The sequence below is a fragment of the Solibacillus cecembensis genome (genome assembly GCF_050272495.1).
In the GTDB taxonomy this organism is placed as follows: domain Bacteria; phylum Bacillota; class Bacilli; order Bacillales_A; family Planococcaceae; genus Solibacillus; species Solibacillus cecembensis.
Window position 1 is genome coordinate 1 of sequence record NZ_JBNNMF010000010.1, and the last position, 57,241, is coordinate 57,241.

At 39.0% G+C, this 57,241-nt stretch carries 69 protein-coding genes and 1 other annotated feature (1 of these 70 cut by a window edge); of the genes, 5 read left to right on the forward strand and 64 right to left on the reverse strand.

What is annotated here, in order from left to right:
- Positions 1-304 precede the first annotated feature (304 nt).
- Positions 305-952 (forward strand): polysaccharide deacetylase family protein, encoded by a 648-nt coding sequence (locus tag ACQKIH_RS10235; RefSeq protein WP_427765699.1) that lies wholly within the window; start codon positions 305-307, stop codon positions 950-952.
- 92 nt (positions 953-1,044) lie between these two features.
- Here the strand turns inward: ACQKIH_RS10235 and ACQKIH_RS10240 are convergent, their stop codons facing one another.
- Positions 1,045-1,725, reverse strand: coding sequence for a KinB-signaling pathway activation protein (locus ACQKIH_RS10240; RefSeq protein ID WP_057986232.1), 681 nt, complete (start codon positions 1,723-1,725; stop codon positions 1,045-1,047).
- A 177-nt stretch (positions 1,726-1,902) separates the two neighbouring features.
- Here ACQKIH_RS10240 and gerD point away from each other — a divergent pair, with 177 nt between their 5' ends.
- Positions 1,903-2,469 (forward strand): spore germination lipoprotein GerD, encoded by a 567-nt coding sequence (gene gerD / locus ACQKIH_RS10245; protein ID WP_152982964.1) that lies wholly within the window; start codon positions 1,903-1,905, stop codon positions 2,467-2,469.
- Positions 2,470-2,531: 62 nt separating this feature from the next.
- On the opposite strand, the gene ACQKIH_RS10250 is transcribed toward gerD, so the two are convergent.
- The 5 genes from ACQKIH_RS10250 to ACQKIH_RS10270 all read right to left on the reverse strand — a co-directional run bounded on the left by ACQKIH_RS10250 (position 2,532) and on the right by ACQKIH_RS10270 (position 8,286).
- On the reverse strand, positions 2,532-3,587 hold the full coding sequence (locus ACQKIH_RS10250) for an Mrp/NBP35 family ATP-binding protein (RefSeq protein WP_057986234.1): 1,056 nt from the start codon (positions 3,585-3,587) through the stop codon (positions 2,532-2,534).
- Positions 3,588-3,660: 73 nt separating this feature from the next.
- A complete protein-coding gene (locus ACQKIH_RS10255) occupies positions 3,661-4,374 on the reverse strand; it encodes an N-acetylmuramoyl-L-alanine amidase (RefSeq protein WP_057986236.1) in 714 nt (237 codons plus the stop codon).
- Positions 4,375-4,430: 56 nt separating this feature from the next.
- Positions 4,431-6,236 (reverse strand): ABC transporter ATP-binding protein, encoded by a 1,806-nt coding sequence (locus ACQKIH_RS10260; protein ID WP_427765705.1) that lies wholly within the window; start codon positions 6,234-6,236, stop codon positions 4,431-4,433.
- On the reverse strand, positions 6,229-7,968 hold the full coding sequence (locus tag ACQKIH_RS10265; RefSeq protein WP_427765708.1) for an ABC transporter ATP-binding protein: 1,740 nt from the start codon (positions 7,966-7,968) through the stop codon (positions 6,229-6,231). Before ACQKIH_RS10265 ends, ACQKIH_RS10260 begins: the two co-directional genes overlap by 8 nt.
- Before the next feature lie 18 nt (positions 7,969-7,986).
- The gene (locus ACQKIH_RS10270; protein ID WP_427765711.1) at positions 7,987-8,286 is read right to left on the reverse strand and encodes a 2-keto-3-deoxygluconate kinase; all 300 of its coding nucleotides are present in this window, start codon (positions 8,284-8,286) and stop codon (positions 7,987-7,989) included.
- Between the two features lie 176 nt (positions 8,287-8,462).
- Between ACQKIH_RS10270 and ACQKIH_RS10275 the strand changes: the two genes are divergently transcribed.
- Positions 8,463-9,287: a methyl-accepting chemotaxis protein gene (locus tag ACQKIH_RS10275; protein ID WP_057986243.1), complete on the forward strand. Its 825-nt coding sequence runs from the start codon at positions 8,463-8,465 to the stop codon at positions 9,285-9,287.
- 166 nt (positions 9,288-9,453) lie between these two features.
- Here ACQKIH_RS10275 and rpsI read toward each other — a convergent pair whose 3' ends face one another.
- The 40 genes from rpsI to ACQKIH_RS10475 form a co-directional block, all read right to left on the reverse strand.
- On the reverse strand, positions 9,454-9,846 hold the full coding sequence (rpsI, locus tag ACQKIH_RS10280; protein WP_057986244.1) for a 30S ribosomal protein S9: 393 nt from the start codon (positions 9,844-9,846) through the stop codon (positions 9,454-9,456).
- A 25-nt stretch (positions 9,847-9,871) separates the two neighbouring features.
- Positions 9,872-10,309, reverse strand: a complete 438-nt coding sequence (gene rplM, locus ACQKIH_RS10285) for a 50S ribosomal protein L13 (RefSeq protein ID WP_057986245.1) — start codon at positions 10,307-10,309, stop codon at positions 9,872-9,874.
- Between the two features lie 231 nt (positions 10,310-10,540).
- A complete protein-coding gene (gene truA, locus ACQKIH_RS10290; protein ID WP_427765715.1) occupies positions 10,541-11,290 on the reverse strand; it encodes a tRNA pseudouridine(38-40) synthase TruA in 750 nt (249 codons plus the stop codon).
- A 12-nt stretch (positions 11,291-11,302) separates the two neighbouring features.
- The gene (locus ACQKIH_RS10295) at positions 11,303-12,100 is read right to left on the reverse strand and encodes an energy-coupling factor transporter transmembrane component T family protein (RefSeq protein ID WP_057986247.1); all 798 of its coding nucleotides are present in this window, start codon (positions 12,098-12,100) and stop codon (positions 11,303-11,305) included.
- Complete coding sequence (locus ACQKIH_RS10300) at positions 12,097-12,969, reverse strand: energy-coupling factor ABC transporter ATP-binding protein (RefSeq protein WP_427765719.1); 873 nt, start codon at positions 12,967-12,969, stop codon at positions 12,097-12,099. The genes ACQKIH_RS10295 and ACQKIH_RS10300 overlap by 4 nt, the downstream gene beginning before the upstream one ends.
- Complete coding sequence (locus tag ACQKIH_RS10305; RefSeq protein ID WP_427765722.1) at positions 12,945-13,790, reverse strand: energy-coupling factor ABC transporter ATP-binding protein; 846 nt, start codon at positions 13,788-13,790, stop codon at positions 12,945-12,947. Before ACQKIH_RS10305 ends, ACQKIH_RS10300 begins: the two co-directional genes overlap by 25 nt.
- Positions 13,791-14,355: 565 nt before the next feature.
- Entirely contained in the window at positions 14,356-14,733 is a 378-nt protein-coding gene (gene rplQ / locus ACQKIH_RS10310) for a 50S ribosomal protein L17 (RefSeq protein WP_057986252.1), read from the reverse strand.
- 54 nt (positions 14,734-14,787) lie between these two features.
- Positions 14,788-15,732: a DNA-directed RNA polymerase subunit alpha gene (locus ACQKIH_RS10315; protein WP_057986254.1), complete on the reverse strand. Its 945-nt coding sequence runs from the start codon at positions 15,730-15,732 to the stop codon at positions 14,788-14,790.
- A gap of 143 nt (positions 15,733-15,875) precedes the next feature.
- Positions 15,876-16,265 (reverse strand): 30S ribosomal protein S11, encoded by a 390-nt coding sequence (rpsK, locus tag ACQKIH_RS10320; RefSeq protein ID WP_057986256.1) that lies wholly within the window; start codon positions 16,263-16,265, stop codon positions 15,876-15,878.
- Positions 16,266-16,291: 26 nt separating this feature from the next.
- Positions 16,292-16,657, reverse strand: a complete 366-nt coding sequence (rpsM, locus tag ACQKIH_RS10325; RefSeq protein WP_057986258.1) for a 30S ribosomal protein S13 — start codon at positions 16,655-16,657, stop codon at positions 16,292-16,294.
- Positions 16,658-16,682: 25 nt separating this feature from the next.
- Positions 16,683-16,796 (reverse strand): 50S ribosomal protein L36, encoded by a 114-nt coding sequence (rpmJ, locus tag ACQKIH_RS10330; protein WP_000868344.1) that lies wholly within the window; start codon positions 16,794-16,796, stop codon positions 16,683-16,685.
- Between the two features lie 37 nt (positions 16,797-16,833).
- The gene (gene infA / locus ACQKIH_RS10335; RefSeq protein ID WP_016839390.1) at positions 16,834-17,052 is read right to left on the reverse strand and encodes a translation initiation factor IF-1; all 219 of its coding nucleotides are present in this window, start codon (positions 17,050-17,052) and stop codon (positions 16,834-16,836) included.
- A 420-nt stretch (positions 17,053-17,472) separates the two neighbouring features.
- On the reverse strand, positions 17,473-18,126 hold the full coding sequence (locus ACQKIH_RS10340) for an adenylate kinase (RefSeq protein WP_057986260.1): 654 nt from the start codon (positions 18,124-18,126) through the stop codon (positions 17,473-17,475).
- A gap of 61 nt (positions 18,127-18,187) precedes the next feature.
- Positions 18,188-19,483 (reverse strand): preprotein translocase subunit SecY, encoded by a 1,296-nt coding sequence (secY, locus tag ACQKIH_RS10345; RefSeq protein WP_057986262.1) that lies wholly within the window; start codon positions 19,481-19,483, stop codon positions 18,188-18,190.
- Positions 19,483-19,923: a 50S ribosomal protein L15 gene (rplO, locus tag ACQKIH_RS10350; RefSeq protein ID WP_057986264.1), complete on the reverse strand. Its 441-nt coding sequence runs from the start codon at positions 19,921-19,923 to the stop codon at positions 19,483-19,485. Before rplO ends, secY begins: the two co-directional genes overlap by 1 nt.
- Before the next feature lie 33 nt (positions 19,924-19,956).
- Positions 19,957-20,139 (reverse strand): 50S ribosomal protein L30, encoded by a 183-nt coding sequence (gene rpmD, locus ACQKIH_RS10355; RefSeq protein ID WP_172954454.1) that lies wholly within the window; start codon positions 20,137-20,139, stop codon positions 19,957-19,959.
- A gap of 10 nt (positions 20,140-20,149) precedes the next feature.
- Positions 20,150-20,650 (reverse strand): 30S ribosomal protein S5, encoded by a 501-nt coding sequence (gene rpsE / locus ACQKIH_RS10360; protein WP_057986268.1) that lies wholly within the window; start codon positions 20,648-20,650, stop codon positions 20,150-20,152.
- A 21-nt stretch (positions 20,651-20,671) separates the two neighbouring features.
- Positions 20,672-21,031 carry a 50S ribosomal protein L18 gene (gene rplR, locus ACQKIH_RS10365; protein WP_057986270.1) on the reverse strand — a complete coding sequence of 120 codons (360 nt, stop codon included), beginning with the start codon at positions 21,029-21,031 and terminating at the stop codon, positions 20,672-20,674.
- Between the two features lie 41 nt (positions 21,032-21,072).
- The gene (rplF, locus tag ACQKIH_RS10370) at positions 21,073-21,612 is read right to left on the reverse strand and encodes a 50S ribosomal protein L6 (protein WP_427765730.1); all 540 of its coding nucleotides are present in this window, start codon (positions 21,610-21,612) and stop codon (positions 21,073-21,075) included.
- Positions 21,613-21,643: 31 nt separating this feature from the next.
- A complete protein-coding gene (gene rpsH / locus ACQKIH_RS10375; RefSeq protein WP_057986274.1) occupies positions 21,644-22,042 on the reverse strand; it encodes a 30S ribosomal protein S8 in 399 nt (132 codons plus the stop codon).
- A 30-nt stretch (positions 22,043-22,072) separates the two neighbouring features.
- Positions 22,073-22,258, reverse strand: a complete 186-nt coding sequence (gene rpsN, locus ACQKIH_RS10380) for a 30S ribosomal protein S14 (RefSeq protein WP_008406949.1) — start codon at positions 22,256-22,258, stop codon at positions 22,073-22,075.
- 21 nt (positions 22,259-22,279) lie between these two features.
- A complete protein-coding gene (rplE, locus tag ACQKIH_RS10385) occupies positions 22,280-22,819 on the reverse strand; it encodes a 50S ribosomal protein L5 (RefSeq protein WP_057986277.1) in 540 nt (179 codons plus the stop codon).
- 28 nt (positions 22,820-22,847) lie between these two features.
- Complete coding sequence (rplX, locus tag ACQKIH_RS10390) at positions 22,848-23,156, reverse strand: 50S ribosomal protein L24 (RefSeq protein ID WP_057986278.1); 309 nt, start codon at positions 23,154-23,156, stop codon at positions 22,848-22,850.
- Between the two features lie 37 nt (positions 23,157-23,193).
- A complete protein-coding gene (gene rplN / locus ACQKIH_RS10395) occupies positions 23,194-23,562 on the reverse strand; it encodes a 50S ribosomal protein L14 (RefSeq protein WP_008406955.1) in 369 nt (122 codons plus the stop codon).
- Positions 23,563-23,608: 46 nt separating this feature from the next.
- A complete protein-coding gene (gene rpsQ, locus ACQKIH_RS10400) occupies positions 23,609-23,872 on the reverse strand; it encodes a 30S ribosomal protein S17 (RefSeq protein WP_057986280.1) in 264 nt (87 codons plus the stop codon).
- Between the two features lie 18 nt (positions 23,873-23,890).
- Positions 23,891-24,091, reverse strand: coding sequence for a 50S ribosomal protein L29 (rpmC, locus tag ACQKIH_RS10405; protein WP_057986282.1), 201 nt, complete (start codon positions 24,089-24,091; stop codon positions 23,891-23,893).
- On the reverse strand, positions 24,081-24,515 hold the full coding sequence (gene rplP, locus ACQKIH_RS10410) for a 50S ribosomal protein L16 (protein WP_057986284.1): 435 nt from the start codon (positions 24,513-24,515) through the stop codon (positions 24,081-24,083). The genes rpmC and rplP overlap by 11 nt, the downstream gene beginning before the upstream one ends.
- Positions 24,516-24,517: 2 nt before the next feature.
- A complete protein-coding gene (gene rpsC / locus ACQKIH_RS10415; protein WP_057986286.1) occupies positions 24,518-25,174 on the reverse strand; it encodes a 30S ribosomal protein S3 in 657 nt (218 codons plus the stop codon).
- Between the two features lie 3 nt (positions 25,175-25,177).
- Complete coding sequence (gene rplV / locus ACQKIH_RS10420) at positions 25,178-25,522, reverse strand: 50S ribosomal protein L22 (RefSeq protein WP_057986287.1); 345 nt, start codon at positions 25,520-25,522, stop codon at positions 25,178-25,180.
- A 22-nt stretch (positions 25,523-25,544) separates the two neighbouring features.
- Positions 25,545-25,823 carry a 30S ribosomal protein S19 gene (rpsS, locus tag ACQKIH_RS10425; RefSeq protein ID WP_057986289.1) on the reverse strand — a complete coding sequence of 93 codons (279 nt, stop codon included), beginning with the start codon at positions 25,821-25,823 and terminating at the stop codon, positions 25,545-25,547.
- A gap of 60 nt (positions 25,824-25,883) precedes the next feature.
- Positions 25,884-26,714 carry a 50S ribosomal protein L2 gene (gene rplB, locus ACQKIH_RS10430; protein ID WP_057986291.1) on the reverse strand — a complete coding sequence of 277 codons (831 nt, stop codon included), beginning with the start codon at positions 26,712-26,714 and terminating at the stop codon, positions 25,884-25,886.
- Between the two features lie 39 nt (positions 26,715-26,753).
- Positions 26,754-27,038 carry a 50S ribosomal protein L23 gene (gene rplW / locus ACQKIH_RS10435; RefSeq protein ID WP_057986293.1) on the reverse strand — a complete coding sequence of 95 codons (285 nt, stop codon included), beginning with the start codon at positions 27,036-27,038 and terminating at the stop codon, positions 26,754-26,756.
- Positions 27,038-27,661: a 50S ribosomal protein L4 gene (rplD, locus tag ACQKIH_RS10440; RefSeq protein ID WP_057986294.1), complete on the reverse strand. Its 624-nt coding sequence runs from the start codon at positions 27,659-27,661 to the stop codon at positions 27,038-27,040. The genes rplW and rplD overlap by 1 nt, the downstream gene beginning before the upstream one ends.
- 27 nt (positions 27,662-27,688) lie before the next feature.
- Positions 27,689-28,318, reverse strand: a complete 630-nt coding sequence (gene rplC, locus ACQKIH_RS10445) for a 50S ribosomal protein L3 (RefSeq protein WP_427765738.1) — start codon at positions 28,316-28,318, stop codon at positions 27,689-27,691.
- Positions 28,319-28,372: 54 nt separating this feature from the next.
- Positions 28,373-28,681, reverse strand: a complete 309-nt coding sequence (rpsJ, locus tag ACQKIH_RS10450; RefSeq protein ID WP_008406970.1) for a 30S ribosomal protein S10 — start codon at positions 28,679-28,681, stop codon at positions 28,373-28,375.
- Between the two features lie 371 nt (positions 28,682-29,052).
- Positions 29,053-30,372 (reverse strand): Na+/H+ antiporter family protein, encoded by a 1,320-nt coding sequence (locus ACQKIH_RS10455; protein WP_427765740.1) that lies wholly within the window; start codon positions 30,370-30,372, stop codon positions 29,053-29,055.
- A gap of 116 nt (positions 30,373-30,488) precedes the next feature.
- Positions 30,489-32,471, reverse strand: a complete 1,983-nt coding sequence (locus ACQKIH_RS10460; protein ID WP_427765742.1) for an FtsX-like permease family protein — start codon at positions 32,469-32,471, stop codon at positions 30,489-30,491.
- Positions 32,461-33,222 (reverse strand): ABC transporter ATP-binding protein, encoded by a 762-nt coding sequence (locus tag ACQKIH_RS10465; protein ID WP_427765745.1) that lies wholly within the window; start codon positions 33,220-33,222, stop codon positions 32,461-32,463. Before ACQKIH_RS10465 ends, ACQKIH_RS10460 begins: the two co-directional genes overlap by 11 nt.
- A 103-nt stretch (positions 33,223-33,325) precedes the next feature.
- A complete protein-coding gene (locus ACQKIH_RS10470; protein ID WP_427765748.1) occupies positions 33,326-34,321 on the reverse strand; it encodes a sensor histidine kinase in 996 nt (331 codons plus the stop codon).
- Positions 34,318-34,995, reverse strand: coding sequence for a response regulator transcription factor (locus ACQKIH_RS10475; RefSeq protein ID WP_427765750.1), 678 nt, complete (start codon positions 34,993-34,995; stop codon positions 34,318-34,320). The genes ACQKIH_RS10470 and ACQKIH_RS10475 overlap by 4 nt, the downstream gene beginning before the upstream one ends.
- A gap of 158 nt (positions 34,996-35,153) precedes the next feature.
- Here ACQKIH_RS10475 and ACQKIH_RS10480 point away from each other — a divergent pair, with 158 nt between their 5' ends.
- Positions 35,154-36,041: a LysR family transcriptional regulator gene (locus ACQKIH_RS10480; RefSeq protein WP_057986309.1), complete on the forward strand. Its 888-nt coding sequence runs from the start codon at positions 35,154-35,156 to the stop codon at positions 36,039-36,041.
- Between the two features lie 70 nt (positions 36,042-36,111).
- Here ACQKIH_RS10480 and ACQKIH_RS10485 read toward each other — a convergent pair whose 3' ends face one another.
- The gene (locus ACQKIH_RS10485; protein ID WP_427765753.1) at positions 36,112-38,295 is read right to left on the reverse strand and encodes a malate synthase G; all 2,184 of its coding nucleotides are present in this window, start codon (positions 38,293-38,295) and stop codon (positions 36,112-36,114) included.
- 286 nt (positions 38,296-38,581) lie between these two features.
- Between ACQKIH_RS10485 and ACQKIH_RS10490 the strand changes: the two genes are divergently transcribed.
- Positions 38,582-38,887 (forward strand): hypothetical protein, encoded by a 306-nt coding sequence (locus tag ACQKIH_RS10490; RefSeq protein WP_427765755.1) that lies wholly within the window; start codon positions 38,582-38,584, stop codon positions 38,885-38,887.
- A 189-nt stretch (positions 38,888-39,076) separates the two neighbouring features.
- On the opposite strand, the gene tuf is transcribed toward ACQKIH_RS10490, so the two are convergent.
- The 17 genes from tuf to ACQKIH_RS10575 all read right to left on the reverse strand — a co-directional run.
- The gene (tuf, locus tag ACQKIH_RS10495; protein WP_057986315.1) at positions 39,077-40,264 is read right to left on the reverse strand and encodes an elongation factor Tu; all 1,188 of its coding nucleotides are present in this window, start codon (positions 40,262-40,264) and stop codon (positions 39,077-39,079) included.
- 130 nt (positions 40,265-40,394) lie between these two features.
- Positions 40,395-42,473, reverse strand: coding sequence for an elongation factor G (gene fusA, locus ACQKIH_RS10500; protein ID WP_057986317.1), 2,079 nt, complete (start codon positions 42,471-42,473; stop codon positions 40,395-40,397).
- A 76-nt stretch (positions 42,474-42,549) separates the two neighbouring features.
- Entirely contained in the window at positions 42,550-43,020 is a 471-nt protein-coding gene (rpsG, locus tag ACQKIH_RS10505) for a 30S ribosomal protein S7 (protein WP_057986319.1), read from the reverse strand.
- Positions 43,021-43,064: 44 nt separating this feature from the next.
- On the reverse strand, positions 43,065-43,484 hold the full coding sequence (rpsL, locus tag ACQKIH_RS10510) for a 30S ribosomal protein S12 (RefSeq protein WP_057986321.1): 420 nt from the start codon (positions 43,482-43,484) through the stop codon (positions 43,065-43,067).
- A gap of 103 nt (positions 43,485-43,587) precedes the next feature.
- Positions 43,588-43,737, reverse strand: coding sequence for a ribosomal L7Ae/L30e/S12e/Gadd45 family protein (locus ACQKIH_RS10515; protein ID WP_427765915.1), 150 nt, complete (start codon positions 43,735-43,737; stop codon positions 43,588-43,590).
- A 290-nt stretch (positions 43,738-44,027) separates the two neighbouring features.
- The gene (gene rpoC, locus ACQKIH_RS10520; protein ID WP_427765760.1) at positions 44,028-47,708 is read right to left on the reverse strand and encodes a DNA-directed RNA polymerase subunit beta'; all 3,681 of its coding nucleotides are present in this window, start codon (positions 47,706-47,708) and stop codon (positions 44,028-44,030) included.
- A 158-nt stretch (positions 47,709-47,866) separates the two neighbouring features.
- A complete protein-coding gene (rpoB, locus tag ACQKIH_RS10525) occupies positions 47,867-51,427 on the reverse strand; it encodes a DNA-directed RNA polymerase subunit beta (protein WP_057986325.1) in 3,561 nt (1,186 codons plus the stop codon).
- A gap of 254 nt (positions 51,428-51,681) precedes the next feature.
- On the reverse strand, positions 51,682-52,284 hold the full coding sequence (locus ACQKIH_RS10530; protein ID WP_427765764.1) for a class I SAM-dependent methyltransferase: 603 nt from the start codon (positions 52,282-52,284) through the stop codon (positions 51,682-51,684).
- Between the two features lie 109 nt (positions 52,285-52,393).
- Positions 52,394-52,753 carry a 50S ribosomal protein L7/L12 gene (rplL, locus tag ACQKIH_RS10535; RefSeq protein ID WP_057986328.1) on the reverse strand — a complete coding sequence of 120 codons (360 nt, stop codon included), beginning with the start codon at positions 52,751-52,753 and terminating at the stop codon, positions 52,394-52,396.
- A 73-nt stretch (positions 52,754-52,826) separates the two neighbouring features.
- Positions 52,827-53,327, reverse strand: coding sequence for a 50S ribosomal protein L10 (gene rplJ, locus ACQKIH_RS10540; protein ID WP_057986330.1), 501 nt, complete (start codon positions 53,325-53,327; stop codon positions 52,827-52,829).
- A 31-nt stretch (positions 53,328-53,358) separates the two neighbouring features.
- Positions 53,359-53,503: a sequence feature (ribosomal protein L10 leader region), on the reverse strand.
- An 80-nt stretch (positions 53,504-53,583) separates the two neighbouring features.
- A complete protein-coding gene (rplA, locus tag ACQKIH_RS10545; RefSeq protein ID WP_057986332.1) occupies positions 53,584-54,279 on the reverse strand; it encodes a 50S ribosomal protein L1 in 696 nt (231 codons plus the stop codon).
- A 132-nt stretch (positions 54,280-54,411) separates the two neighbouring features.
- Positions 54,412-54,837, reverse strand: a complete 426-nt coding sequence (rplK, locus tag ACQKIH_RS10550; RefSeq protein WP_008406998.1) for a 50S ribosomal protein L11 — start codon at positions 54,835-54,837, stop codon at positions 54,412-54,414.
- A 178-nt stretch (positions 54,838-55,015) separates the two neighbouring features.
- Entirely contained in the window at positions 55,016-55,555 is a 540-nt protein-coding gene (gene nusG, locus ACQKIH_RS10555; RefSeq protein ID WP_057986334.1) for a transcription termination/antitermination protein NusG, read from the reverse strand.
- Between the two features lie 279 nt (positions 55,556-55,834).
- Positions 55,835-56,020 (reverse strand): preprotein translocase subunit SecE, encoded by a 186-nt coding sequence (gene secE / locus ACQKIH_RS10560; protein WP_057986336.1) that lies wholly within the window; start codon positions 56,018-56,020, stop codon positions 55,835-55,837.
- A 41-nt stretch (positions 56,021-56,061) separates the two neighbouring features.
- A complete protein-coding gene (gene rpmG, locus ACQKIH_RS10565; RefSeq protein WP_057986338.1) occupies positions 56,062-56,208 on the reverse strand; it encodes a 50S ribosomal protein L33 in 147 nt (48 codons plus the stop codon).
- A gap of 78 nt (positions 56,209-56,286) precedes the next feature.
- On the reverse strand, positions 56,287-56,934 hold the full coding sequence (gene sigH / locus ACQKIH_RS10570; RefSeq protein WP_083493682.1) for an RNA polymerase sporulation sigma factor SigH: 648 nt from the start codon (positions 56,932-56,934) through the stop codon (positions 56,287-56,289).
- A gap of 69 nt (positions 56,935-57,003) precedes the next feature.
- A protein-coding gene (locus ACQKIH_RS10575; protein ID WP_057986346.1) for an NYN domain-containing protein crosses the window boundary here: on the reverse strand, positions 57,004-57,241 show its 3' portion. 275 nt of this gene lie beyond the right edge of the window; 238 of the gene's 513 nt are visible here — the last part of the coding sequence; its start codon lies off the right edge, out of view; its stop codon occupies positions 57,004-57,006.

Genomic DNA, 57,241 nt, shown 5'->3' on the forward strand with positions numbered 1-57,241 from the left:
AGCGTTCGTCCTGAGCCAGGATCAAACTCTCCATAATAGTTAGTTTGAAAGCTCATTTGCTTTGCTAGCGTATCAACATAAAGTTGATATCTATATTTTGTTTAAGTTCATCACTTAAACGTTTAAATCATTAACGTTTGCTTGTTCAGTTTTCAAGGTTCATTTTGTTTCGTTTGTCGCGTCATCTCTTGACGACTCACTTATAATATCATCTATTTGTTATATCCGTCAACACTATTTCATAAGTTTTTTTAAGAAAAGCTTTTTTTTCCGTATAAAACGATTAGAAAGAGGGAATGTTATTATGTTAAAACGATTGGTATCACTAGCTTTGTGTATATTTTTAGTGCTTTTTTACTTTAACGGAAAAACTTCTATTATACCTACATTTCAGATGACTGAATCTCCAAATGTCATTACAAAAGGGCAATATGGTCAAACTTTAATTGTTGAACTAAGCTATTCTCATAAAGGATTAGCTGAATGGATTGAAACTCTTTCAGAACCTTCTATATTATTTTTAGTGAATAGTGAATGGATACAACGCAGTCCAGAATTAGTGCAACTATTAAAAGATAAAAAACTCAATGTCGGGTTACTTGGGCACTCTAATGTAGATTATCAAGAACCTACACTATTAAAAGAACAACTTACTATGTTCCATAAGGCCTTTGGACAATTACCGCTTTGGTTTGCTACTGCTGATTATATTGTAGAGTCTGCGATGCAAGAACAATTATTTGCAAAAAAAATAAATATTGTAGCTCCAACGAATTCTTTAAGTTCTCTAGATATGGCAATAGCAGATGGTGACTTCATAAGTGTCCCCCTACATCGGGAACAATCGCTTTCTTTTGAAGTCATTGATCAATTTATAAATAAGCATACCCTTATTTCTATAGAAGAAAACATATTTGGTTATAAAATTTCTACAAAACGATATCCTCAATGATTATCTAAGTTCATTAGAGCTAAACTTAATTCTATAATAAAAGACAGAAATGTTAAGTTACAACATCTCTGTCTTTTATCTACTTTAAAGTTTTATGCCTTTGCAGTTTTCACTGCTTCTTTACGTGCTTTCCGACGTGCTTCTAATTGTTTTCGATCTTTTTCGGATTGCGTATTGTATTTCGGCAACATTAAAATTTGGAATGCATTTACTGCAACAAGTGGGAACAATAATAATGCCACATATACATCTATATTATCTTGTCGTCCCATTAATGCAATGATCCATTCTAATGAAGTAACAACAATCATAAAGAAAATTGTTGAAATTAAAACGTGTGGCTTTTGCGTCATTTTCACTTTTTTCAAACCTGTCGCAATTGCTAAACCAACTAAGACAACAAGTAAAAAGCTATAAATTACCCAGTCTCCTGCCGTTTCCGCGCCTGGTGCAAAACGGAAAATAATAATATCAGCAAGTACAATGACGATTAATAACATTTGTATCCAGTTCCATAGTGTTAGCGAACGAAAAACATTTACGCCTACTTGATGTAATGTTAAATAAGCAAAGAAACCAGCTTGCGCCATTACACTCATTGTAATACCGAGGAAAATCATCCAAACAAATGCGGCAAGAAATTCTCCAAATTCCCCATTTGCTAAGTAAGGTTGAAAGAAGCTCCAACGTACAACTAATGAGGCAATCGCATTTACTCCGCCTCCAATTAATAATGCCCAAAAGGAAAATTTAAACCAATTTCGTATTGTCACGGCGAAACGTCCCCCAACTTTTAATATATTTGTTTATTTTACCAAGCGTATTTAAAAAAAGCGACTGATGTTATAGGTTCTTACATATTATCTGTAAAATTGTGAACAATAGATGAAAGCGCTTAGTTGCAGAAAGGACTGATAAAGATGATACGGCGTTATTTATTCCTTAGTCTAATGGTATTGTTTCTCGTTAGCTGTAGTGATGCAAAAACAACCACCCTTTCTTATGATGAAGTAAAGAAAATTATGGTCGATGCAGTACAAACAGAGGAAGGGAAGAAGGCAATTCGTCAATTATTTGAAGAAAAGAGCTTTCGTGAGCTACTCGTTATAAATACAGAAGAAGTAAAAAAGGCAACAGAGGAGACATTACTTTCTAAAGAAGCGGAAGAATTTTGGAAAAAGACATTTGAAGATCCTAAGTTTAAGGAATCCTTCGCAAAAGGTATGAAAAAGCAGCAAGAAGATTTAATGAAGGATTTATTGAAGGATGCCTCCTATCAGGAAGATTTAATTGCGTTTTTCAATCAACCTGAAATGCAAAAACAGTTGGAATCCATTTTAAAGGGGTCAAAAATTAAGAAGGAAATTGAAAAATCCGTCATGGACACAATTGAAAATCCACTTCTTCAATCGAAATGGCAAGAACTCATTAGAAAAAGCGGAGAAGAGCCAGCGTCTGAGGGGAAATCCGATTCTAAAGGTAGCAAAGATGAAAGCAAGGGCGACAGTGCAGAATAGGTTTCCAAAATACTTAATAAAAAACGATTGCTTAGGTAAATCCATAAGCAATCGTTTTTTCATTATTTTTTTAACTGAGCCATTACTTCTTCTGCAATTGTTAAATAAATTTTACCTGTTGGATGATGCGCTGCATAAATAGAAGGGGCAAAATCCTCTTCTGTCCAATCTGGCTGTCCTAGTGGAATTTGTCCTAATAACTTCGTACGTAATTCCTCTGTTAACTTAGGACCTCCGCCTTGACCGAATATATATTCTTTTTCGCCGTCTTTATTTTCATACCAAGCCATGTTTTCAATAACACCTAAAATTTCATGGTCTGTTTGCAACGCCATCGCACCTGCACGAGCTGCTACAAATGCTGCTGTTGGGTGTGGTGTTGTCACAACAATCTCTTTTGAAGACGGTAACATTTGATGAATATCTAATGCTACATCGCCTGTACCTGGTGGTAAATCTAATAGAAGATAATCTAAATCGCCCCACTCCACATCGCGGAAGAATTGATCTAACACTTTTCCAAGCATTGGGCCGCGCCATACGATTGGCGCATTGTTTTCAACAAAGAAGCCCATTGAAATGACCTTTACACCCATGCGTTCTACTGGATAAATACGATTATCTTTTACAACAGGCATTTCTGTAACGCCCATCATGTCTGGCACACTGAAGCCGTAAATATCAGCATCGATTAAGCCGACTTTTTTACCTAAACGGGCAAGCGCAACAGCTAAGTTTACTGAAACAGTTGACTTCCCTACGCCGCCTTTACCTGAAGCAATTGAAATGAATTGCACGCTTGATAATGGTGATAAAATATCTTGTGCTTCCGCTTCTGTCGCTTGTCCGCGGAATGCTTGTAATGCTTCTTGTGATAATTCTTCAAAACGAATGCCGACAGAAGCCGCACCATTTTCTTTTAATACTTCAACAACTTTCATTTGAAGTGTCATTTGTTCTGGCGTATTCGTTTTAGCAATAGCAAGACGAACGCTGACATGCATTTTTTCTTCTTTAATTGAAACATTTGTTATTCCGTTTGTTTCTGCTAAAGTTTTATGTAAAAACGGATCTTGTAATTGTCCTACTAGTTCTTGAACTTTTTGTACGTTTAACACATCAAACACTCCCCTAAATTGAATATTCAATGCTAGTATATCATACTCATTTCGCATTACTATTATAGGTTGCCTAGTCTATATTTAGGTGGATATAATTTTCAATTCCGCGTGCAATGGCAAAGGCTATCTTCTCTTGATAACTATCCGTTGCTAGTAATGCACGTTCTTCCTCATTACTAATAAAACCCGTTTCAACTAAAGCTGCTGGTACTTCTACTTTTTTCAATAAATACACTTGTTTAATGGATAGTGCTTCTCGGTCTGTATTTTCCAGTGTTTCGCGTAATGATTGTTGTACCGTTTTAGCTAACAACTCGCTATTGGGATGTCCGTCCTTATGGAAAAATACTTGCGCACCTCGCCACTTCGCATTTGGAATCGCATTTGCATGAATCGTTACAAATAAATCTGGATCCTGAGACTTTACAAGTGATTCACGTAAAAAGATATCTTGTTTTTTTCGCTCGCGATTCGTAAGGTTTTGTCCTTTCGATGCATGTTCACTAATCACATCCCCATCTGCTTTACGCGTTAAAACGACTTCTGCCCCTAAACGCGTTAGCTGACGTTCCACCTTTTTAGTAATCGCCAGTGTAATTTCTTTCTCAATTACATCGCCACCAGATGCTCCTCCGTCCATTCCTCCGTGTCCTGCATCTAAAACAATTTTCACCCCACCTAAAGGCTCCGGCAAAAAAAATCGTTTATCCGATGCACTCGTTTCATATACAACGACCATCATCGAGCAAAATATAACAAAAATCAATGCAAGCCAACGCCTCAAAAAAACCACCGCCCTTTTTGCCTACTATACGCAAATGGACGGTGGATTATTCCCTATCAAGCCATAAGCTGATTTTGCAATGCCGCATAAAAGCCTTGATTGTTCATTAAAGTTTGATGATTTCCTCGTTCGACTATTTTTCCCTCATTAATTACGAGAATTTGATTGGCATTTTCAATCGTCTTTAAACGGTGAGCAATGACAAAGCTTGTACGCCCCTTCATTAAATTTGATAATCCCTTTTGAATGTGTACTTCGGTCATTGTATCTACACTCGAAGTCGCTTCATCTAAAATTAATAAGTCTGGATCTTCCAAAATAGCACGAGCAATAGCGATCAATTGGCGCTGTCCTTGACTTAAATTTAATCCGCCGCTTGTCAACACCGTCTCATACTGTTCGGGTAAGTATTTAATAAAATTATGTGCATACGCAACTTTAGCCGCTTCTTCCACTTCTTCATTCGTTGCATCAAGCTTACCGAATCGAATATTCTCGCGGACTGTTCCAGAAAATAAGTACGTATCCTGCAAAACAACACCGACATGATCTCGTACATTACTCATTTGATAATGCTCAATTGGCTCACCATCTAGCAATATCCGTCCACCGGTAGCATCATAAAAACGCGTCAGCAGCTGAATAATTGTCGTTTTCCCAGAGCCGGTTGGACCAACAATGGCAATCGTTTCTCCCGCTTGGGCATGAAAATCAATACCATGTAAAATCGGTTTTCCTTGCTCATAGGCAAAATCAACATTTTGAAACGTGACATTCCCTGCAAACGTATTTTTAACCTTTGCATTTGTAACATCCGCTACTTCCTGAGATTCATCGAGTATTTCAAAAACACGTTCTGAGCCGGCAATCGCTGACTGAAACGTATTTAGTAAATTAGATAGCTGGTTGATTGGGCGGAAAAATTGGCGGGTATACGTAACAAATGATGCGATGACACCAATGGAAAGACCGCTCGTTACAGCCATAATCGCTCCTGTACCAATAACTAAACTCAAGCCTAAATTATTCATGAAGTTATTGATTGGGCCCATGAATCCTGAAATCGTATCCGCGCGCATAGCCGATGTACGTAATTTTTCATTAGCTTCACGGAACTCTTCAATGCTTTGCTTTTCCTTACCAAATAACGTAATAATATCTGCATTTGAAATCGTTTCTTCTATATAGCCATTTAACGCACCTAAATTACGTTGTCGTTCTTTATAATTCACACTACTCCGCTTAATAATTTGCTTCGTCGCCCAAACGATTAACGGAATAACCGTAAGCGTTACAAGCGCAAGCATCCAATCTAAATAAAATAAGGCAAATGCCGTTCCAACAATCGTTAAAAAGGACGAAACAATTTGAATCACACTTTGCGAAAGCGCTGCGTTTAAATTTTCAATATCATTTGTCATGCGACTCATTAAATCACCCTGCTTACGCTGATCAAAAAATGCGAGTGGCAATGATTGATATTGCTCAAATAGTTGTTTTCGTATTCGGTAAATTGTTTTTTGCGAAATGCGAATCATCACAAATGTTTGCACCCATGTTAATACCGATGACGCAATATAAATACCGGCTAAAACAAGAGCCATTTTCACCGCGCCATTTACATCTAATTTGACGATATAATCATCAATTGTTTTTCCGATTAAAAATGGTCCTACTAAACTTAACAACGTGCTCATAACGACAATAATTATAACGCTTATAAGCTCAACTTTTTGTAATTTCAAATAGCTCCAAATACGTAACAATGTTTGCTTTTGATTTTTCGGTTTTACTACTGGCCCTGTAAATCGACCACCGGGGTGTCCCATTGTTGACGGAGGCCCGACTGGATTTTTAGTCATGTAGGGTACCTCCTTTTCCTTCTTGGGTTTTATCAATTTCCTGATACATTGAATTTGTTTTCAATAATTCTTCATGTGAACCACACGCTACAATTTGACCATCATCCATCACAAGAATTTGATCGGCATGACGAATCGAAGAAATTTTAGAAGACACGATAAATTTTGTTGCCTGGCCAAATTGCTTTTCAATTGCCTGTTGAATTTTCTTTTCTGAAATACTATCTACTGCACTCGTCACATCATCTAATACTAAAATTGCCGGCTTGCGAATAAATGCCCGTGCCATTGCAAGACGTTGCTTTTGACCACCAGATAAATTCGTTGCGCCTTGTGTCAACAAATGCTCTTTCCCAGATGGAAGCTTTTCTATAAATTCTGTTGCGCAGGCTGCTAGTAATGCTTCTTCTAATCGATCATCGGATGCCATTTCATTACCGTAACGGATATTGTCAGCTATTGTTTTTGAAAACAACGTCGCTTTTTGTGGCGCAAATCCAATCGATTGACGCAACTGCTCGACATCATATTGTTGAATTGGCACACCATCAATTTTGACTACACCTTGGTCGACATCAAACAAACGCGTAACCATTTTGACGAGCGTTGATTTCCCACTACCCGTCATACCGATAATGCCGATGGTTTCTCCCGCTTTTGCATGGAAGCTCACATTTTTTAAAACAGGCTCTGTTCCTTTAATATAAGAAAAGCTTACTTGTTGGAATTCAACCTCTCCGCGCACAGAATTTTGTACTGGTTGATTTGGACTTTGAATATCGGCTTTTTCATCTAACACTTCAACAATACGCCCTGCACTTGGAATGGCACGTGCTAATTGCACAAGTACCATGGATGAACTCATTAGCCCTTGCATGACCATCATTAAATAGTTGATAAAGGCGAGGATAACCCCAACTTTTATTGTTTCACTTTCTACTTTAATTGCTCCTAGCCAAAGTGCAGCTACAATCCCTAAATTCACGACAAACATCGTTAACGGTGCTAACACGCCAATAATTTGATCCGCCGTCATACTCCGTTTCATTAATTGCGTATTCACATCTGTAAACTGTTCAATTTGGTGATTTTTTCGATTATATGCCTTAATGACACGAATACCCGCTAGGTTTTCCTGTACTTTCGTGTTCACTTGATCGACAACGCGCTGCACTTTGTGAAATAACTTGCCTGATAGTGATGTAAAAAAGTACATAGCAAAAGCTAATATTGGCACAACGACTAATAAAATCGGAAAGAGCTCGCGTGCTGTCACAAAAACGATAACAACCGCACCGATGAACATCATTGGCCCGCGCACGAAAATTTTAAGAAGCATCGTGACAGCTCGTTGCAGCATTTCCACATCACTTGTTAAATTCGTAATCAGTTTACCTAACGTAAATTTATCTTTACTGTTATTCGAAAAATACGTAATCGTTTCATATAAATCTTGGCGCAAATCAGTAGCAAAATTAACGGCTGTTTTTGAAGCGTAAACCGAACAGCCTATCCCACCAATTAGAGCGATCATTGACGTTCCCATCATAAGACCAAACATTTTTATTATGTAGGATGTATCACCCTGTGAAATTCCATCATCAATAATATGCTGTAATATAGTTGGTTGGAGTAAATCCATGCCCACTTCTATAAGCATCATGACTGGTGCGATAATCGCAAAAACGATATATGGCCTTATATATTTTGTAAGTTTTAATACGGCTTGCATATTGAAATACCACTTCCTCTATTCCTCAGTTGTTTCTCCAAGTATTTCAGTTAATTGAAATGTAACGATAAATTCATCCATAATAGCTTCTGTTGCCTTTAGCTCGCCCGCGATTATAGAATGAATTGATTGAAGCTCGTTGGATTCCAATTGTTTTTTCAATGTGTCGCGTTTCGTTCCTAACTGTCGATAAAATTCTAATGCACGTCCTCTTCGAAATGTTTGAGCCCCTTTTCGACGTCCCTCTCCATTACATTTCTCATGTTCTCGTTGACGCCTTCCTTTATCCTCCAAATACATACTATTCACCTCTATCATTTTGAATACAATTGTATACCTTTGTATACAATAAATCTAGTTATTTTTTTGTATTATTTCGGAAGTTTTGACTATGCATTTCTTATTAGAACTATTTACTATATAGTTAAAGAGATTCATTTAACTTCTAAAATTAATACATCAGTTATAAATAATAAGAAAAAGGGGTGTTTTTAGTGAATCAAAAACTACAGGTTATTGTTGAGTCTATTGAATTTTATCAATCAACTTATCCCGAGGACGCCTGCATTTTGATTTTTGATACAGAAAAAGTTGTCGGCTATAAACGAGGCAAGAAGGTGGATTTAAAAATTACACTTGGAGAAACGGTTGAACAACATCGTACTACGACAAGTGTTCGTGCCATGAAGAGTGGGAAATTTTTACGTGAGGAACGCAATGAGGAGGCTTTTGGTTTTCCATATATCGCATCTTCTGTTCCCGTATATGATAACGGGATCATCGTCGGCGTTGTGACAGGGGTTATTTCAAATAGCCGTGTAAGCAATATGCGTATTGTAGCAAATGAACTATCTGGCTCTGTTCAGGAAATGTCTGCAACGACTGAGCAGCTGGCGATGGCAAGTACCGATGTTTCCAAGCGTATCGATGAATTATCGAAGTATGCTGAGCAAATGAATAACAATATCCAACAAATTAATTCCATAGTTGGAGCTGTAAAAGATATTGCAATGCATTCAAAAATTTTAGGGTTGAACGCATCCATTGAAGCAGCTCGTTCAGGTGAGCATGGCAGAGGCTTTGCCGTTGTCGCGAACGAAATTCAAAAAATGGCGCACAATAGTACCGATAGCGCTAATAGTATCGAAACTCAATTACTGACTATTGCTGATTCTATTGAGCATATTAATGCCTCTACAAAACAAATCGCTTCATTTACCGAAGAATATACGGCGAGCATGCACGAAATGAGCGAGAGTTATGTAAGCATAAATCAAATTGGGCAAAGATTATTATCGCTTGGTGAAATTGAGCATTAACCGTTTCTTATAAGTATCTAATAGAATAATTAACATCAATTAAGCACTTAATCAGAAACATTTTCTGGATGGGTGCTTTTGTTTAATTCCCATAAAAAAGTAAAAACCCTCTCCCACAAATGTGAGAAAGGGTTTTGTAATTCGCAAAACTGTATAATCGGGAAGATTAACGTTTTGAGAACTGAGGTGCACGACGAGCGCCGCGTAGACCTGGTTTTTTACGTTCTTTCATGCGTGAATCACGAGTTAATAGACCCGCTGACTTAAGAGCCGAACGGAAATCTGGATCAACTTGTAATAATGCACGAGCGATACCGTGACGGATTGCACCAGCTTGACCTGTGAATCCACCACCGTTTACGTTAACGTGTACATCATAAGAACCTTTAGTTTCAGTTGTTACTAATGGTTGGTTGATGATTAATAATAAAGTTTCGTATGGTAGGTAATCAGCAACATCACGGTTGTTGATTACGATTTTGCCTTCGCCTGGTACTAAACGTACGCGAGCTGTAGAACTTTTACGGCGACCTGTGCCGATGTATTGAACTTGTGCCAAGGTTATTTCCTCCTATTATTGTATATTAACCGCGTAGCTCGTAAGCTTCTGGTTTTTGTGCTGCATGTGGGTGCTCAGCACCTGTGTAAACGTTCAGTTTAGTGAACATTTGACGACCTAAAGAGTTCTTTGGAAGCATCCCTTTGATAGCTAACTCAAGCATTTGAGTTGGGTATTTTTCTTTCATTTCACCAGCTGTACGTTGTTTTAAACCACCAGTGAATTGAGTGTGACGGTAGTAGATTTTACCTTTTAATTTGTTACCTGTTAACTCAATTTTCTCCGCGTTGATGATGATTACGTGATCACCTGTATCAACGTTTGGTGTGAAAGTTGGTTTATGTTTACCGCGTAAGATAGCAGCTACTTCAGAAGCTAAACGACCTAACGTTTGGCCTTCTGCGTCAACTACTAACCATTTGCGTTCTACTTCGTGACCTTTAGCCATGAATGTTGTGCGCATATTTGTATCCTCCTAATCGATATTGATTACCGTTATTTTTCATTATTATACACTTATAAGTTTCGGGGCTTATGTTTGTGGTGGTAATGAAAATACCATACATCATCATATAATGTATCGTGAAATAAGTCAAGATATTTAATCGAACACCTGGAAAGGTTGTTAAACCCTTTTACACTGGGTTTTTCGATTAAATTCACCCCAAAGAATTGCCTTTTCACCATAAAAAAATTAATTTTTATTATAAAAAACTTCTTCTAAATACAAGCCATGTGCTGGTGCAGTCTTACCCGCCTGATTCCGATCTTGTGAAGCAATCGTCTCCGCAATGGAGCCACTGTCCCGTTTCCCCATGCCAACTTCCCACAAAGTACCAGCAATAATGCGGACCATGTTATAGAGGAATCCATCGCCTGTAATGGTCATATGGAGCTCATCATGATGCCATTTAAAATCGAGACCACTTACTGTACGCACTTTATCCACTACACTCGTATTGGCCGCACAAAAACAGCTAAAGTCATGCTGCCCGACAATCGCCCTTGCTGCATCATTCATTGCCGTAACATTTGGTTTCATACCATTCGTCTCCACTGCATAATGACGACGAAACGGGCTTTGTACTTCCCGACAATCCCAAATATATCGATAACGCTTCCCGACCGCATCGAAACGTGCATGAAAATCATCTGCCACCTCTTCAAGCTGTAACACACGGATATCTCGCGGGAGCTGCACATTTAATGCCTTCATGTAGCTATCAGAGGGAATGACTAATAACGTATCGAAATGAATCGTCTGCCCAGTTGCATGGACACGCGCATCTGTTCGTCCACTTGCAGTAATTTTCATTTCTGCGCCCTTATGCATTTTGGCTAGCACCTTTTCAATTTCAAGTTGTACAGTACGTTTTCCCGGCTGTACTTGATAGCCTGCAAATTGGGTCCCATCATAACTAATAATCGCTTTTATTCTCGTCATTTCCTTACTCCTTTAGTTACGTAACAGCCACAACGTAGCAGCGACCGCTAAAAGCAGCACTAAGCTCATCGTATCTTTTATATCCCACTTCAGCTGGCGGTATCTTGTACGCCCTTCCCCGCCGCGATAGCCACGTACTTCCATCGCCGTAGCTAAATCTTCCGCACGTTTAAAGGCACTCACAAATAACGGAACGAGTAACGGGACAACCGCCTTTAAGCGATCTTTTAGAGGCCCTGCACTAAGGTCTGAACCACGTGCCATCTGTGCCTTCATTATTTTATCCGTTTCATCCATTAACGTCGGAATGAAACGCAAAGAAATCGACATCATGAGTGCTAGTTCATGCACAGGTAACTTGATTTTCTTCAGTGGATTTAATAACGTTTCTAGTCCATCCGTTATCGAAATCGGTGATGTTGTTAATGTTAAAATCGACGTAATGAACACCAGTACTAAAAAACGCATCGAAATAAAGATACCTTGCTTTAATCCTTCTTCATGAATTTTCATGAAACCTAGATCAAGTAACACGGCCCCTTCTTTGTTCATCAAAATATGCAATATAAATGTAAAGGCCATTAAAAAGATAACCGGCTTTAATCCATTCACTAAAAAATACAGTCGAATACGAGACATCAAAATAACGAACAACGTAAATGCTAATAAAATCGCATACGTCACAATATTATTGGCTAAAAAGACAATAATGATAAAAGCAAAGACAAAAATTAATTTTGAACGTGGATCTAGTTGATGTACAAAAGAATTTCCGGGTATGTAACGACCAAAGATCATTTTCTCCATCATTGTTCAGCACGCCCCTCTCGAATAGCTTGCCCCAATTCTTCGGCTAGCTCTTCCTCGATTAAGCATACTTTTGATAATTTTTTACCAATCATTTGCTCTACTTTATGCTGGAAACGTACGACACGTGGTGGCTCTAAACGATATTTTGCCAATGTTGCACTATCTGCAAATAACGCACGAGGTTCACCTGTTAAAACACATTTCCCTTCATGCATAATAGCAATTCGATCCGCATAACGTGCCGCATCTTCCATACTATGCGTGACAAGAATGGTCGTAAGTCCTTTTTCCTTGTGTAACGTATAAAATAAATCCATAATTTCTTTCTGTCCTCTAGGATCCAGTCCAGCAGTCGGTTCATCTAATACAATCACTTCCGGCTCCATCGCAAGTACGCCCGCAATGGCAACACGACGCATTTGACCACCAGATAAATCAAACGGTGACTTTTCTAAAATATTATCAGGTAAGCCAACAAGAGTAATTAGTTCCCTTGCACGCTTTTCCGCATCCTTTTCAGAAACACCAAAATTCATTGGACCGAACATAATATCTTTCAAAACAGTTTCTTCAAATAATTGATGCTCTGGAAATTGAAAAACAATGCCTACCTTTTGACGAATAGGTTTTAATTCTTTTGCCCTTTTTCCCGCTTCAACCACACGGTCACCAATATGAACGGTACCACTAGACGGTTTTAAGAGTCCGTTAAAGTGCTGTAGAATAGTCGACTTTCCTGAGCCTGTATGACCAATGATTGCTTCATATGTCCCACTTGCTATCGATAGCTCTACATCGTGTAACGCATACTTTTCAAATGGTGTACCTTTTGAATACGCATAGCTTACTTGTTGAAGTTTGATGTCCATAAATCATTCACCAGCTCTTCTTCTGTCATGTGTTGTCCTACAAGCTGTACACCTTGAGCTTGTAACAGTTTTGTCATCTTTGTAGCAAATGGTAAATCTAACCCAAAATCAACAAGTTGATCCCCAAGTGCAAATATTTCTTCCGGTGTACCTTCTGCATATTTTTTTCCATCATTCATAAAAATAACGCGATCCGCCAATAGCGCCTCTTCTAAATCATGCGTAATCGATAAAACCGTTAAGCCAATTTTCTCACGCAATGCTTGTACTGTTTTTAGGACCTCTTCTCTCCCCTGTGGATCGAGCATAGATGTCGCTTCATCTAAAATTAAAATTTGTGGGTACATCGCAAGTGCTCCAGCAATCGCAACACGCTGCTTTTGCCCACCGGATAAATGATGTGGCTCATGGTTGACAAAGCCCTCCATTTTCACCTGCTCTAACGCTTCCTTGACACGTATGACCATCTCCTCATAGGGAACGCCATTGTTCTCTAAAGAAAACGCAACATCATCTTGAACCGTTGCCCCTACAAATTGATTGTCTGGATTTTGAAAGACCATACCGATTTGAGAACGTATTTCCCATAAGTTTTCCTCTGTTAATACATCTCGTTTAATCCGTACTTCCCCTTGCTCTGGAAACAACAAGCCACACATTAATTTGGCCATTGTTGATTTGCCTGAGCCATTATGTCCAACAATCGCAATCCACTCGCCTTGGTTTACAGAAAAGGATACATCTTGAACTGCTTTTCGTGCTTCTGCATTTTCCGGTGTATAGGAAAATGTTATATGATTAAACGATAAAATTTCAGACATAGTTGCTCAACTCCTCTCTGCTCTACTAATCAATTTCGCCCGGGCGAAATTGCGTCTAGATTTTGAATTGTACCCGCACAATTCACCACTTATACACGTGGGATATTCTACTGATTGAAGATATATTACACGTTTTAAGAAATAGATGCTACCTTTTCCCAGGAAATAACGGATACCTATATAAAAATAAAGCACGTTTTTCAATAGTCAGACAAAATGTCCTCCATTAAACGTACTTTATGTTTGCATATGTATATGGAAACTTTTGATGCTCAAGTCAAAATTCCATAAGTAAGTGATACTTTCTTACTTTATTAAATAAAAAAGCGCGCACCTCATTCACAGAAATGCGCTTTTCGTAACATTTTCAGGATCATTAGGTGCTCAAGCCTAATCATCCAATGAATGAGGTGCGGAGAGCTAAACGAGTCGCCAGCAAAAATGCCCCGCTCATCATAACGCTCAGCTTAATTATTGTCGTATAAATCAAATTTAAAGATAAAACAAAAGAGGGGTGCGGGTTCAACCGGTGAACCGGACACCCCTCTTCACCATTTCGTTAGAATTAAACTAATTCAATAACTACTACTGGTGCGCCGTCTCCACGACGAGGACCTACTTTAAGAATACGAGTGTAACCACCTTGACGTTCTGCATAACGTGGTGCAATATCGTCAAATAATTTTTGAAGTGCGAAAACAGTGTTTGCTTCTTCGCCTTCTCCAACTGTTACTAGCTCACGACGGATAAATGCTGCCGCTTGACGACGTGCATGTAAATCTCCGCGTTTACCTAAAGTAATCATTTTTTCAACAGCTTTGCGTGTTTCTTTAGCGCGAGCTTCAGTAGTTTCGATACGCTCGTTGATAATTAAATCAGTAGCTAAGTCACGTAATAAAGCTTTACGTTGAGAACTTGTACGACCAAGTTTTCTGTAACCCATGGACGTTTCCCTCCTTTATTTATATCTGATCTAGCTTAATTTTTAAGTTTTCGCTTAGTCTTCATTACGCAATCCTAAACCAAGCTCTTCTAACTTCGCTTTAACTTCTTCTAAAGACTTACGCCCTAAGTTACGTACTTTCATCATATCATCTTCTGATTTATTCGCTAATTCAAGTACCGTATTGATACCTGCGCGTTTTAAACAGTTATAAGAACGAACAGAAAGATCAAGCTCTTCGATAGTCATCTCTAATACTTTTTCTTTTTGATCTTCTTCTTTTTCGACCATGATTTCAGCAGTTTGTGCTTCGTTCGTCATGCCCACAAAGATATTTAAATGCTCTGTTAAAATTTTAGCTCCAAGTGAAATCGCTTCTTTTGGACCGATGCTACCATCTGTCCAAACATCAAGTGATAACTTATCGTAGTCAGAATTCTGTCCAACACGAGTGTTTTCAACTTGGAAGTTGACGCGTGAAACTGGAGTGTAAATAGAGTCGATCGGGATCACGCCGATAGGAAGATCCTCACGTTTGTTTTGATCAGCAGGAGTGTAACCACGGCCGCGTTGTGCGTACATACGCATACGTAAATGACCGTTTTTAGCGATTGTTGCAATATATAGATCTGGATTTAAAATTTCTACATCACTGTCATGTGTAATGTCAGCAGCAGTAACCGTTCCGTCACCTTTCACATCAATCTCAATGACTTTTTCTTCGTCAGAGTAGATTTTCAAAGCTAGCTTTTTCACGTGTAAGATAATTGAAGCAACATCTTCTACAACGCCTTCTACAGTTGAGAATTCGTGTAGTACGCCGTCAATTTGAATTGACGTTACAGCAGCTCCAGGTAATGAAGACAGAAGGATACGACGTAAAGAATTACCCAAAGTGTTTCCATATCCGCGTTCTAGCGGTTCTACAACAAACTTGCCATATTTGGCAGCTTCGCTGATCTCCACTGTTTCAATCTTTGGTTTTTCAATTTCGATCATTCCAATTTACCCTCCTTCAAAACATCTAATGTATAGGTTCATACCATCATAGTTGTCGATCTTAGATAGACATTATATATGCACAAGACTATTGCACAAAGTAAAATGATGTACTCAGAAGTTATTCTCCTAAGAAGCACCTATTATACACGACGACGTTTTGGCGGACGGCAACCGTTATGAGGAACTGGAGTAACGTCTTTAATAGCAGTTACGTCTATACCAGCAGCTTGAAGTGCACGAATTGCAGCTTCACGACCTGAACCAGGACCTTTAACAGTAACTTCTAAAGTTTTGATACCATGTTCAATTGACGTTTTTGCAGCAGTTTCAGCAGCCATTTGAGCTGCGAATGGTGTTGATTTACGTGAACCACGGAAACCTAATGCACCAGCTGAAGACCAAGATATAGCATTACCTTGCATATCAGTGATTGTTACGATTGTATTGTTAAATGTAGAACGGATGTGAGCGATACCAGCTTCGATATTCTTTTTCACACGACGTTTACGAGTTTGTTGTTTACGAGCCATGTTAAGAAGGAACCTCCTTTACTTAATTATTTTTTCTTGTTCGCTACAGTTTTACGAGGACCTTTACGCGTACGAGCGTTGTTCTTCGTATTTTGACCGCGAACAGGTAAACCACGACGGTGACGGATACCACGTAATGAAGCAATTTCCATTAAACGTTTGATGTTTAAAGAAACTTCACGACGTAAATCACCTTCAGTTTTGTATGAGTCTAATTGTTCACGAATTTGGTTTAATTGATCTTCTGTTAAGTCTTTAACGCGAGTACTTTCGTCAATACCTGCTGCAGCTAATACTTTTTGAGAAGTCGTTTTACCAATACCGAAAATGTATGTTAATGAAATTACCACGCGTTTATCGCGAGGAATGTCAACACCAGCAATACGTGCCATATACGTTGTGCACCTCCTTGTTTAATTACCCTTGTTTTTGTTTGTGTTTAGGATTTTCACAGATTACCATTACTTTACCGCGTCGGCGAATTACTTTACATTTTTCGCAGATCGGTTTCACAGATGGTCTCACTTTCATCTAACCTAACCTCCTTAGTAGTCCGGAGTGCAAAAGATTATTTAAAACGGTATGTGATACGACCGCGAGTTAAATCATATGGAGATAACTCAATAGTAACCTTATCTCCAGGTAGGATACGGATAAAGTGCATACGAATCTTTCCAGATACGTGTGCAAGCACAGTGTGCCCATTTTCTAATTCTACCTTAAACATCGCGTTTGGCAAAGTCTCAACAACTGTTCCTTCGACTTCAATTACATCGTCTTTCGCCATCTTCTCGTCTCCCTTCTATATGCAAATATCAAAAAACTCAATTGAGCTCTTGCAACTGTTTTCTCCTATTAAAGAAGCAACTCGTTTCAACATATGTTCTGGATTGCATGAGAGATGTTCAATAAGACGCTTGTCTGGTTTCGCTTCACACAATCCATGGAATGTACAGTATCCGATAAAGGAACTGTATCCCTTATGTTAACACGATAGCCGGAATGTCTTGGATGAGAGATTCATACCCGTTACACAGATGCTTCCACGAAACCCATTATACCTTAAATAGATCTCATCACACGATAAATGTGCTCAACCTTTACAGTATATACCGGGCATAATATGCTTTTGCAACTCTCAAAAAATTATGTTTCGTTGTTGCCTCCGCACGCCTCCCGCGGAAGCTGTCTAGCGCCCGGACGGGTATCAGCTGCGGCTGCCCTGTAATAGAGCATCAAGTTCAGCAAATACTTTTGAAATTTCTTGCTGTCCATTAATGTTTGTCAATACATCCTTTGCTTCATAAAAATCAAGTAAAGGCTGTGCTTGGTTCATATTTACTTCCAGACGGTTTGCTACTGTTTCAGGATTGTCATCCGCACGTGTGTATAATTCGCCGCCATCTTTATCACATTTCCCATCCTCTTTTGAAGGATTGAAAATTAAGTGGTAAGATGTGCCGCAAGTTTTACAAATACGACGGCCGCTTAAGCGTGCTATTAATTCATCTTTTTCGACTTGAACATTAATCGTATGTTCAACTGGACGACCTAGTTCTTCAAGGATGCTATCTAAAGCTTCAGCTTGTGGAACTGTACGTGGGAATCCATCTAATAAGAATCCTTTTTCGCAATCTGCTTGTGCAAGACGCTCTCGAACAATGCCAATCGTTACTTCATCCGGAACTAATGCTCCTTGATCCATAAACGATTTTGCTTGTAAACCTAATTCTGTGCCTTCTTTAATGGCAGCACGGAACATGTCACCTGTAGAAATATGAGGGATTGCGTACTTCTCAACAATTTTGTCAGCCTGAGTACCTTTACCAGCACCAGGTAGACCCATTAAAACGATATTCATACGAATGCTCCCCTTTAAAATAGCGCTGGCTCAGGAAACGTAAATGTCTCCTAAACCTGCTTTATTTCATAAAGCCTTTATAATGACGTTTAACGAGTTGAGACTCTAATTGTTTCATGGTTTCAAGTGCAACACCAACTACGATTATTAAACTTGTTCCCCCGATTTGAGCCGAAGCTGGCAGGTTCATAAAGTTAATGAAAAGAATTGGCATGACTGAAATTGCGACAAGGAATAGCGCACCAACAAATGTCAAACGATAAAGAACTTTTGTTAAGTAAGCTTGTGTGTCATTACCTGGACGAATGCCCGGAATATAAGCACCCTGCTTTTTCAAGTTGTCGGCCACATTTTCTGGATTCACTTGAATGAATGCATAGAAATATGTGAATGCCACGATTAACCCAACGTAAATGATCATCCCAACAGGTTTTGAGTAATCAAAAGTGTTTGTAATGAATGCAGTTACTTTGTTATCACCGAAGAATGTCGCTAAAGTTTGAGGTGTTACAATGAACGCTACCGCGAAGATTACCGGAATAACCCCTGCAGCATTTACTTTTAAAGGTAAGTGCGTTTGTTGTGCGCCCACTTTAGGCGAATTACCAGCAACTCGTTTTGCATATTGAATTGGAATTTTACGCAACGCTTGTTGAACGTAAATAACTCCAACTACAACAGCAAGTAGCACTAAAACCAATAGTGTTAGGATAACAATCTTAATGAAAAGCTGGTCTCCTGCACCTTGAATTTGTTGTGCATAAATTTGGTTTACTGAGTTAGGTAACGCAGCTACGATACCAGCGAAGATAATAATTGAAATACCATTACCAACACCATAAGCAGTAATTTGTTCAGATAGCCACAATAGGAATGCTGTACCACCTGTAAGCACAATCGAAATAGTTAAGTACGATTGAATACTTGTATCTAGAATCAACGATCCACCGTAGAACTGGTTAAACCCGAACGACATTGCGAAAGATTGAATAAATGCAAGTACAATTGTGAAATAACGTGTGAATTGAGCTAACTTACGTCGGCCAACATCACCTTGTTTCGACCATTCTGCAAACTTTGGTACAACGTCCATTTGAAGTAACTGGACAATAATTGATGCCGTGATGTAAGGCATAATCCCCATCGCAAAGATCGAGAAGTTTGCCAATGCACCACCGCCAAACGTATTAAGGAAACCTACTAAGTTAAACTCATCAGTCGCCTTTAATACATCTGCGTTAACGTTTGGTACCGGGATAAATGTCCCGATACGGAAAACGATTAACATTAATAAAGTAAAGATGATCTTATTTCGTATATCTCGAACGCGCATAAAGTTAGAGATCGTCTGAAACATTAAATCACCTCAGTTGTTCCGCCAGCATTCTCGATTGCTTCTTTAGCTGAAGCAGAGAATTTGTGAGCTTTTACATTAAGCTTAACGCTTAACGTACCATGACCTAGAATTTTAATTCCAGTTTTCTCATTGCTCACGACACCAGTTTCTAATAATAATGCAGGTGTTACTTCTGCACCATCTTCAAAACGGTTTAACGCATCAAGGTTAACGATCGCGTATTCTTTACGATTAATGTTCGTAAAGCCTCGTTTAGGTATACGACGGAATAGTGGGTTTTGACCCCCCTCGAATCCTGGGCGTACGCCGCCGCCAGATCGAGAGTTTTGGCCTTTATGACCTCTACCAGAAGTTTTACCGTTACCAGAACCGATACCACGACCAACGCGGTTACGTACTTTACGTGAACCTTCTGCTGGTTTTAACTCATGAAGTTTCATTTGGGTGGCACCTCCTTGTTCATATAATTGAAATTAAATTTCTTTAACAGTAACTAAATGAGCTACTTTTGTTAACATACCGCGAATAGCTGCGTTGTCAGCTTGTTCAACAGTTTGGTTAGTTTTGCGTAGGCCTAAAGCTTCAACAGTTTTACGTTGACCTGGTTTAGAACCAATTACAGACTTAACAAGGGTGATTTGTAATTTTGCCATTATAATTCCCCCCTTATCCTAATAACTCTTCCACTGATTTACCGCGTAGTTTTGCAACGTCCTCTGCGCGTTTTAATTCAGTTAAACCTGCTACAGTTGCGCGCACCATGTTAATTGGTGTGCTTGAACCAAGAGATTTTGAAAGAATATCAGTAATACCAGCAAGTTCAAGTACAGCACGTACTGGACCACCAGCGATAACTCCTGTACCAGGAGCTGCAGGTTTAATTAAGATTGAACCTGCACCGAAGCGACCTTGCACTAAGTGTGGAGTAGTTCCACCCACGCGTGGTACTTCGATTAAGTTTTTCTTCGCGTCTTCAACAGCTTTACGGATCGCATCTGGAACCTCTTGGGCTTTACCAGTACCGAAACCTACATGACCGTTTTTATCTCCTACTACAACTAATGCAGTGAAGCGGAAGCGACGACCACCTTTAACAACTTTAGCAACACGGTTAATTGTAACTACGCGTTCTTCAAGTTCAAAATTGTTTGCGTCAATGCGACTCATGAAGTATGTCCCTCCTTCTTCTTAAAATTCTAAGCCATTTTCGCGTGCAGCTTCAGCTACAGCTTTTACACGACCATGATATAAGTAACCGCTACGGTCAAATACCACGTTAGTAATATTTTTTTCAGCAGCGCGTTTAGCGATTGTTTCACCGATTTTAGCAGCAGCTTCTACGTTTGCGCCAGCACCTTCGAAAGCTTTTTCTTGAGTGTTAGCAGAAACTAAAGTTACGCCAGCTACATCATCGATCAGTTGTGCATAAATGTTCTTGTTAGAACGGAATACGTTTAAACGCGGACGTTGTGCAGTACCCGAAATTTTAGAACGAACACGCCCATGACGTTTTTTACGAACTTGATTTTTGTCTTGTTTCGTAATCACAGAGGTCACTCCTTTCTAGATTAATGCAGTATTAGGCTGCATTATTTACCTGTTTTACCTTCTTTACGGCGAACGATTTCACCTTCGTAACGAATACCTTTACCTTTATACGGCTCTGGTGGACGTACTTGACGGATGTTAGATGCTAAAGCACCAACACGCTCTTTAGAAATACCTTTGATGATAATTTTTGTGTTTGAAGGAACTTCGACCTCTAAACCTTGTTCAGGTGTAAACTCTACTGGATGAGAGTAACCAACGTTCAATACAAGTTTATTACCTTGTAATTGTGCACGGTAACCTACACCGATAAGTTCTAGAGAGCGTGAGAAACCTTCAGAAACACCCGTTACCATGTTAGCTAATAACGCACGAGTTGTACCGTGGTTAGTGCGGTGTTCTTTAGATTCAGAAGGACGAACAACTGTAAGAATGTTGCCTTCTTGCTCGATTTTCATATCTTGGTGGAATTGAGTAGTTAATTCACCTTTTGGACCTTTTACAGTAACAGTGTTTTCAGGTTTGAATTCAATTGTTACGCTAGTTGGTACCTCAATAATTTTTTTACCTACGCGAGACATTTATGTTGCACCTCCGTTCTTTTCTTACTTATTACCAAATGTATGCTAAGATTTCGCCGCCTGCTTTTTTAGCGCGCGCTTCTTTGTCAGTTAATAAACCTTGTGAAGTTGATACTAAAGCGATACCAAGACCGTTTAATACTTTAGGTACTTCGTTAGTTTTAGCATATACACGTAGACCTGGTTTAGAAATACGTTTAAGACCAGTAATTACGCGCTCGTTATCTTTACCATATTTTAAGAAAATACGGATGATACCTTGCTTGTTGTCTTCTACATATTCTACGTCACGTACGAAACCTTCACGCTTTAAAATTTCAGCGATCTCTTTCTTTACGTTAGAAGCAGGAACCTCTAACTTCTCGTGACGAACCATGTTCGCATTACGAATGCGTGTCAGCATATCTGCAATCGGATCAGTCATTGTCATGAAAATTTACCTCCTTCCCAATTTAGGGGATTACCAGCTGGCTTTTTTAACGCCAGGAATTTGTCCCTTATAAGCAAGTTCACGGAAACAAATACGGCAAAGTTTAAATTTGCGATATACTGAGTGTGGGCGCCCACAGCGCTCACAACGTGTATACTCTTGTACTTTAAATTTTTGCGTGCGTTGTTGTTTAACGATCATTGATTTTTTAGCCACGTTTTCGCCCTCCTTGTTTAATTACTTTTGGAACGGCATACCGAACTGTGTTAATAACTCGCGAGCTTCTTCGTCAGAATTCGCTGTTGTTACGATAACGATGTCCATACCGCGTACTTTTGAAACTTTATCGTAATCGATTTCTGGGAAAATTAATTGTTCTTTAACACCTAGTGTATAGTTACCGCGACCGTCGAATGCTTTTTTAGAAACACCACGGAAGTCACGTACACGTGGAAGTGCGATAGAAATTAATTTATCCAGGAATTCATACATACGCTCACCGCGTAATGTAACTTTAGCACCAATCGCTTGACCTTCACGTAAACGGAAACCAGCGATAGATTTTTTAGCCTTAGTTACTACTGGCTTTTGACCAGTGATAATTGTTAATTCTTCTACAGCTACATCAAGAGCTTTAGAGTTTTGAACAGCATCGCCAACACCCATGTTGATTACGATCTTGTCAACTTTAGGTAATTGCATAACTGATTTATATTCGAACTTGCTCATAAGAGCAGGTGAAACTTCGTTTAAATATTTTACTTTTAGGCGGCTCATGTGTGTACCTCCCTTCTCAATTTACTTATTAGTCGATTACTACACCTGATTTTTTTGCAACACGAACTTTTTTGCCATCTTTGATCTCATAACCTACACGAGTCGGCTCGCCAGATTTAGGATCGATTAGCATTACGTTCGAAACGTGGATTGCAGCTTCTTGAGATACAATTCCACCTTGTGGGTTAAGTTGGTTAGGTTTAACGTGTTTCTTAACGATGTTTACACCTTCAACAAGAACGCGGTCTTGTTTTGGGAAAGCAGCTAAGATTACGCCTTCTTTACCTTTGTCTTTACCAGTAATTACTTTTACTTTATCGCCCTTTTTAACATGCATTATGTGTCGCACCTCCTTGATTGGTACTGTCATGAAATTAAAGAACTTCTGGAGCTAGAGAAACGATTTTCATGAAGTTGCCATCACGTAATTCACGTGCGACTGGTCCGAAAATACGAGTTCCGCGTGGTGATTTATCATCTTTGATGATTACGCAAGCGTTCTCGTCAAATTTGATGTAGGTACCGTCTTTACGACGAGCACCTGATTTTGTGCGAACGATAACAGCTTTAACGACGTCACCTTTTTTGACAACGCCACCTGGTGTTGCTTTCTTGACTGTACAAACAACGATATCACCGATGTTAGCAGTTTTACGTCCAGAACCACCAAGTACTTTAATTGTTAAAACTTCACGTGCACCTGAGTTGTCAGCAACTTTCATACGACTTTCTTGTTGGATCACTTAGGTTACCTCCCTTCGGAAATTAGTTTTATTCCGAAATGTGTTATTAGATAATAACCGCTTTTTCAACAATTTCAACTAAACGGAAGCGCTTAGTAGCTGATAGCGGGCGAGTTTCCATGATACGTACGATATCACCGATTTTCGCTGTGTTTAGCTCATCATGAGCATAAAACTTTTTAGAGTACTTTACACGCTTACCGTAAAGCTTGTGCTTTTTGTGTGTTTCGATTAAAACAGAAACTGTTTTGTCCATTTTATCTGAAACTACTCGGCCTGTGTAAACTTTGCGTTGGTTACGCTCAGTCATACTTGAAAACCTCCTTTATCAGTTATTTGCACTGATTTCTCTTTCATGAATCACAGTTTTCATACGTGCGATCGCTTTGCGAACTTCACGGATGCGAGCTGTGTTTTCTAATTGACCAGTCGCCAATTGGAAGCGAAGGTTGAAAAGCTCTTCTTTCAGTGATTTCACTTTTAATTCGATTTCAGCAGTGGCAAGGTCACGGATTTCATTAGCTTTCATTAGATTCACCACCAGTTTCTTGACGTTTGATTACTTTACATTTTACAGGAAGTTTGTGTGCTGCTAAACGAAGCGCTTCACGTGCGATCTCTTCAGATACACCAGCGATTTCGAACATTACTTTTCCTGGTTTTACTACTGCTACCCAGCCCTCAGGAGAACCTTTACCAGAACCCATTCGGACTTCTAGAGGCTTTTTCGTATAAGGCTTGTGCGGGAAGATTTTAATCCAAACTTTACCGCCACGTTTCATGTAACGTGTCATTGCAATACGGGCAGATTCGATTTGACGGTTTGTAATCCATGATGCTGTAACAGCTTGTAAGCCGAACTCACCGAAAGATACTTCTTTACCGCCTTTCGCTTCACCACGCATGTTACCACGGTGTTCACGACGATATTTTACGCGTTTTGGTAATAACATTATTATTTGCCTCCTTCCACAGAGTTCTTTTTAGTAGGAAGGACTTCACCACGGTAGATCCAAACTTTAACGCCTAGTTTACCGTATGTTGTGTCTGCTTCAGCATGTGCATAATCAATGTCAGCACGTAATGTATGAAGCGGAACAGTTCCTTCGCTATAGTGTTCAGCACGCGCGATATCAGCGCCACCTAAACGACCAGATACTTGTGTTTTAATACCTTTTGCACCAGCGCGCATTGTGCGTTGGATTGATTGTTTTTGAGCACGGCGGAATGATACGCGGTTCTCAAGTTGACGAGCGATATTTTCAGCTACTAATTTCGCATCAAGATCAGCACGTTTAATTTCAATAATGTTGATGTGTACACGTTTACCAGTTACTTCAGTTAAGTGTTTACGTAAGTTTTCTACTTCCGTACCACCTTTACCGATTACCATACCTGGTTTCGCAGTGTGAATTGTAACGTTTACGCGATTTGCAGCGCGCTCGATTTCTACTTTAGATACAGATGCATCTTTAAGTTTAGTTTCGATATATTTACGAATTTTGATATCTTCGTGTAAAAGATCAGCGTAGTCTTTTTCAGCGAACCATTTTGATTCCCAATCACGAATAATACCAACACGTAGTCCTATTGGATGTACTTTTTGACCCACGGATTATCCCTCCTTCTTCTCAGATACCACGATAGTGATGTGGCTTGTACGTTTGTTAATTGCCGATGCACGACCTTGTGCACGTGGGCGGAAACGTTTTAAAGTTGGACCTTCATCAACGAAGATTTCAGATACAACCAGGTTGTTAATATCTAACTCATAGTTGTGTTCAGCATTAGCAACTGCAGATTTTAATACTTTCTCAACGACTGGAGACGCCGCTTTTGGAGTATGACGTAAAATTGCAACTGCTTCACCGATTTGCTTGCCTCGAATTAAGTCTACTACTAGACGTACTTTACGAGGAGCGATACGAACTGTACGAGCGATAGCTTTAGCTTGTGTCATTAGGATTTACCTCCTCTCAAAATTAGCGTCTTGTTTTTTTATCGTCTGCACCGTGACCTTTGTACGTACGAGTTGGTGCGAACTCACCAAGTTTGTGACCTACCATATCTTCTGTCACGTATACTGGAACGTGTTTACGACCATCGTATACAGCGATTGTTAAACCGATAAAAGTCGGGAAGATTGTAGAACGGCGAGACCAAGTTTTAATAACTTGCTTTTTCTCAGAAGCCTCTTGTGCTTCCACCTTTTTAATTAGGTGGTCATCAGCAAAAGGACCTTTCTTTAAGCTGCGGCCCATTTAGGAACCTCCCTCCGTGATACGTCCACGGCTCGCGAATCGAACCGTAGGTTTACCACATTATTTTTTACGTCCACGAATAATAAATTTAGATGATTTATTTTTCTTTTTACGAGTTTTGTAACCAAGAGTTGGTTTACCCCATGGTGTCATTGGAGATTTACGTCCAATTGGAGAACGTCCTTCACCACCACCGTGTGGGTGATCGTTAGGGTTCATTACAGAACCACGTACAGTTGGGCGTTTACCTAACCAGCGAGAACGACCGGCTTTACCGATGTTAATTAGTTCGTGTTGTTCGTTACCAACTTGACCGATTGTAGCACGGCAAACTGCAAGGATTAAACGTGTTTCGCCAGATTGTAAACGAACGATAACGTATTTACCTTCACGACCAAGTACTTGTGCAGAAGTACCAGCAGAACGTACTAATTGTCCACCTTTACCAGGTTTCATCTCGATGTTATGGATAGTTGTACCCATTGGGATGTTGATTAGTGGTAACGCGTTACCTACTTTAATGTCCGATTCTGGACCTGAAACGATCACTTGACCTACTTCAAGACCTTTCGGAGCTAGGATATAACGTTTTTCACCATCAGCATAGTTAATTAATGCGATGTTCGCAGAACGGTTTGGATCGTACTCGATTGTAGCAACGCGTCCTGGAATGTCATCTTTATTACGTTTGAAGTCAATGATACGGTATTGTTTCTTATGACCACCACCGTGATGACGAACTGTAATTTTACCTTGGTTATTACGACCGGCTTTACGAGTTTTTGGAGCTAATAAAGACTTTTCAGGTTTATTAGTTGTAATCTCTGCAAAGTCAGATGACGTCATATTGCGTCGACCATTTGAGGTTGGCTTATACTTTTTAATCGCCATTTGTTTTCCCTCCTTCTTAAAAGTTCAATATATCAAATTTTAGATTTCGAATAACTCGATTTCTTTTGATTCAGCAGTTAATTTAACAATCGCTTTACGACGTTTGTTAGTGTAGCCACCAAATTTACCAACGCGCTTGAACTTACCTTTGTAGTTCATTACGTTTACTTTCTCAACTTTAACGCCGAAGATTTCTTCAACTGCGTGTTTTACTTGAGTTTTGTTAGCGCGAGTGTCTACTTCGAAAGTATACTTTTTCTCTGCCATAATTTCTGAAGAACGCTCAGTAATGACCGGACGTTTTAAGATATCACGTGCTTCCATTATCCAAGCACCTCCTCAACTTTTTTTACAGCATCTTGAGTGAATACAACTTTATCGTGACCTACTAAGTCTAATACGTTGATTCCTTCAGCTGTTAACACTGTAACACCAGGGATGTTACGAGCAGATAATGCTACGTTTTCATTTACTTCAGCAGTAACGAATAACGCTTTTTTGTTGATTTCTAATGCAGCAAGTACTGCTTTGAAATCTTTTGTTTTTGGTGCATCAATAGTTAATGCATCAAGAACTACTAATTTTTGTTCTAACACTTTAGCTGATAAAGCTGATTTAAGAGCTAAGCGACGAACTTTCTTTGGTAATTTGTAAGAGTAACTACGTGGAGTAGGACCGAATACAACACCACCACCACGCCATTGTGGAGAGCGGATCGAACCTTGACGTGCACGACCAGTCCCTTTTTGACGCCATGGCTTACGACCACCACCAGCAACTTCTGAACGGTTTTTAACTTTGTGATTACCTTGACGTAAAGATGCGCGTTGAGCAATAATTGCGTCGAATAATACAGCTTCGTTTGGCTCGATTCCGAAAATCGCATCGTTTAATTCGATTTCACCAATTGAAGCACCTGTTTGACTAAGTAAAGATACTTTTGTCATTCGAGTTTCCTCCTTTCTTTAAGAGAATTATTTTGATTTAATAGCAGTTTTCACTGTTACTAATGCTTTTTTAGAACCAGGGATATTACCTTTTACTAATAATAGGTTACGTTCAACATCAACCTTGATAACTTCAAGGTTTTGAATTGTTATAACAGTAGCACCCATTTGACCAGGTAATTTCTTTTGTTTGAATACGCGGTTCGGAGCAACTGGGCCCATTGAACCTGGACGACGGTGGTAACGAGAACCGTGGGACATAGGACCACGAGATTGACCATGACGTTTAATAACACCTTGGAAACCTTTACCCTTTGATACACCTGTTACATCGATTACATCGCCTTCAGCGAAAATTTCAACCTTGACTTCTTGACCAACTTCGTAAGCCGCTACATCTAGGTTGCGGAACTCACGGATGAAGCGCTTAGGGGCAGTGTTCGCTTTTGCTACGTGGCCTTGTGCTGGTTTGTTAGAAAGCTTAATACGCTTGTCTTCAAAACCAATTTGAACCGCTTCGTAGCCATCAGTTTCAACAGTTTTCTTTTGTAAAACTACGTTTGGAGTAGCTTCGATAACTGTTACCGGGATTAAATCACCGTTTTCAGCGAAAACTTGAGTCATACCAATTTTTCTACCTAAGATTCCTTTAGTCATTTGTCACACCTCCTGTTAATTTTAAGAAAAAGTTTTGTATATTTGTTTTTACCATTAAAGTTTGATTTCGATATCAACGCCAGATGGTAAATCAAGCTTCATTAACGCATCAACAGTTTGTGGTGTTGGGTTAACGATGTCGATAAGACGTTTGTGTGTGCGCATTTCAAATTGCTCACGAGAATCTTTGTACTTATGAACCGCACGTAAGATTGTATAAACAGATCTTTCAGTAGGTAGTGGAATCGGACCTGATACTCCAGCACCTGAACGTTTCGCAGTTTCAACGATTTTCTCAGCAGATTGATCTAAGATACGGTGATCATACGCCTTTAAACGAATACGAATTTTTTGTTTTGCCATTACTTTCCCTCCCTCTCGCCTATTTTCTAGACATTCTCCACGAAAATTTCTCCTACACACCGCCATGGCAAAGCGGCCGGGTGTGTCGGCAACCTCTCGCTTCATCGCAGTCAAAGACTAACATTAAACATTGTACACAATAAAAAAGAAATTTGCAAGTGGTTTAGCAAAATTCATTTTAAAATGTTTTATTCTTATTTACTACATTCGCTCTCTTTGAGCCGTTTATTAGTATATAAGATTATCATATCGAAATCAACCCAAACGATTCTAAATCTATATAATTTATTAATCAGCGCATTATCTCTTAAAACTTACTTGTGTTATTAAAAAAACATCACCCTCTAAACGTAGAAAGTGATGTATCTATATTATAGGAAGAAAACCACTGCTAACCACCCGAAAATGATTTGTGGGATATTATAAAATAGGAACGTGGGAACGCATGTATCCCAAATGTGATTATGCTGTCCGTCCACATTCAACCCTGCTGTTGGACCGAGCGTTGAGTCGGATGCAGGTGATCCTGCATCTCCAAGTACACCGGCTGTACCAATTAAACAAATAATTGCTAACTCACTTAAGCCAAGTTCCATTGCAAGCGGAACGAAAATGGCTGCAATGATTGGAATTGTAGCAAATGAAGAACCGATTCCCATCGTAACAATAAGCCCTACAACTAACATGGCAAATACAGTAATCGCTATATTTCCACCAAATAGATCCATTGCTCCCACTACAAGCTGTTCAACATCCCCCGTTGCATTAATTACAGCTGAAAAACCGTTTGCTGCAATCATAACGAAACCTACAAATGCCATCATACGCATGCCATCTGTTAATATTTCATCTGCTTCTTTTACCTTTAATGCCCCTGTAACATAGAGTATGCTAATCCCAACTAACGAACCGATAATCATTGAACCCGTTGGAATTTGAACTGCTAGTGAAGCGATTAAAGCAATTGCAGCAAATAAAATATTTCGCGGCTTTACATCCACTTTCGATTGTTCTTCCGTCTCTACTTCAATCATTTTATATTTACGTGGCTTACGATACACGACAAACGCCGCAACAAGTCCCACAACCATCCCTAACGCAACAATCATCATTGCCTTAGGAACATCAGAAAGTGCAATTTCCATGCCGGCTAAGCCCATCTGTGTCACGATAAGCTCCTGATATATTAAACCAAAGCCAAATGGTAAAAACATATACGGCATAATTAAACCAAATGTTAACGTACTCGCAATTAAACGACGATCAATTTCTAACATATTCATTAGCTTAATCATTGGCGGCACAATTAATGGAATAAAGGCGATATGCACTGGTATTACATTTTGCGACATAATTGCGAGTGCTAATAGCACAAAAATTATTAGCGCTTTCGCTAAACCTTTCTTTTGCGATTCTCCCTCACGCTGCACGATTTTTAAAATTAGCTGTACTAAAACTTCTGGAATACCTGTACGTGAGATTGCCAGTGCAAATCCACCAAGTAAGGCATAGCTAAGTGCAATCGTAGCACCTCCACCTAAACCGTCTACAAAGGCGTTTATCGTATCTTGTACATTCAATCCGCCTACTAGCCCACCTAAAATAGCCCCTACAGTTAGAGATAACACTACATTAATACGCATTAAACTTAATATAAGCATGATTCCTACCGCAACTAAAACTGCATTCATCTATTACACTTCACTTTCGTATGCTAAATCACTAATGTGATAAAGTATAATATTTCACCTACATGCTGTCAATGTAAAAAGACTGTCAATTCATATTAAATCGACAGTCCTTTTTATTATAATGACTCTTTAATTACTTTTTTATAATAACTAATAGAAAGCAATGCAAAAATTATATACAATACGATGTAAAGTCCCATTGTTATAAGTAGCGGTCTAACCAGCTCTGATCCGAATAAGAACCAACCGGATTTAACTGCAAAATAACTGTGCAACAAACCGATCGCTAGTGGTAAACCGAAATTAAACGCCTGCTTCATGTAAACTCCCCGTAAAATCTCCTGCTGTGTGAAACCGACTTTACGTAAAATGGTGTAAGCTTCGCGTTCTTCTTCTGCTTCAGTCATTTGCTTGAAATACAAAATACTCCCCGTCGCTACTAAAAAGGCTAACCCTAAAAATGCTGTCGTGAAAATGGTAACACCCATCATACCAATATAGTTCGTCCGCGATCCTTCCAAACTTGATTGATCACGCGTATTTAAGTGTAATTCACCCTTTTCATCTGCCTTATAAAATTCATTATGATTGGCACCCGTTTCTTTATAGAGCGTTTCTGCATGAGCTAAATCACCTCGGTCATTCAATGAAAGGGATGTTTGCTTATGCCAGACCGACATGTCTTTGTGCTGCACCAATTGCTCAAATAATGCATCTGACACGACTAATGCTGGCCCATTGCCAGCAACAATGCCACCAATTAAGTATTCATCCTTTATTTTCATTACCTCAACCGGATAGCTTTGGTCTCCAGCTTTCATCGTTACGTTCCCTGGTTCTAAAGGAAGCATTTCTGATAATAAATTATTATATCCCGTAATGATTGCTTCATTTCCTTTTAACTTCAATCCTGGATAACGTTTTGCATAGTCCGATAATGGCACAGCATGAATTTCCATGTCCATATTCCACATATCATTATTTTTCATATGCTCGGCAACTAATTCTTCAAGTGAAAACTCCATCTTTTGTAAACGTAAATCCACCGCATCATAATCAATTTCTTCTGCATCTAACGCGGCTAAAAATTCCTTCCCATTGTCATCATATAATGTGTAATCTGTTGGCGAGTCTGAAAATGCCTTTTCACCTGCAGAATAATACGAAATATAAGAAAGTATTGAAATCGCAAGAGATACTGCTGTTAGTATTGTAATTAATGTTAGTGACTTCGCGTTCCCTTTCATACGGTGCATAATAGGTGTTAATGCAAGTACATCAACAGGTGATAAATGCCCGTTTTTCTTCATTCGCATTAAATTCAACACGAAGGCTATAGAAAAACGAAACACAAAAAACGTGCCGCCAATCGTTGTCGCTAAAATGATCATCATGTTTAAAAATAACTGATTTGCAGAATCCTCCGAGAAAAGCTGTGTGGATGCGTAATAGCCGTAACTAATCAATCCAATCCCAATAGCGCCCATCATCATTTGTAGTGGGCTAACGCGTTTCACACGTTCGTCAGCTTGTTTTGAAGCGGTGAAAAGCGATAATAACGATACACGGCGAATCATAAAGGCCATCTGTACTAAAATAATAGCTAATAAAATCGCAAACAGCAGCACCGTTTGTTTTACTGCTTCCATACTAAATGACATTGCCACCACGGTATCTTGCTCTAGGATTTTCAATAATAACATCGCAAAAATCCGTGAGCTTAAAAACCCAAATAACATACCAACGATCACTGCACCAACGAACAAGACAATATTTTCGAGTGCAATAAGACGAATAATTAATCCTTTCGTCATTCCAATTAATTGATACAGCCCGATTTCCTTACTTCGACGCTTCATAAATAAATGATTTGCATAAAGTACGAATAATAAGACGATAAAATACAAAATGTACGTTGCCGCTTTTAAACCAGCTGCGGCAGATCCGCTATTCGCTGCCGTCTGCATAACCGACTCATTATATTGCAATGTCACAAATGAAAAATATAGAGTGACACTAAAAATTAGGGCAAAAAAGTATAAATAATAATGTTTGATATTTTTCAACATGCTTTTAAAAACTAACTGATTAAGCTTCATGACCGTCACCACCTAGCACACTTTGCGTATGCAAAATTTGCTGGAAAAAGTCATTGCGGCTTTTTTCACCTTTATATAACTCCGTATACAGCTGCCCGTCTTTTAAAAACAATACACGCGAACAAAAACTTGCGGCCACTGCATCATGTGTTACCATCATAATCGTCACATTCTTTTGTTCATTAATTTTTACTAAATTACTCAGTAACGCTGTTGCTGACTTCGAATCTAATGCCCCAGTTGGCTCATCCGCAAATACGATTGATGGATTAGAAATAAGTGCACGCGCCGCAGAAGTTCGTTGCTTTTGACCACCTGAAATTTCATTCGGGTATTTATTCGCAATATCTTCAATCATTAATATTTTCACAAGCTCTGCAAATCGTGCCTCTGCTGCTGCTTTTGGTATTTTTGTAATGGATAGTGGCAGTAAAATATTTTCTTTTACTGTTAATGTATCAAGTAAATTATAGTCTTGAAAAATAAAACCTAATTGATCTCGACGGAATTTCGCTAAATCACGCTCTTTCATTTTTTGTAATTGTTGCCCGTCAATTTCTACAAGCCCTTCTGTTACACGGTCAATGGAACATAGAACATTTAAAAGTGTCGTCTTACCCGATCCTGAAGAACCCATAATCCCAACAAATTCACCTTTTTCTACTTCTAAGTCAATGCCCTTTAATACTTCATAGGCCATCTGTTTCTTACCATATGTCTTTTTAATTTTGCGTCCAATTAAAATACTCATCTTTGTGCTCCCTTCAGCTTCCTTATGCCCTTAATTGTACAAGGTTCATACGCATTAATCGTTTGATTTGCATGACAAAAAGAAACGGTACATGACAATTCCGTCACATACCGTAAAGTTTCGTGTATTCATTTTGTTCAGGAAACACTAGCGTAACAGTTGAGCCTTCATTGACTTTCGAATTTACCGATAGCTTTATACCGATTTTTGTTGCAGCATTTCGTGCTAAATACAGTCCCATCCCTGTTGCAGCTGTTGATTCTCTCCCAACGGAACCCGTATACGACTTCCGGAAAATGCGCGGTAAATCCTCTGGTGCAATTCCTATCCCGCTATCTTGTATATGTAATGCCCAATTCTCTTGTTGCTGAGACATAAAAATATGCACTTCCGAGTTCTCATGACTATATTTTACTGAGTTTGATAAAATTTGACGCAAAATAAACGCTAGCCATTTCGCATCCGTTACGATTTCTAGCTCCAACTCTTCTACTTCAAAACCAATCCCCTTTTCCATACACCAAGCTTTCAACGAACGAATTTCATTAGAAATTACTTTGTGTAGTTCCACACGCTCTAAACGATTATCCTGTTCCATCGTTTGGAGCCGTGTTTGATGAAGCTGTTGGTCAACAAGCATATAGAGACGAAGCCATTCATGCTCAAGGCGCGTTTGTAGCTTCCCATCTTCTACATGCTCAATCATAATTTTCATCGCAGTTAAAGGTGTTTTCACTTCATGTACCCATGCAAGCAAATCATCGCGTTCCTCTAATACTTGAATTTTCATCTGATTGAGCTCATTTGTTTGATGTGCATATTCTTGTTGAAAACGATCCACTAAAAGTGACATATAGGGGCTCTGCATACGGTCTAAGTCTTCGAAATTTTGATTTTCCATTCTTTTTAAATGCGACCAATCCTTTAAAAAACGCCAGCCAACAAAAAGGAAGAATAGCACGCTATATACACTATTTAAATACAGTATCGACACATGATAAAGCCCACTATCCAGTACGAGCAAACCATTCAAACTAATTAATGATAAAACGTAAAACAGAAACCACTGTGCATGTTCCTTTAAAAATAGCCAGATCATAAAGTAACCGCCATATATCCAAGCCCTTTTTTCGTTAAAATGACCTCTTCTAATCCGATTTCCTCCAACCGTTGACGTAAACGATTCACGTTCACTGTTAGCGTATTGTCATTGACGAAACGCTCATCATCCCAAAGTTTGCGCATTAATTCGTCGCGTGACACGATTTTATCCGCTTGAGATAACAGAACACGCAATATAAAAAGCTCATTTTTTGTTAACGCCATTTTTTCGCCGTTCAAGCTGACTTCACTTCGACTATAATCTACTTGCGCTCCGTTCCATTGGATGATTTCTGGTGCCTGCTCTTGATACGTATATGTTCGTCTTAACAGTGCCTGTACTTTCGCAATCAATACTTCCATATGGAAAGGCTTTTGTACAAAATCATCCGCCCCCATTTGCATCGCCATCACCATATCCATCGGATGATCACGTGAGGATAGAAAGATGATTGGTACTTTTGATACGAAGCGAATTTCTCGACACCAATGAAAGCCGTCATATGCTGGTAATTGAATATCGATTAAAACAAGCTCAGGCTGTTCTTTTTCAAATGTATCCATTACTTGTTGAAAGTCTTCAGGACCTACTACATCAATATCCCATTGCGAAAAACGCTCACGTATTAACTCAAAAATTGATGGATCGTCTTCTATTAGCATGATCTTCAAGTTTATCCACTCCTTTAAATGCTATTATATTATACACGAACGGCAAACTTACAACTATTTCCATCATTTTAGCTTGGCACAATTCAAAATCTGTGGCAACCGCCAGATGCTTTGTTTGATATAATGAATTCAAACGTTCGTATAGGAGGTTTGAATTCATGGATATCCGCCAAATTGAATATTTTGTTGAAGTTGCCAAACAATCAAGCTTTACGAAAGCCGCCACCATATTGCACGTATCACAACCTTCCATTAGTAAAGCGATTCAAAATTTAGAATCTGAACTTGGTGTACCGCTATTTTACCGTTCATCAAAGCAATTGGAGTTAACGGACGCTGGACACGCTGTTTTAGTAAATGCCTTACAAGTACTGGAGTCTTTCCATAACCTACGCTCCGAATTAACTGATTTAATGGAATTAAAAAAGGGGCAAATCCGAATTGGTATTCCTCCAATTGTCGGGGCAGAATTTTTTTCGAAATTAATTAGCTATTACAAAGAAAAATATCCATACATTGAAATTTTATTAACTGAAGTGGGCACAAAACGCATCCGACAGGGGATTGAAGCTGGGGAACTAGATATCGGCTTAGTATGTAGCGTTTGCTCGACGAATGAACAATTAGAAACCATTCGATTTGTAAAAGATCCACTTGTATTAATTGTTCATCATGACCACCCACTAGCGAAGCAGGAATTTATTGAACTGTCCGATTTACAATCCGAAGCATTTATCATTTACCGCAATGATTTCATTTTATATGATCGTATTATTGAAGAATGCTCAAAATCCGGCTATTTCCCAACAATTGTTTGTGAAACATCTCAAAAAGATTTATTTATCGAGATGGTGCAAGCTAAGCTCGGCATCGCGTTACTCCCGCAAAAGATTGCTGAAAAGATTACATATGACACGATTAAGACCATTCCTTTAAAAGAGCAAGTCATTCATTTAGAGCTCGGCATTACGTGGAAGAAAAATAAATACTTACCGTTTGCTGTTCGTGAATTTATAGAACTCGCACGTGATTTTATGCCTAAGTAAACTAAACAGCATTCTAAACAAAATAAAAGGCGACTTTGATTAACTATAATCAAAGTCACCCCTTATTAGATTACGCGTTCACTTTTTGAGCAAATTTCGCTTTTGCTTCTAAACGTTTTTTGTGTAAAATTGGCTCTGTATATCCACTTGGCTGTTCATATCCTTTGAACACTAAATCACAAGCCGCTTGGAATGCTACAGATTCAACAAAATTCGCTGCCATTGCAACATATTCTTGATCATCTGCATTTTGCGTATCTACTACTTTCGCCATGCGCTCCATCGTTTCCTGCACTTGCTCTTCTGTACAAATCCCGTGATGTAACCAGTTTGCTACGTGTTGACTTGAAATACGTAATGTCGCGCGGTCCTCCATTAAACCGATATTGTTAATGTCCGGAACTTTCGAACATCCTACACCATGCTCTACCCAGCGCACAACATAACCTAAAATCCCTTGTGCATTATTATCTAGCTCTTGTTGAATCTCTTCCGGCGTCCAGTCTGTTGATGGAGCTAGAGGAATTTGCAAAATCGCATCTTGTAAATCCTCTGAAGTCGGCATTCCTTTTTGAACTTCTTTTACATTTACTTCATGATAATGCATTGCATGTAACGTCGCTGCTGTTGGAGATGGTACCCATGCCGTATTTGCTCCTGCTTGTGGATGCGCAATTTTTTGCTTCAGCATTTCCGCCATTAAATCCGGCATTGCCCACATCCCTTTTCCAATTTGGGCACGCCCTTGTAAGCCTGCATCTAAACCGACTACAACATTCGACTTTTCATATGCCGCTAACCAAGTCGACGTTTTCATTTCACCTTTACGAACCATTGGACCTGCTTCCATTGATGTATGAATTTCGTCCCCTGTGCGGTCTAAGAATCCTGTATTAATAAATACAATACGTTCCTTAACCTCTTGAATACACGCTTTTAAGTTAAGCGATGTACGGCGTTCTTCATCCATTACACCTATTTTTAATGTATTACGACTTACACCAATGATATCTTCTACACGTCCAAATAATTTATTGGCAAATGCCACTTCTTTTGAGCCATGCATTTTCGGTTTTACGATGTAAACAGAGCCCTTTTGTGAATTTTTGTATTGTCCGTTACCAAGCAACTCATGTTTTGCAATTAAACTTGTAATCACACCATCCATAATTCCTTCAGGCACTTCTTGGCCACCCTTATATAAAATCGCTGGGTTCGTCATTAAGTGGCCTACATTACGTATAAACATTAATGAACGTCCATTAATTGTCACAGTCCCACCAGTTGGGCTTGTATATACTCGGTCTGGATTTAATGTACGTGTTAACGTTTTTGATCCTTTTGCAAATGTAGCTGTTAAGTCGCCCTTCATTAAACCTAACCAGTTTGAATACACTTCAACTTTATCTTCTGCATCAACAGCAGCTATGGAATCTTCACAGTCCATAATTGTCGAAATAGCTGATTCTAAAACAACATCTTTCACACCCGCTGCATCATCCTTACCAATTGCATCAAGGCGATCGATTTGAATTTCTACATGTAAATCATTATTTTTAAGTACTACAGCAGTTGGTTCTGCCGCTTCCCCTAAATAGCCAACTAATTTTCCTTCTTGAACTAAACCTGTCGTTTGTCCGTTTGATAACTTCGCTTGTAATAAGCCATCAACAATCGCATAGTTCACAACATCTTTGTGAGTTGCACCTTGTAATTCAGCCGCTTGATCTAAAAGTTGTTTCGAATACTCGATTACTTTGCCACCACGAACCGGGTTATAGCCTTTACCTGCTTCAGCTCCGTCTTCATTACTAATAACATCTGTTCCGTAAAGTGCATCATATAAACTTCCCCAACGCGCATTTGCCGCATTAATTGCATAACGTGCATTGCTTACTGGTACAACTAATTGTGGCCCCGCTTGGAATGCAATTTCTGTATCTACATTTTCAGTGGTCACTTTAAAAGGCGCTACTTTCGGCTCTAAATAACCGATTCCCTCTAAATAAGCTTTATATGCGGTAAAATCAAAATTCCCCTTATTTTCCTTATGCCACTCATTTATTGCCTCTTGTAATGAATCTCGTTCTGCTAATAGCGCTTGATTTTCCGGTGCTAAGTCATGAATCAGTTGATCAAAGCCCTCCCAAAATACTACTTGTTCTACCTCACTACCTGGTAGTACTTGCCCGTTAATAAAATCGTATAAAGTTGATGATACTTGTAAATTCCCCACTTGTACATATGTTGACATGAACAATATCCCCCTTGAACATCTTTATTTGGTATTAGCTGGACAAAACAAAGTCCCATTTTCATGTGGACCGCAATAAATTACAAATTCGTTCATCCACTTAGAAAAGAAATCCCCTCTTCTTGTTTATTATTATAATTCTATAAGGGTATATAAATGAAATACATATTTCGCATAATCATTATGCCCTTTAACTATATCGCTTCATTAAAATAGATGCTTCTACATGACGTTACTTATAATATCTCGTATAATAGAATAAGAATTACACATTAGAGGTGACATCTTGCAAATATCCATTTTATTAGTTGTACTCTTTTCTGTCTTTGCAGTCTTTAAAATGTTGAATCATCGCAAACAATTAAAAGGGCTTCCAATAAACAAAGTAATCTTTGGTTTCATTACGTATGTAGGCATTTATTCTGTAAGTCTTGGGTTGATCGCACAGATATTTGATTGGCTTTTAGTACTTGATTTAAACAAGTATTTTAAATGGGGCATGTCGATCATAATCGTTATAGCCACGATTATTAGTATTAGCCGAATTTTAAATAGATTGCTCCCGGAGAAGTTAAAAAAGATTTTTATATAAAATCCAACTAATTTTCCCATACGAGTAAAAAGGCATTTTGAAATTAATCAAAATGCCTTTTTACTCTATTTTATAATTCGTGACGTCTAAGTATAATTGCTTAAAACATTGATTTGTACTAAAAATAAATAGTAAAAACCCCCTACAAGCGTCCAAGTAGGGGGTTTTTACTATTAGCATAAGCTAAAATTATTTTTGGATTGAAGCAACAACGCCGGCACCAACAGTACGTCCACCCTCACGGATAGAGAACTTTGTACCTTCTTCAAGAGCGATTGGAGAGATAAGCTCAACAGTCATCTCGATGTTGTCACCAGGCATTACCATTTCAACGCCTTCTGGTAAGTTACAGATACCTGTTACGTCAGTTGTACGGAAGTAGAACTGAGGACGGTAGTTAGTGAAGAATGGCGTATGACGGCCACCCTCTTCTTTAGATAAAACATAAACTTCAGCTTTGAAGTTTGTGTGTGGAGTGATTGAGCCTGGTTTAGCTAATACTTGACCACGTTGGATTTCTTCACGAGCTACACCACGTAGTAATGCACCAATGTTGTCACCAGCTTCAGCAAAGTCTAATAATTTACGGAACATTTCAACACCAGTTACTGTTGTTTGTTTCGCTTCTTCAGTAATACCAACGATTTCAACTACTTCGCCGACTTTAACTTGACCACGTTCAACACGGCCAGTTGCTACTGTACCACGACCAGTGATAGAGAATACGTCCTCGATTGGCATCATGAATGGTTTGTCAGTTTGACGTTCTGGAGTTGGGATGTAAGAATCTACAGCGTCCATTAATTCAACGATTTTTTCTTCCCACTCAGGCTCGCCTTCTAATGCTTTAAGAGCTGAACCTTTGATTACTGGAATATCGTCGCCTGGGAAGTCATATTCAGATAGTAGGTCACGGATTTCCATCTCTACTAATTCTAATAATTCTTCGTCATCAACCATATCACATTTGTTCATGAATACTACTAAGTATGGAACACCTACTTGACGAGATAAAAGGATGTGTTCACGAGTTTGTGGCATTGGACCATCAGCAGCAGATACTACTAAGATACCGCCATCCATTTGAGCAGCGCCTGTGATCATGTTTTTAACATAGTCGGCGTGTCCTGGGCAGTCTACGTGTGCGTAGTGACGAGTATCAGTTTCATATTCTACGTGAGAAGTATTGATTGTAATACCACGCTCTTTTTCTTCTGGTGCGTTGTCGATATCAGCATATGATTTCGCATCCCCACCCATTTTTTTAGAAAGAACTGTAGCGATTGCAGCAGTTAAAGTTGTTTTACCATGGTCAACGTGTCCGATTGTACCAACGTTAGCATGGGTTTTTGAACGGTCAAATTTTTCTTTAGCCATTAGAAAATGCCTCCTCAAATATATGTTTGGTTTTTTATTCTAAGATCGCTGACTACAAAAGGGGCCCCAATCGTAATCAGTCAATCATAGCTTACAAATTATTTATACTTCATGCAAGATGAAAATTCAATTATTCACCTTTATTTTTTTTGATAATATCTTCAGAAATTGATTTTGGTACTTCTTCATAATGATCAAATGTCATTGAGAATACACCGCGACCTTGAGTTGCTGAACGTAAAGTTGTTGCATATCCGAACATTTCAGATAGTGGCACCATTGCGCGTACTACTTGTGAGTTACCACGAGCATCCATACCCTCTACGCGTCCGCGACGAGCAGTAATGTTACCCATAATATCACCAAGGTACTCTTCTGGCATTACAACTTCAACTTTCATCATTGGCTCTAAAATAACTGCGTTACATCTCTTCGCAGCTTCTTTAAGTGCCATAGATGCAGCAATTTTAAACGCCATCTCATTCGAGTCAACGTCATGGTAAGAACCGAATACTAATTTTGCTTTAATATCGATAAGTGGGTAACCAGCTACTACACCGCGATCTAAAGAATCACGTAAACCAGCTTCTACAGCAGGAATGTATTCACGAGGTACAACACCACCAACGATAGCGTTTTCGAATTCAAAGCCTTTACCCTCTTCGTTTGGAGAGAACTCGATCGTTACGTCACCGTATTGACCGCGACCACCAGATTGACGAGTAAATTTACCTTGAACTTTAGCAGAGTCACGGAATGTCTCACGGTAAGATACCATTGGAGCACCTACGTTAGCTTCTACTTTAAATTCACGGCGCATACGGTCAACTAAGATATCAAGGTGAAGCTCACCCATACCTGAGATGATTGTTTGTCCAGTTTCTGTGTCAGTGTGAGCACGGAAAGTTGGATCCTCTTCTTGAAGTTTTTGTAAAGCTTGACCCATTTTATCTTGGTCAGCTTTAGATTTTGGTTCTACAGAAAGTGAAATTACTGGCTCAGGGAAGTCCATTGATTCAAGAATAACTAGGTTTTTCTCGTCACATAATGTATCACCAGTTGTAGTATCTTTAAGACCTACAGCTGCTGCGATATCCCCAGCGAATACTTTCGCAATTTCTTCACGAGAGTTAGCGTGCATTTGTAGGATACGACCTACACGTTCACGTTTACCTTTAGAAGAGTTTTGTACGTATGAACCAGCATCTAATGTACCAGAATATACGCGGAAGAATGTTAATTTACCTACGAAAGGATCTGTCATAACTTTGAATGCAAGAGCTGAGAATGGCTCATCATCAGAAGAATGGCGGATAACTTCCTCTTCACCATCAATGTCAGTACCGTTAATCGCTGGTACGTCAGTTGGTGCTGGTAAGTAATCAACTGCTGCGTCTAGCATTTTACGAACACCTTTGTGTTTGAATGCTGTACCGCATAATACAGGATAGAATTCAACTGCAATCGTCGCTTTACGGATAGCCGCTTTAAGCTCCGGAATAGTGATTTCTTCACCTTCAAGATATTTTTCCATAAGTTCTTCATCAACACTTGCAACAGCGTCAATTAATTTCTCACGGTATTCTTCAGCTTGCGCTAAATGTTCTGCCGGAATTTCGCCTTCAGTAACTGCTGTACCTTCTTCGTTTCCGTAGAATGTAGCTTTCATTTCTACTAAATCGATAATTGCAGAGAATTGATCCTCAGCCCCGATTGGTAGTTGGATTGGGTGAGCGTTTGCTTGTAAACGATCATGTAACGTTCCTAAAGAATATAAGAAGTCTGCTCCCATTTTATCCATTTTGTTAATAAATACGATACGTGGTACACCGTATGTTGTAGCTTGACGCCATACAGTTTCTGTTTGAGGCTCAACACCAGATTGAGCATCAAGTACAGTTACAGCACCATCAAGTACACGTAAAGAACGTTCAACTTCTACAGTGAAGTCTACGTGTCCAGGAGTATCGATAATGTTAATACGGTGGTTATTCCATTGAGCTGTTGTTGCAGCAGAAGTAATCGTGATACCACGCTCTTGTTCTTGCTCCATCCAGTCCATTTGTGAACCGCCGTCATGTGTTTCGCCGATTTTGTGAATCTTACCAGTGTAATAAAGGATACGCTCTGTTGTTGTTGTTTTACCAGCATCAATGTGAGCCATAATCCCAATATTACGAGTATTCTCTAGAGAGAATTCGCGTTTCATAGGAAATTTCTCCTTCCATATTGGGTTAACTGTATAAGTAAAATTTAAGCTCTAGTTACCTAGAGCTTAAAACATATTACCAGCGATAGTGAGCGAATGCTTTGTTAGCTTCCGCCATTTTGTGCATATCTTCACGTTTTTTAACAGAAGCACCAGTATTGTTAGATGCATCTAAAATTTCGTTAGCTAAACGCTCTTCCATAGTTTTCTCACCGCGTAGACGAGAGTAGTTAACTAGGTAGCGTAGACCTAAAGTTGAACGACGTTCTGGACGTACTTCAACCGGTACTTGGTAGTTAGAACCACCAACACGGCGAGCGCGTACTTCAAGAACTGGCATTACATTGTTTAATGCTGATTCAAATACTTCTAAAGCATTTTGACCTGAACGCTCTTGAACTAATTCGAAAGCGCCGTATAAAATCTTTTGAGAAGTACCTCTTTTACCATCAACCATTAATTTATTGATTAAACGAGTTACTAGCTTTGAGTTATAAAGTGGATCTGGTAACACGTCACGTTTGGAAACAGGACCTTTACGAGGCATGTGTTTTCCTCCTTTCGAATAGTGATTACATATTTTAAGTTAAATTATTTTTTTTCTTTCGGGCGTTTAGTACCGTATTTAGAACGAGATTGTAAACGACCGTTAACGCCAGCTGTATCTAGTGCACCACGAACGATATGGTAACGTACTCCAGCTAAGTCTTTTACGCGTCCTCCACGGATAAGTACAACACTGTGTTCTTGTAGATTGTGACCTTCTCCTGGGATATATGCTGTAACCTCAAGTAGGTTAGATAAGCGTACACGCGCATATTTACGTAAAGCCGAGTTCGGTTTACGTGGTGTCATTGTACCAACACGAGTACAAACTCCGCGTTTTTGTGGAGATTTAACGTTAGTTAAAGACTTCTTAAATGAGTTATATCCCTTGTTTAACGCTGGAGATTTTGATTTCGTGTTTTTAGATTGACGAGGCTTACGTACTAATTGATTAATTGTAGGCATCGATTTGTCCTCCCTTCATTTTTTCGTTTTTTCAATACCACACATCCAGGTGGTTCATTTTTTGGGTAAAAACAAAGTCTTTGTGCATATATACACACAAAAACTACATCGCAGTAATCGCAACAACCGCAGCTCTAACATGAATGCCGCAAGCTTTATCAAGTTCTTTTTTTGAATTAACAAGATAAACTGGTATTCCGATTTCTTTCGCGAGAAGAATGGCCGGATCGGTTACCCAATTGTCTGCATTAATTGCAACAAAAGAGCTGTTACTTGTCCAGCATGCATTGCTTTCACTGCTTGCTTTATACCTATGATTGTTTGACTAGTCTATTTTACTTATTCATAAAACATTTGCATGTTCTCCTAAGTACAGACAGTTAACTATCAACCTTCAATATATTATCATTTCAAACTTACACTGTCAACCAATATCATTAAAGAATATCTGTTCTTTTCAAACATTATAAATGGACAGTTATTTTTAGAAAAACTCCGGCAGAAGGATTATCTTCTACCGGAATTAAATATGTTGAAAGTCTGTTACTCAGTTACTGTTACTTCTTCTTTACCCTCTTGCTCCATACGGATTTGACGGTAACGTTGCATACCAGTACCTGCCGGAACAAGTTTACCGATAATTACGTTTTCTTTCAGACCTAGAAGTTCATCACGCTTACCTTTAATTGCAGCATCCGTTAACACACGCGTTGTTTCTTGGAATGATGCAGCCGATAAGAATGATTCTGTTTCTAGAGAAGCTTTTGTAATACCTAAAATGACAGGACGACAAGTTGCCGGGTTTTTGCCTTTTAAAACAGACTCAGCATTTGCTTCAGAGAATTGGTGAATATCTAGTAATGAACCTGGTAATAAATCTGTATCACCCGCTTCGATTACACGAACTTTACGAAGCATTTGGCGTACCATTACTTCGATATGCTTATCACCGATTTCTACCCCTTGCATACGGTATACTTTTTGTACTTCTTTTAACAGATATTCTTGAACTGTCGATACGTCTTTTACTTTTAGTAATTGTTTCGGATCGATAGAACCTTCTGTTAATGTTTGACCAGGGATAATCGTGTCGCCTTCTTGCACTTTTAATCGTGCATTGTATGGCGATTGATATTTACGTGTTTCCACGTCACCTTGGACAGTAATTTCTTTCAGACCTTCACGAATTTCTTCGATTTCAACAACCGTACCTGAGATTTCCGAAATAACGGATTGACCTTTAGGATTACGCGCTTCAAAAATCTCTTGAATACGTGGAAGACCTTGTGTGATATCGTTACCGGCTACCCCACCTGTATGGAATGTACGCATCGTTAACTGTGTACCTGGCTCACCAATTGATTGCGCAGCGATAATACCAACTGCCTCACCAACTTCTACGCCTTCACCAGTTGCTAAGTTCATACCATAACATTTTTTACATACGCCATGTTTTGTATTACATGTAAATGCCGAACGGATTGTTAATTCTTCAATTTTTGCATCTTCAATAACACGAGCAACATCTTGAGTGATTAAACCATCCGGTCCTAAAATAACGGCGCCTGTTTCTGGATGACGAATTGTTTTCTTCGCATAACGACCAACAATACGTTCGTCTAACGCTTCAATTACTTCGTTACCTTCCATTAGGGCTCCAATTAATAAACCACGATCTGTACCACAGTCGTCTTCACGAACGATTACATCTTGTGCAACGTCTACTAAACGACGCGTTAAGTAACCTGAATCGGCTGTTTTAAGTGCTGTATCGGCAAGACCTTTACGCGCACCATGGGTAGAGATGAAGTACTCTAATACTGTTAAACCTTCACGGAATGAAGACTTGATTGGTAACTCAATGATACGACCAGCCGGATTGGCCATCAGACCACGCATACCAGCTAACTGTGTAAAGTTTGATGCGTTACCACGGGCACCAGAGTCAGACATCATGAAGATTGGGTTTGTTTTTTGTAATGAGTTCATCAGCTTGCCTTGGATAATATCCTTAGCATTTGACCAACTTGAAATGACACGATCATAACGCTCTTCTTCTGTGATTAAACCACGGCGGAATTGCATCAATACCTTATCTACTTTTTCTTGTGCTTCTTCTAAGATACCACCTTTATCTGGTAACACCACGATATCGGATACCCCTACAGTAATACCAGCACGAGTAGAGTATTTGAAACCTAAGTCTTTCATGCGGTCAAGCATTTTAGATGTTTCTGTAATATGGAATTCTTTAAACACTTCAGCAATTACATTTCCTAAGAATTTCTTACGGAAAGGATCGATAACTGGTACATTTGTGAAATGCTTCGCTAATACTGCACGACGTTGTGCTTGGATTTGCTCTTCTTCAGATAAATCTGAATAGCCCTCAGTTGCTTCGATTTCCTTCAGTAATTCTTCAGTAATTGTTAAATCAACGAAATACTTCTCAGGTGTTTTTTGCTCTAAGTTAACATTTGTCGGCTCATTAATATATGGGAATGAGCGTGGTAAAATTTCATTAAAGATTACTTTACCTACTGTTGTTAATAAGAACAATTTATTTTGCTCTTCAGTAAATGTTGGATTGTTTAAAGAGTTTGCTTTTATTGCAATACGTGAATGTAAGTGAACATGCCCATTTTGATATGCAATTAACACTTCATTCGCGTCGCTGAAGATTGAACCTTCACCAACTGAATTTTCACGCTCAAGCGTTAAGTAGTAGTTACCTAATACCATATCCTGAGATGGTGTTACTACTGGCTTACCATCTTTCGGGTTTAAGATATTTTGAGCAGCTAACATTAATAATCGTGCTTCCGCTTGTGCTTCTGCTGATAATGGTACGTGAACCGCCATTTGGTCACCATCGAAGTCAGCGTTATAAGCTGTACATACTAATGGGTGAAGACGAATTGCACGACCTTCTACTAATGTAGGTTCAAACGCTTGGATACCAAGACGGTGAAGTGTCGGTGCACGGTTAAGTAATACCGGATGCTCACGAATCACATCTTCTAAAACATCCCACACTTCATTGTGTAAACGCTCAATTTTACGTTTTGCACTCTTAATGTTATGAGCAAGGCCACGTTCTACTAATTCTTTCATTACGAAAGGCTTGAATAGTTCGATTGCCATTTCTTTCGGAAGACCACATTGGTACATTTTTAAATTTGGACCTACTACGATAACCGAACGACCAGAATAGTCTACACGTTTACCAAGTAAGTTTTGACGGAAACGACCTTGTTTCCCTTTCAACATATGTGAAAGTGATTTTAAAGGACGGTTACCAGGACCAGTTACCGGACGACCACGACGACCATTGTCGATTAGGGCATCTACTGCTTCTTGTAACATACGTTTTTCGTTTTGTACGATGATGCTTGGAGCACCAAGGTCAAGTAAACGTTTTAAACGGTTATTACGGTTAATAACACGACGATAAAGGTCATTTAAGTCTGAAGTTGCAAAACGACCACCATCTAATTGCACCATTGGACGAAGCTCTGGTGGAATTACTGGAAGTACGTCTAAAATCATCCATTCTGGTTTGTTACCAGAGTTACGGAATGATTCGATTACTTCTAAACGTTTAATCGCACGCGTACGACGTTGACCTTGTGCAGATTTAAGCTCTTCTTTTAGAGATGCTGTTTCATCTTCAAGATCGATTTTTTCTAATAGGCGTTTAATTGCTTCTGCACCCATTGCCGCTTCAAAATCTTTACCAAATTTTTCGCGATATGCACGGTATTCTTTCTCAGAAAGCAAGTCTTTGAAACCTAAAGAAGTTTGACCTGGCTCAATCACAACATAAGAAGCGAAGTAAATTACTTCTTCTAATGCACGAGGAGACATGTCTAAAAGTAGACCCATACGGCTTGGAATTCCTTTGAAATACCAAATATGAGATACAGGTGCTGCAAGTTCGATGTGTCCTTGACGTTCACGACGTACTTTCGAACGCGTTACTTCAACTCCACAACGATCACAAACTACGCCTTTATAACGAACGCGTTTGTATTTACCACAGTGACATTCCCAGTCTTTTGTTGGTCCGAAAATACGTTCACAGAATAGACCATCTTTTTCTGGTTTTAATGTACGGTAGTTAATTGTTTCTGGTTTTTTTACCTCACCATATGACCAAGAACGGATCTTGTCAGGAGAAGCTAAACCAATTTTCATATATTCAAATTCATTAACATCGATCAAGGAGCCTACCTCCCTTAAGTTATAAGTCTTTAAATGACTTTATTTGTAGCTCGGAAATTGCAATATTTCATATTAGGCCATAATGAAATTTGCCTTTATATATTACCACTTATAAAAAAGAATCGAGCAGGACATAACCTGCCCGATTCAATTTGAAATTATTCAATTGACTCTACTGGGTCTTCTTTATCGTCAGTAGGTTTTGGACTTTCCACTTCTGGAACTGGTGCAGTTGCTTCTTCCTCATCGTCAAGGTCGCGAAGTTCTACTTCCTCGTCGTTGATTGATAGCATCTTCACATCCATACCTAATGATTGAAGTTCTTTAATTAATACTTTAAATGATTCAGGAACACCTGGTTGTGGAACACTTTCACCTTTAACAATGGCTTCGTATGTTTTCACACGACCTACAACATCATCAGATTTTACAGTTAAAATCTCTTGTAATGTGTAAGCAGCACCATATGCTTCAAGTGCCCAAACCTCCATCTCACCGAATCGCTGACCACCAAATTGTGCTTTACCACCAAGCGGTTGTTGCGTTACTAATGAGTATGGTCCTGTTGAACGTGCATGAAGTTTATCGTCAACCATGTGGGCAAGTTTAATCATATACATGATACCTACAGATACACGGCTATCGAATGGCTCACCTGAACGTCCATCATAAAGCGTAGTTTTACCATCACGGTCCATACCCGCTTCTTCCATCGTTTCCCAAACATCATCTTCGTTAGCGCCATCAAATACAGGTGTAGCCATGTGTACGCCTAAATAGCGTGCTGCCATACCTAAGTGAAGCTCTAAAACTTGTCCGATATTCATACGCGATGGTACACCAAGTGGGTTAAGCATGATATCTACCGGTGTGCCATCTGGCATAAACGGCATATCTTCTTCTGGTAAGATACGCGAGATAACCCCTTTGTTACCATGTCGTCCGGCCATTTTGTCCCCAACGCGGATTTTACGTTTTTGAACAATATAAGCACGTACTAATTGGTTAACTCCTGGTGGTAATTCGTCGCCATCTTCACGATTGAATACTTTAACATCTAGGATAATACCGCCCGCTCCGTGTGGTACACGTAGAGACGTGTCACGTACTTCGCGTGCTTTTTCACCAAAGATAGCATGTAATAAACGCTCTTCCGCAGTTAACTCTGTAACTCCTTTAGGCGTCACTTTACCTACTAAAATATCACCGTCGCGAACTTCAGCACCGATGCGTATGATACCACGGTCGTCTAAATTACGAAGCGCATCTTCCCCAACGTTCGGAATATCACGTGTGATTTCTTCAGGTCCTAGTTTTGTATCACGTGCTTCTGACTCATATTCTTCAATATGAACAGATGTATATACATCATCTTTTACAAGGCGTTCACTCATAATAACCGCATCTTCGTAGTTAAAGCCATCCCATGTCATGAATGCAATAAGTACGTTTTGACCAAGTGCTAATTCGCCTCTTTCCATTGAAGGACCATCAGCTAAAATTTCACGAGGTTTCACACGATCACCAATTTTTACGATTGGACGTTGGTTATATGAAGTACCTTGGTTTGAACGAATGAATTTTTGTAATTTGTACTTTGTTAAATCACCTTTAACTTCTTTGCCGTCAATTGTTTCAATACGACGAATATGAATAGAACGTGCTTCAACATGTTCAACAATACCATCGAATTTTGCAATGACTGCAGCACCTGAGTCACGAGCATCAACATGTTCCATACCTGTACCTACATATGGTGCATTCGGGTAAAGTAATGGAACTGCTTGACGTTGCATGTTCGCACCCATTAACGCACGGTTAGAGTCATCGTTTTCTAAGAACGGGATACATGCAGTGGCAGCAGATACAACTTGTTTTGGTGATACGTCCATGTAGTCGATGCGATCTTTATTAAATATAGTGTTATCTCCACGGAAGCGTCCTACGATTTCTTCCTTCACGAAAGTACCATCTTCATTTAATAATGAGTTTGCTTGTGCAACTACATAGTTATCTTCTTCATCAGCCGTTAAGTAATGGATATCTCCCGTTACAGCACCCGTGTTTGGATCAACACGACGATACGGCGTTTCGATAAAGCCGAATTTATTTACTTTTGCGAACGATGAAAGTGAGTTAATTAAACCAATGTTTGGTCCCTCTGGCGTTTCAATCGGACACATACGACCATAGTGAGAATAGTGAACGTCACGTACTTCCATACCAGCACGCTCACGAGTTAAACCACCCGGTCCTAATGCAGAAAGACGACGTTTATGCGTTAATTCTGCAAGTGGATTTGTTTGGTCCATGAATTGCGATAATTGCGAGCTACCAAAGAACTCTTTAATTGACGCGATTACTGGACGAATATTGATTAATTGTTGTGGCACGATAGCAGCTGTATCGTTGATTGACATACGTTCGCGCACAACACGCTCCATACGAGATAAACCGATACGGAATTGATTTTGTAAAAGCTCACCAACTGAACGTAGACGACGATTACCTAAGTGATCAATATCATCTGTATTCCCTACGCCATATAATAAGTTGAAGAAGTATGATATAGAAGATATTACATCAGCTGGTGTAATATTTTTTACTTCTTCTCCGATATAAGCGTTTGAAATAACGTTAATTTCTTTTTGAGCTTCGTCATTTGGTGCAAAAATTTTGATCGATTGGATTGTAATATCCTCTTCTAATACACCACCAACTTGTGATAATGTACGGAAGCCCGTACCTGCTTCTAAATAAGGGATTAGCTTATCTAAAGTACGACGATCTAATAATGTACCTGCTTCTACAAGAATTTCACCTGTTTCAGAATCCACAAGTGTTTCTGCAATCGTTTGGTTAAATAAACGATTTTTAATGTGAAGCTTTTTGTTCATTTTATAACGGCCAACATTCGCTAAATCATAGCGTTTTGCGTCAAAGAAGCGAGAATATAAAAGGTTCTTCGCTGATTCAACTGTTGGTGGCTCACCCGGGCGTAAACGCTCATAGATTTCAAGTAGCGCTTTATCAGTGCTTTCTGTGTTATCTTTTTCAAGCGTGTTACGTAAGTATTCATTGTCACCAATGATATCTAAAATCTCTTGATCTGAACCGAAACCTAATGCACGTAATATCACTGTTGCTGGAAGTTTACGTGTACGATCGATACGAACGTATACAACATCCTTTGCATCAATTTCATATTCTAACCATGCACCACGGTTTGGTATCGTTGTTGCCGCAAAGCCTTTTTTACCGTTTTTGTCCGTTTTGTCGTGGAAATATACACTTGGAGAACGAACTAATTGCGAAACGATAACACGCTCGGCACCATTAATAATAAACGTGCCTGTTTCCGTCATTAATGGGAAATCACCCATGAAGACTTCTTGTTCTTTTACTTCTTTTGTTTCTTTGTTGTGCAAACGTACTTTTACGCGTAATGGTGCAGCATAAGTTACATCACGTTCTTTACATTCATCAACATCATACTTAGGATCCCCTAATTTATAGTCGACGAACTCTAATGAAAGATTACCTGTAAAATCTTCGATTGGAGAAATGTCGTGGAACATCTCACGCAAACCTTCTTCAAGGAACCACTCATAAGATGCTGTTTGGATTTCGATTAGATTCGGAAGCTCCAGCACCTCACTAATACGCGCAAAGCTTCTACGCTGGCGGTGTTGTCCGTACTGAACTAGTTGACCTGTCAACTCATTCACCCCTCAATAAAGCGATAATAGGTCTTTGCAAAACCTTACAAATAGTGTATGATTTCGAAAGACGGAAAGAAAACGAGTCTTTTTATAAGGCCTCATTTTTGATTAAACTAAATTTATTCTTAGTAAGTATACCCATAAGAAACTTTATGTTATGCAAAAGGGCACACTACCTCAAAATAATATTTTTGCATTTTATTATGTTATCATAGTCAATTTGTCAAGTCAATCTTCCGAGCCAATCTTACTTATTTTTTTGCACGTATGATCCAATACCCTTTTTTCTTCTCAACAACATCTACTTCTGAAAACATTCCCTCTAAATGACTCACTGTTGATGGCGCACCTTGCTTCTTCTGAATAACAACCCACAATTCACCATCTTCTACTAGTAACTCATAGGCACCGTCGTAAAACTTAAAAACTGTATCCTTACCAGCACGAATAGGTGGATTTGTTAAAATAGCTGCTGCTTTCGTTTCAGTTGATATAGCACTTAAGCCATCACTTTCAAAAATACGTACATTTTGAATCCCGTTTAATTGTGCGTTCTTTTGTGACAACGCAACTGCTCGCGTATTGATATCAACCATCAATACTTCACGCTTTGGATTTACCTTTGCAATAGACAACCCGATTGGTCCATAGCCGCAACCAACATCAAGTATATCCCCTATAACGTCTGGCATCTCAAAAGCATCGATTAACACACGGGAGCCAAAATCTACTTCGCTTTTGCTAAATACACCTGTATCTGTTTCGAACATAAATGTATTTCCTAATAAAGTAAACTTCCATTGGCGTGGTTTACTATCAGTTTGAGGCATATTGGAATAGTAATGTTCAGACATGTGACACGCCCCCCAAAAAATTGAAATAAAGAAAAGCTCGCCGCAATACTGTGACGAGCTTTTCTTATGAAGCTAAGCAATATACTTAGCAACGAAAGTTAAACTGAAATTATTTAACTTCTACTGTAGCGCCAACTTCTTCAAGTTTAGCTTTAACTGCTTCAGCGTCATCTTTAGATACGCCTTCTTTAAGAGCTTTAGGAGCGTTGTCAACAACCTCTTTAGCTTCTTTTAAACCTAATCCAGTGATTTCACGAACCACTTTGATTACTTTGATTTTTTCTGCGCCAGCTGCTGTTAAGATAACGTCAAACTCAGTTTTCTCTTCTGCTGCTGCTGCACCGCCAGCTACTACAGCTACTGGAGCTGCTGCTGTTACACCGAATTCTTCTTCGATTGCTTTTACTAAATCGTTTAATTCTAGAACTGTCATAGCTTTGATAGCTTCTAAGATTTGCTCATTGTTCATTTTAATTTCCTCCTATGGAATGTTTTATAGTTTTTAGGCCGTTAAGCCGTTTTTTGAAGTTGAGATGCGAAAATTACGCGCCTTGCTCTTCTTTTTGTTCTGCAACAGCTTTTGTTGCAAGTGCGAAGTTGCGCACTGGAGCTTGAAGTACAGATAAAAGCATTGAAAGTAGACCTTCGCGTGATGGAAGTTCTGCAAGGGCTTTAACGTCTTCAGCAGATGCCACAGTACCTTCGATAATACCCGCTTTAATTTCAAGCGCTTCGTTTTTCTTAGCGAAATCGTTGATGATTTTAGCTGGAGCTACTACGTCCTCGTTAGAGAATGCGATAGCGTTTGGACCAGTTAAAAATTCATTGATTCCTTCAAGACCAACAGATTCAGAAGCACGACGAGATAAAGTATTTTTGTAAACTTTAAACTCAACACCCGCTTCACGTAATTGCTTACGTAATTCAGTTACTTGCGCAACAGTTAAACCACGGTAATCTACAACTACTACAGAAGCAGCAGCTGAAAATTTATCAGCGATTTCTTGAACTTGAACTTTTTTAGTTTCGATTGCTTTGCTCATGATGACACCTCCTATTAGAATGAGTCATTTATACCGACAAAGAAAGCCTCTACATCTTAATAGACATAGAGGCAGAAAGTACATCATCTTAAAAAGAATCCGAACTCCTATGTCCTCGGCAGGATCATTAAGTGACAAGTCACTCCTACTGTCTACGGTACAAATGGATGATTCACAACAGCATCCATCTTACCAAGTAAGCGGTGTGTTGTCAATTAATATAATTTAAATTAACGGTTTCAATAACCGGAATAGATTATTTAGCTACTGAGCTAGTGTCCACTTTCACAGCAGGACCCATTGTAGTTGTAATGTTTACAGACTTCATGTAAGTACCTTTTGCTGCAGCAGGTTTTGCTTTTTGAACTACTTCAAATACTGCTAAGAAGTTTTCTACTAGGTTTTTAGTATCGAAAGAAACTTTACCGATTGGCGCGTGGATGATACCAGCTTTTTCAGCACGGTATTCAACTTTACCAGCCTTGATTTCTTCGATAGCTTTTGTTACGTCAAATGTAACTGTACCTGTTTTAGGATTTGGCATTAAACCTTTAGGTCCTAATACACGTCCAAGTTTACCAACTTCACCCATCATGTCAGGAGTTGCTACGATTACATCAAATTCGAACCAACCTTGTTGGATCTTTTGGATGAACTCTGCATCACCTACATAGTCAGCGCCAGCAGCTTGTGCTTCTTTAATTTTTTCGCCTTTAGCGAAAACTAATACGCGTTGAGTTTTACCAGTTCCGTGTGGAAGTACAACTGCACCACGGATTTGTTGGTCGTTTTTACGAGTATCGATACCTAATTTGAATGCTACTTCTACAGTTGCATCAAAGTTTACTGTGCTTGTTTTTTGCGCTAAAGCTACTGCTTCTTCTACAGAATATAGAGCTGCGCGGTCGATTAATTTAGCTGCATCTTGCAGTTTTTTACCTTTTTTAGCCATTATAATTTCCTCCTTGATTGTGGTTTTAACGGATTTGACCTCCCACGAATAAAGGTTGCGTACTCTTCAATCACTATCGGAGCGCCGCAACCTTCTTAAAAAACAAAACATCATCAAGTGTGAAGATGGTTATTAGTCTTCGATAGTAATACCCATGCTTCGTGCAGTACCTTCAACCATTAACATAGCAGCTTCAACTGAAGCAGCGTTAAGGTCTGGCATTTTTTGTTCTGCGATTTCGCGAACTTTATCACGTTTAACCGTTGCAACTTTTTTACGATTTGGTTCACCAGATCCTGATTGGATACCAGCTGCTACTTTAAGTAACACTGCTGCGGGTGGAGTTTTTGTAATAAAAGTGAATGAACGGTCTTCGAATACTGAAATTTCAACTGGAATAATAAGACCAGCTTGATCAGCAGTACGAGCGTTAAATTCTTTACAGAATCCCATAATGTTAACACCTGCTTGACCTAATGCAGGACCAACCGGTGGCGCTGGGTTTGCTTTACCAGCAGGGATTTGAAGTTTTACAACTTTAATAACTTTTTTAGCCACGAGACACACCTCCTTAAGTCCGTGATGTGGTAATTGGGTTACCCCTCCCACTCAATATCTGTTCGTCAGCTAACTTGCCGATAACATTAAAACTAAAATAATCACCTATCAAACAAATAGACAGGGTGACCTATGAAATAATAACACTTTTAATTTGCTTAATCAAGTAATTTAAATGTTATATTTTTTTAACTTGTGCAAAATCCAATTCCATTACTGTTTCACGGCCGAACATATCAACAAGGACTTTTAACTTCGCATTTTCGCCATCTACTTCTTCTACGCGACCTTGGAAATGCGCAAAAGGTCCCTCTAATACTTCAACAACTTCACCAACAGCAATGTTAACTTCACCCATTTGCATTTCTGTCATACCCATTTGTTCAAGCAGACGGTCCGCTTCTTCTGGTAATAACGGTGTTGGTTTTACCCCACCACCTGATGAGCCGATAAATCCTGTTACACCTGGTGTATTACGAACTACATACCACGCGTCATCTGTCATGATCAACTCTACTAATACGTAACCTGGGAAAACTTTACGCATTACTACCTTTTTCTTACCATCTTCTTTTACATCAGTTTCTTCGTGTTCAGCAACAATTACACGGAAAATTTTATCTTGCATTCCCATTGTTTCAACGCGTTTTTCTAAATTTGCTTTCACTCGGTTTTCATAACCCGAATAAGTATGGACTACATACCAATTTTTCTCCATATAGGTAGGACTAAATCGTCCGTCCCTCCTTTACTTAAAAATGTGTTAGGCATTTTACTGCCTGTGCACAAAAATTCTTCATTCTATATCAATTATACCTCAGCATAATCGTGTCTTGTTTGCGATTGTTTGGACACTCGCAAAATAGCAACTTAATTAGACCTTCATTTATCTCACCGTTTATAAAAACGTGAGAACTCCATAAAAGAAGTAAAGGCAAATGAAAAAACCCGTTATATAATATGGACGGGCTATTTCGAAATATTAACATGGGACAACTTATAAAGACAAGAACCAACGGAATAATTCTGAGAATCCTAAATCTACTACTGTAAAGAATAACGCCATAACGATAACCATTGAAATAACTACTACCGTATACTTTGTTAGCTCTTTACTTTTCGGCCAGCTTGTTTTGCGCATTTCTGAACCGACATCTTGGAAAAAGTTTGTCACTTTACTCATCTTAGCCTAACCTCCGAACAACTTGTTTATCTATGCTACATTTATAACGTTTGTTTATGCACTGTATGTTCATTGCAATGCGAGCAAAATTTCTTTAATTCAAGACGCTCTGTTGTACCTTCTTTTCTTGGTACATTGTAGTTTCTTGAGCCGCATTTTTCACAACTTAAAACAACCTTCTTCGCCATTAACGATCACCTTTTCGGCAGTTTGTCTTTTAAAGACTAACACCTAATTTTCTTGCTGTCAACACGCGTCAATACTCATTAAGTCATTTCTTTCAACTCAATATGACGCTCCAATTTCCGCTTCACACGCTGCAGTGCATTATCAATTGATTTCACATGTCGATTCAATTCTTCTGAAATTTCATTATATGATTGTCCTTCCAGATAACGAATCAACACTTGCTGCTCCAATTCACTTAAAACTTCCCCCATCTTTTTCTCAAGATGACTATAATCTTCACGATTAATTATTAAATGCTCAGGGTCTTCTGAAATCGGGCTCGTGATAACATCCATCAATGTTCGCTCAGACTCTTCATCGTAAATCGGTTTGTCTAATGAAATATATGAATTAAGCGGAATATGCTTTTGACGTGTCGCTGTTTTAATCGCGGTAATAATTTGTCTAGTAATACATAATTCTGCAAATGCACGGAACGACGCAAGTTTATCTTCCTTAAAGTCACGAATCGCCTTATACAAGCCAATCATTCCTTCTTGGATAATATCTTCCTTATCCGCACCAATTAAAAAATAAGATCTAGCTTTTGCTTTCACAAAAAGCCGATATTTCGAAATTAAAAAATCTAACGCATCAGAATTGCCTTGATGCACTTGTCCAACAATGGCTTCATCTGTTAATTGTTCAAACTGCTGTATGACTTGAATCTTTTCACTTTTAAGCAATGACATCACCTCAGCTACGCTAGAATCATTAGGAATAGTATAACTTAACTGGAATTTATGGGCAAACGATTACTTGAGACCTCTACGCCATTTTTCAAATTGTAACTCTACATCCTTTGACAATTTAATCCTCGAGGCTGGCATATCTTCCTGCGTTTCTTTAACTTTTGTCGAAATTTTTGATTGGATTATTTGCATTTCAATTTCAAATTCACGTGCAGATTTGCGTAATGCACCATGTCCAAATACAACATTTTGTTCGGTCATATCGGATGTCGCAACATGAATTTGAATTTTTCTTCCTTTT

Bases quoted from the DNA above. Each gene is read 5' to 3' on its own strand.
- ACQKIH_RS10455 (WP_427765740.1), bottom strand. From the start codon at position 30,372: ATGAATGCAGTTTTAGTTGCGGTAGGAATCATGCTTATATTAAGTTTA.
- rplQ (WP_057986252.1), bottom strand. From the start codon at position 14,733: ATGGGTTACAGAAAACTTGGTCGTACAAGTTCTCAACGTAAAGCTTTA.
- rplJ (WP_057986330.1), bottom strand. From the start codon at position 53,327: ATGAGCAAAGCAATCGAAACTAAAAAAGTTCAAGTTCAAGAAATCGCT.
- ACQKIH_RS10235 (WP_427765699.1), top strand. From the start codon at position 305: ATGTTAAAACGATTGGTATCACTAGCTTTGTGTATATTTTTAGTGCTT.
- ACQKIH_RS10305 (WP_427765722.1), bottom strand. From the start codon at position 13,790: ATGTCTGAAATTTTATCGTTTAATCATATAACATTTTCCTATACACCG.
- ACQKIH_RS10485 (WP_427765753.1), bottom strand. From the start codon at position 38,295: ATGTCAACATATGTACAAGTGGGGAATTTACAAGTATCATCAACTTTA.
- nusG (WP_057986334.1), bottom strand. From the start codon at position 55,555: ATGGAGAAAAATTGGTATGTAGTCCATACTTATTCGGGTTATGAAAAC.
- rpsM (WP_057986258.1), bottom strand. From the start codon at position 16,657: ATGGCACGTATTGCTGGTGTTGACATTCCTCGCGATAAACGCGTGGTA.
- ACQKIH_RS10465 (WP_427765745.1), bottom strand. From the start codon at position 33,222: ATGAGTATTTTAATTGGACGCAAAATTAAAAAGACATATGGTAAGAAA.
- rpsE (WP_057986268.1), bottom strand. From the start codon at position 20,650: ATGAGTCGCATTGACGCAAACAATTTTGAACTTGAAGAACGCGTAGTT.
- ACQKIH_RS10315 (WP_057986254.1), bottom strand. From the start codon at position 15,732: ATGATCGAAATTGAAAAACCAAAGATTGAAACAGTGGAGATCAGCGAA.
- rplA (WP_057986332.1), bottom strand. From the start codon at position 54,279: ATGGCTAAAAAAGGTAAAAAACTGCAAGATGCAGCTAAATTAATCGAC.
- rpsG (WP_057986319.1), bottom strand. From the start codon at position 43,020: ATGCCTCGTAAAGGTCCTGTTTCCAAACGTGACGTGTTACCAGATCCA.
- secE (WP_057986336.1), bottom strand. From the start codon at position 56,020: ATGAGTAAAGTGACAAACTTTTTCCAAGATGTCGGTTCAGAAATGCGC.
- rpsH (WP_057986274.1), bottom strand. From the start codon at position 22,042: ATGACAATGACTGATCCGATTGCAGATATGCTGACACGCATTCGTAAT.
- rpsK (WP_057986256.1), bottom strand. From the start codon at position 16,265: ATGGCTCGTAAACAACAAACTCGTAAACGTCGTGTGAAAAAGAATATC.
- rpmJ (WP_000868344.1), bottom strand. From the start codon at position 16,796: ATGAAAGTGAGACCATCTGTGAAACCGATCTGCGAAAAATGTAAAGTA.
- fusA (WP_057986317.1), bottom strand. From the start codon at position 42,473: ATGAAACGCGAATTCTCTCTAGAGAATACTCGTAATATTGGGATTATG.
- truA (WP_427765715.1), bottom strand. From the start codon at position 11,290: ATGACGAGAATAAAAGCGATTATTAGTTATGATGGGACCCAATTTGCA.
- rpsQ (WP_057986280.1), bottom strand. From the start codon at position 23,872: ATGACTGAGCGTAACCAACGCAAAGTTTACACAGGCCGAGTAGTTTCA.
- rplV (WP_057986287.1), bottom strand. From the start codon at position 25,522: ATGACACAAGCTAAAGCTATCGCTCGTACAGTTCGTATCGCTCCTCGT.
- ACQKIH_RS10300 (WP_427765719.1), bottom strand. From the start codon at position 12,969: ATGGACATCAAACTTCAACAAGTAAGCTATGCGTATTCAAAAGGTACA.
- rpsS (WP_057986289.1), bottom strand. From the start codon at position 25,823: ATGGGCCGCAGCTTAAAGAAAGGTCCTTTTGCTGATGACCACCTAATT.
- rplP (WP_057986284.1), bottom strand. From the start codon at position 24,515: ATGTTATTACCAAAACGCGTAAAATATCGTCGTGAACACCGTGGTAAC.
- rplE (WP_057986277.1), bottom strand. From the start codon at position 22,819: ATGAGCCGCCTAAAAGTAAAATATTTAAACGAAGTTTCACCTGCTCTT.
- rplD (WP_057986294.1), bottom strand. From the start codon at position 27,661: ATGACAAAAGTATCTTTACTTAGTCAAACAGGTGCTTCAATTGGTGAA.
- tuf (WP_057986315.1), bottom strand. From the start codon at position 40,264: ATGGCTAAAGAAAAATTTGACCGTTCAAAAACCCATGCTAACGTTGGT.
- rpsL (WP_057986321.1), bottom strand. From the start codon at position 43,484: ATGCCTACAATTAATCAATTAGTACGTAAGCCTCGTCAATCTAAAAAC.
- ACQKIH_RS10460 (WP_427765742.1), bottom strand. From the start codon at position 32,471: ATGAAGCTTAATCAGTTAGTTTTTAAAAGCATGTTGAAAAATATCAAA.
- ACQKIH_RS10470 (WP_427765748.1), bottom strand. From the start codon at position 34,321: ATGATCTGGCTATTTTTAAAGGAACATGCACAGTGGTTTCTGTTTTAC.
- ACQKIH_RS10270 (WP_427765711.1), bottom strand. From the start codon at position 8,286: ATGATAGAGGTGAATAGTATGTATTTGGAGGATAAAGGAAGGCGTCAA.
- rpmG (WP_057986338.1), bottom strand. From the start codon at position 56,208: ATGGCGAAGAAGGTTGTTTTAAGTTGTGAAAAATGCGGCTCAAGAAAC.
- rplB (WP_057986291.1), bottom strand. From the start codon at position 26,714: ATGGCGATTAAAAAGTATAAGCCAACCTCAAATGGTCGACGCAATATG.
- rplX (WP_057986278.1), bottom strand. From the start codon at position 23,156: ATGCATGTTAAAAAGGGCGATAAAGTAAAAGTAATTACTGGTAAAGAC.
- ACQKIH_RS10265 (WP_427765708.1), bottom strand. From the start codon at position 7,968: ATGCAAGCCGTATTAAAACTTACAAAATATATAAGGCCATATATCGTT.
- rplW (WP_057986293.1), bottom strand. From the start codon at position 27,038: ATGGAAGCACGTGATATCTTAAAACGTCCGGTCATTACTGAGCGTTCT.
- rpsJ (WP_008406970.1), bottom strand. From the start codon at position 28,681: ATGGCAAAACAAAAAATTCGTATTCGTTTAAAGGCGTATGATCACCGT.
- secY (WP_057986262.1), bottom strand. From the start codon at position 19,483: ATGTTTCAGACGATCTCTAACTTTATGCGCGTTCGAGATATACGAAAT.
- gerD (WP_152982964.1), top strand. From the start codon at position 1,903: ATGGTATTGTTTCTCGTTAGCTGTAGTGATGCAAAAACAACCACCCTT.
- infA (WP_016839390.1), bottom strand. From the start codon at position 17,052: ATGGCGAAAGACGATGTAATTGAAGTCGAAGGAACAGTTGTTGAGACT.
- ACQKIH_RS10260 (WP_427765705.1), bottom strand. From the start codon at position 6,236: ATGACTAAAAATCCAGTCGGGCCTCCGTCAACAATGGGACACCCCGGT.
- ACQKIH_RS10340 (WP_057986260.1), bottom strand. From the start codon at position 18,126: ATGAATATCGTTTTAATGGGTCTACCTGGTGCTGGTAAAGGTACTCAG.
- rpmC (WP_057986282.1), bottom strand. From the start codon at position 24,091: ATGAAAGCTAATGAAATCCGTGACCTTGCCACTGCTGAAATCGAATTA.
- ACQKIH_RS10295 (WP_057986247.1), bottom strand. From the start codon at position 12,100: ATGATGGAGAAAATGATCTTTGGTCGTTACATACCCGGAAATTCTTTT.
- ACQKIH_RS10530 (WP_427765764.1), bottom strand. From the start codon at position 52,284: ATGTCTGAACATTACTATTCCAATATGCCTCAAACTGATAGTAAACCA.
- ACQKIH_RS10480 (WP_057986309.1), top strand. From the start codon at position 35,154: ATGGATATCCGCCAAATTGAATATTTTGTTGAAGTTGCCAAACAATCA.
- rplO (WP_057986264.1), bottom strand. From the start codon at position 19,923: ATGAAACTTCATGAGTTAAAACCAGCAGAAGGTTCACGTAAAGTACGT.
- rplL (WP_057986328.1), bottom strand. From the start codon at position 52,753: ATGAACAATGAGCAAATCTTAGAAGCTATCAAAGCTATGACAGTTCTA.
- rplM (WP_057986245.1), bottom strand. From the start codon at position 10,309: ATGCGCACAACATTCATGGCTAAAGGTCACGAAGTAGAACGCAAATGG.
- rplF (WP_427765730.1), bottom strand. From the start codon at position 21,612: ATGTCTCGCGTAGGTAAAAAAATTATTGAGGTACCAACTAGCGTAACA.
- rplC (WP_427765738.1), bottom strand. From the start codon at position 28,318: ATGACTAAAGGAATCTTAGGTAGAAAAATTGGTATGACTCAAGTTTTC.